Raw genomic sequence first — 55,710 nt, 5'->3', positions numbered from 1 at the left:
GCTCTCGCGGGCGACGAGCACGAACGTCCCGGCCGCGGCCTTGCGGCAGCGCGAGCAGTGGCACGTGCCCATCATGGTCGGCGGGGCGGTCAGCTCGAACCTGACCATCCCGCAATTGCAGCTTCCCCGGATCATCCTCGCCTCCATGCCAGGCGCCGAGCATGCTCCCCCTGCGCCAAGAACGTGTCAGCAGCCGCCGCGCTCAATAAGTTCTAATTTGCAAGTTAATGCGCGTCTGCTAGCACGCGCCCCGGCGCGCGGGTGCGCCGCGAGGACGTATCGATGAGCAGCTACCATCTGAACCGGCGTGATCTCGACTTCCTGCTGTTCGACTGGCTGAGGGTCGAGGATCTGCTCGCCCGGCCGCGCTTCGCCGACCATTCGCGCGAGACGCTCGACGCGGTGCTCGACCTCAGCGAGGGCCTGGCCGCCGACGTCTTCGTGCCCGCCTACAAGCCCGCCGACCAGCGCGAGCCCTGGCTTGACGCGGACGGTGTCCACGTCATCCCCGAGATCGCCGACGCCGTGCGCCAGTACGCCGCCGCGGGGCTGATGGCCGGGACATTCGAGGCCGAGCTCGGCGGCCTGCAGCTGCCGATCGTGACGGCCAGCGCCTCGATGGCCGCGTTCATGGCCGCCAACATCTCGGCCTCGGCCTTTCCGATGCTGACCATGGCCAACGCCCGGCTGATCGCCGCGTTCGGCACGCCGGCCCAGGTCGCCGCCTTCGCCCGGCCGCAGATCGCCGGCGAGGCGCTCGGCACCATGTGCCTGTCCGAGCCGCAGGCCGGCTCCTCCCTGGCCGACATCACCACCCTGGCCACGCCCGACGGCGACGACGCGCTTGGCGCCCGCTACCGGCTGCGCGGCGGCAAGATGTGGATTTCCGGCGCCGACCACGACATCACCGGCGACATCGTCCACCTGGTGCTGGCCAAGACCCCGGGGCCGGACGGCAAGCCGCTGGCGGGCGTGAAGGGCATCTCGCTGTTCATCGTGCCCAAGCGGCTGGACGGGGAGCGCAACGACGTCGTCGTCACCGGCCTCAATCACAAGATGGGCTATCGCGGCATCCCCAACACCGTGCTCGCGTTCGGCGACGGCGCCTACGCGCCCGGCGGCCGCGCCGGCGCGGTCGGCTACCTCGTCGGCGAGGTCGGCCAGGGCCTGGCGCAGATGTTCCAGATGATGAACGAGGCCCGCATCAATGTCGGCCTCGGGGCCGCGATGCTCGGCTATCGCGGCTACCGCCAGTCGCTGGCCTACGCCCAGGAGCGGCTGCAGGGCCGCCCGGCCGGCGCCGATGCGCCCGCGCCCATCATCGGCCACCCCGACGTGCGGAACATGCTGCTGGCCCAGAAAGCCTATGCCGAAGGCGCCATGGCGCTGATCTTCTACTGCGCGCGCTTGCTGGACGAGGAGCAGACCGGGCAGGCCCCCGACACCGCCCGCCGGCTGCTCGACCTGCTGACCCCCGCCGCCAAGACCTGGCCCTCGGAAATGGGCCTGGCCGCCAACGACCTCGCGATCCAGATCCACGGCGGCTACGGCTACACCCGCGACTTCGACGTCGAGCAGATCTACCGCGACAACCGCCTCAACCCGATCCACGAGGGCACGACCGGCGTCCAGGGCATCGACCTGGTCGGCCGCAAGTTGGCCCGCGATCCGGCCGCGCTCGCGGAACTGCGCGCCCGCATCGAGGTCACCGCCGCCGCGGCGCAGACCCATGCCGATCTCGCCGAAAACGCCCAGGCCCTGCTCGCCGCCTGGGAGCAGATCGCCGCCTTCGCCGTCGCCATCGCCGCGCCGCTGACCCCGCACGCCCTGGCCGGCGCCACCAGCGCTCTGCGCGCTTTCGGTCATGCGGTCGTCGGCTGGCTGTGGCTCGACATGGCGCTGGCCGCCAAGGCTCTGCCCGCCGACGCCTTCACCGCCGGCAAGGTCGCCGCCTGCCGGTTCTTCTTCGAACAGGAGATGCCCCGCGTCGGTCTCTGGCTGGATCTCGCCGCCGGCTCGGACATCGCCACGACCCTCGACGTCGAAGGGTTCTAGCGAAGTGTCATCCGGTTTCGGCGCAGCCGAAGACTGGGACCCATGAACACCGGATCACGCAAGGCTCGCTCGAACTGGAGCAACACGGCGGCAATGGGTCCCGGTCTTGCTTCGCAAACCGGGAAGACACTTGGGTCCAGAGCCTCAAGCCCACCGCTGCGGCGGCGCCTTGGCCTTCAGGTCCTCCAGCCGCGCGCGCAGTTCCTCCAGGAACGCCTTGCGGTCGCCCTGCCAGTGCAGCGGGTCGCCGACCAGCACCGTGCAGTTCATCGGCACCGGCACCGCCTCGCCCTTGGGCAGCACCCGCCCCGCGCCCTGCAGCCAGATCGGATAGACCGGCGCCTGCGGAACGTCCTCCGCCAGCCGCGCCACGCCGCTCTTCAGCTGCGCCATCTCCTCGCCGTCGCCGCGCGTGCCTTCGGGGAAGATCAGCACGATGTCGCCGGCCTCCAGCGCCGCGCGCACCGGGGCCAGCACGTCGACCCCGCTCCCGGCCTTGTCGCGCGCCACCGGCACGATGCCGATGATGGTGTTCGACAGCCAGCTGATCAGCCCGCCGCGCAGGAAATAGTCGGCCGCCGCCGCCGGCCGCACCCGGTCCAGTCCCTTCGACGGATAGAGCGTCAGCATCAGGATGGTGTCGACGTGGCTGGCGTGGTTCGCCGCCAGGATCGCCGGCCCCTTCAGCGGCAGCTTCTCGCGCCCGATGATGTCGGCCCCGGTGAACACCCGCGCGATGGGACGCCCGATCAGCACCAGGACGAGGCGGCGGAACCAGCGCATCAGAAGTGATCCAGGGCGAAGTAGGCGAGGATGTGGAAGTAGAGCGGCGCGGTGAAGGTCAGGCTGTCGGCCCGGTCCAGCAGCCCGCCATGGCCAGGGATCAGCGCGCTGGTGTCCTTGACCCCAATGTCGCGCTTGATGGCGCTCATGGTCACGTCGCCGGCAAAGCCCGCCAGCGGCAGGAAGAGGGCCAGGCAGGCCAGCCCGATCCCGCTCAGCGGCGTGAACACGGGGCCCAGGAACCAGATCAGCGCGCTGGTCGTCGCCCAGCCGCCGATGAAGCCCTCCCAGGTCTTGTTGGGGCTGACCTTGGGCACGATCTTGCGCTTGCCGAACAGCTTGCCCCAGACGTACTGCGCCACGTCGTTGGCCTCGGTGACCACCAGCAGGAAGAACACCAGTCCCGCCGCCCCGGCCGGCTGCGCCTCGGCGGCCGGCGTGCGCATCAGGAAGGCGATGTAGCCGAGGTTGTAGACGCAGGTGACGATGGCCCAGTGGAACGTCGCCGTGGTCGACAGGAACGCGCGCGTCTGGCCGATGCAGGCCATCAGGAACGGGATGATCAGGAACACGTAGGTCGGGATGAACACCCGATAGAGGCCGTAGTCGTCGAGGATGATGAAGAGGTAGTTGATCCCCATCGCCACGAACGCGGCCAGCACGATCAGCCGGTCCTCGCGCCGCACCGGCGCCAGCGACAGGAACTCGCGCAGGGCGATGAACGAGATCACGATCATCAGCGCCGTGAACGCCTGCCAGCCCAGCAGCAGCGCCCCGGCCAGCAGCGCGATCATCACCCACCACGAGGCGATCCGCTGGCGCAGGTTGGTGAAGTCGCTGGCCGGCTTGAGCACCGGCAGCAGCGCCGTGATCCCCACCGCCAGGGTCAGCACCGCCAGCACCCCGCCAAGACCCCACAGCACCACCGGCGACTGCTGGGCGAAAAAGCCCGTGACCGCATCCATCTGTTCGCTGCTCCCCGCTGGTTCGCTGGCTTGACCGTACAGCCGATGGCGGCGCAGATTCCATCCCCCAGCAGCAAAGCCTCGTCCTGCCACCTTTGAGCGCGCTCCGCACCTTCGCCGGCACCACCTTCGCCCATGTCGGATTCGCGTTCCTGGCCATGGGCGGCTGGGCGCTCTTCGCCAACGCCGGCCACGGTCTGGCCGCCGCCGCCCTGCCCGCTGTCTCGCAAGGCGTGCTCTCGGGCCTGATCACCCTGGTGCTCAAGCGCGCGCTCGAGGCGATGAGCCCGCGCTTTCCGGGCGCCCTGGCCTATATCGTCCCGCCGGCGATCACCGCCGGCGCCGTGCTCGCCCTGCTGCTCACAGTGCACAAGCTGATCGGCACGCCCGAGGTCATCCGCACCATCGCCGTGCCGTGGTCGGTCTCGACCTTCTACGCGGTCGTCTACGCCGCGACCCTGGCGCGCGGCCAAGCCAAGGCTCCCAAATGACCGAAACCCCCGAGAACCGCCGCCCGCTGAAGTCACGCGGGACCGGCTGGGCCCAGGGCCTTGCCTCAGGCCTGGCCAAGGCCGGCGCCAGCCCGGACATGATCTCGGCGGGCAGCATCATCTTCGCCCTGATCGGCCTGCTGCTGTTCCTCTACGCGGCCGGCGGCGACCAGACGCCGTTCAATCGCGGGGCGCTGCTGATCGGGGCCGGCGTCTGCATCCAGCTGCGCCTGCTCTGCAACCTGCTCGACGGCATGGTGGCGGTGGAACACGGCAAGGGCGGCCCCTCCGGGCCGATCTGGAACGAGCTGCCCGACCGCATCGCCGACGCCCTGTTCCTGGTCGGCGCGGGCTACTTCGCGAGCCTCGCCGGCTTTACCCTCGGCGCGCCGCTGGGCTGGGCCGCCGCCGTGCTGGCGGTGCTCACCGCCTATGTCCGCGAACTGGGCCGCGGCCTCGGCTTCCCGGCCGACTTCTCCGGGCCCATGGCCAAGCCGCACCGCATGGCCGCGCTGACCCTCACCTGCGCCGTCGCCGCCTTCGAGCCGATGTGGGGTTGGGACGGCCAGAGCCTGATCCTCGGCCTGCTGCTCATCGTCGCCGGCGCGGCCTGGACCGTCCTGCGACGCACCCGCACCCTGGCCGCCCGGCTGGCGGGGCGGGAGGGGGCGTGACCCCACCCGAGATCGCCCGCCGAACGGCACGGACGCATCCCGCCCTTCTGACCATCGCATTCCTGGCCGGCGGGTTCGCTTCTCTCAGCGCGCAATATGCGCCAGACATCACACCCTTGATGCGCGGAGCGCTGTTGTGCGTTTCCACGGCGATCACGAGTTTCTGGCACTGGGCGATCTACACTATGGCCCAGGCCGTAACTGGGCCCGCGCCAGCGCGATGGAGCTGGCTGTTTGCAGCACCGCCTGCATTTGCGTTCTTCGCGGGCGTGGCTGAGTGGCCGACCTATAACAGCCCCGCGGCCATCACCTATCTCGGGCTCTATTTTCTGTCGGCCTGGTGCGCAGCTCAGGCGCTGGAGAACGCCGACGCGGCGAGCCGCATCGCTCCCGTCGGGCGAATTGCAACCTCCGCAGGCCTGATGTGGGTCGCTTACATTGGAGTTTGGAAACTTTGGGTCACAATCCGCCGGGTCGAAGCTGCGGCCTCCGCGGGTAGGGACCACGGGATGACGATCCGCGGCGCGTAGGCGGTGCCGGATGCCAGAGCGCACGGGGAATTGGATGAGTTGGGAACTCGTCGGAGCGATGCTGGTCGAGGTCGCCCGCGGACGCGGCGGCTTCGGCGCCCTGCGCACCTGGTTCGGCGTGGCGCCTTACGCATCATCGCAGGACGACGAGTTGCGGGCGATCGCGCAGATGGCGGGGTACGCCCTGGAAGCCCCGGACGCCTTTATCGAACTGTCCGCCGACGAGGCCCGCGACGCGCTCGCCTTCTTCGCCGCCGATAACATGGTCATGCCGCGCGGCCGGCCCGCTTCGGCCGAGGCGGTTCAAGCATTAGCCAAGGGGATCGAGCGTCTTGGCCCCCAGGCGCGGTTCTTTTCGAACGGGCGCTGGCACGAGTACGCGAAGTCCAGCGCGTTCAGCAGCTACGCCATTTCCAACGCCACCTTCGACGGCGGCTTGATCGGCACGAACGGCGAGGTCGCCTTCATCGTTTGGGCCGAGGAAGACGACTGACGGCCGCCTCCAGTTCCTCGTGGCGCGGCGGGTGAGCGTACGTCGCCCATTGAGGATCGCTTACGCCAATCCGGCGATAGTTCTCCCTCGCCTCGGTCAGCGAGACGTCGTTCGCACCACCGCGAAAGTCCGGATCGCGGGTCTGCACCTGATCGTCAGTCCAGCAGCAGACTGGGCAACCCTCATAGCCGTCCTCCCAAGGGGGGAACTTCAGGGTCACGTAGCCGCAGCAAGCACACGGCCACGACGGCGTCCGTTCGGAATCGGCGTTCATCGCGCCGCCCGCCGCCGCTCGACCAGTTCATGCACGATCCCGCCCGGCGCGCGGAACGCCGCATAGGCCAGCCCCGCATCGGCGTTCCAGGCCGGCCGCACATGCAGGAACTCGACGCCCTTGGCGGCCAGCTCCGCCATCGCCGGCTCGATCGCCTCGACCTCGAAACTAATCACGCCGGCGCCGTCCGCGCCGTGCTCGGCCTTCGGCGCCGGCCGCGCGCAGGCGAAGACGTGCAGCGCCCGCCCGCCAAGATCGAACACCAGCTGGGTCTCGAACCGCGCGCTGAGGCTCAACCCCAGGACGTCGCGATAGAACGTCAGCGCCGCGTCCAGGTCGGGCGTCATCACCAGCGCTGGGCCAAGTTTCAGCATCGCGCCCTCACCTACACCGCTCATCCCGGCGAAGGCCGGGACCCAAGCCGAGGCGCCAACAAGCCGTCGGCGCTCCAGCGTGGTCAAGGCGCTGCTTGGGCCCCTAGACCGGCGCGTCGCCCGCCACCGTCGTGCGGTGCATGACCCGCAGGTGGCCGTCATAGCCGCCCTCGGCGAAGTGCACCGTGCAGCGGTTGTCCCACATCAGCAGCATCCCCTGCTTCCATTTGTGGCGGTAGATGAACTGCTCCTGGGTCATGTGCTGGTAGAGATAGCCAAGGATCGCGTGGCTCTCCTGGAAGGTCAGGCCCTCGATGCCGACCGTGTAGGTCGGGCTGACGAACAGCGCCTTGCGGCCGGTCACCGGATGGGTGCGGACCAGCGGATGGGTCAGGGTCTTATCGGCCTCGGCCGAGACGATGATCTCCATCGTCCGCGCCTCGGTCTCCTTGGCGAAGACCCCTTCGGTCCCATAGGCGCGGGTCGCCGAGTGCACCGCCTTCAGCGGCGCCAGCAGCGCTTTCATCCCGTCCGAGAGCGCGTCGTAAGCCCGCGCGCAGTCGGCGAACAGGGTGTCGCCGCCGACCGGCGGGGTGACTTCCGAGCGCAGCAGGGTCGCGGCCGGCGGCTCCTTCTGGAAGCTCCAGTCCGAGTGCCAGCCGGCCCCGAAGTTCTTGGCCTTCTCGTCCGGCTCGCGGCGCAGCTCCAGCACGTTCGGATGGCCGGCCATCGGCTTGATGAACGGGTCGACCCCGAACGGCCCGATCTGCAGGGTGAAGGCCTCCAGCGCCTCCAGGCTCAGCGGCTGGTCGGGAAAGGCCACCACCGCGTGCTTGGCCCAGGCGTCCTTGACCTGCTTCAGCGTCTCCGGCGCGAGCGGGGCCGACAGGTCCACGCCCGTGATCAGCGCGCCGAAGCCGCTTGGCTGCGGGGTGACGGCGATAGCGTCGGCGAGCATCTGGCCCATGGTCTCGTTCCCTCCTGTTTGGGCGCAGCCTACCCCCGAACAATTGACCTCGCGCGCCGAAGATTTGACATTACGCGCCATGCTGGACCGGGCTGGCCTCGATCGGGCGATCGGACTGCCCGTCCGCGCGGAATCCGGCTAAAGACGTTTCCCTGTCCAGGCCGACGCGACGTCATGCGCAAACAGCCGTTTGCATCGGCCCCGTAACCTTGTAATCGAACCGCGCCATGACCTCTTTCGCCAATACGCAAGAAGACAAGCTCATCGCCCTGGTGCCGGACAAGAAGGTCTCGGTTCGCGAGACCTTCGGCGTCGACGTCGACATGACCGTCCCCGCGTTCTCCGAACGTGACGCTCACGTCCCGGACATCGACCCGGCCTACAAGTTCGACGCCGAGACGACCAAGGCTATATGCGCCGGCTTCGCCTTCGACCGCCGGGTGATGGTCCAGGGCTATCACGGCACCGGCAAGTCGACCCACATCGAACAGGTCGCCGCGCGCCTCAACTGGCCGCTAATCCGCGTCAACCTCGACAGCCACGTCTCGCGTATCGACCTGGTCGGCAAGGACGCCATCGTCCTGAAGGACGGCAAGCAGGTCACCGAATTCCGCGAGGGCATCCTGCCCTGGGCGATCCAGCGCCCGGTGGCGCTGGTGTTCGACGAATACGACGCCGGCCGCCCGGACGTGATGTTCGTGATCCAGCGCATCCTGGAAGCGCAGGGCAAGCTGACCCTGCTCGACCAGAACCGCGTCATCCGCCCGAACCCGTTCTTCCGGCTGTTCTCGACGACCAACACCATCGGTCTGGGCGACACCACCGGCCTCTATCACGGCACCCAGCAGATCAACCAAGGTCAGATGGACCGCTGGTCGATCGTCACCACGCTGAACTACCTGCCGCACGACGTCGAAGCCGAGATCGTGCTGGCCAAGTCGCCGCACTACGACACCGCCGAGGGCAAGCGGACCATCGCCGCGATGGTCCGCGTCGCCGACATGACCCGCAACGCCTTCATGAACGGCGACATCTCGACCGTCATGAGCCCGCGGACCGTGATCACCTGGGCCCAGAACGCCGAGATCTTCGGCGGCGACCTGGCCTTCGCCTTCCGCCTGACCTTCCTGAACAAGTGCGACGAGCTTGAGCGCGGCACCGTGGCCGAGTTCTTCCAGCGCGCGTTCGGCCAGGACCTGCCGGAAAGCACCGCCCGCGTCCGCGTGGCCTGACGTGGCGTCACCGGCTGAGGCGGGATGTCGCAGACGTCCCGCCCGGCCGACGCGATTCACCATTTGCTAGCGCGGCGCAGGCGACACCTAGGGCGAACCAGGTGTCGCGTGTGTCGTGTGATCAGATCGAGTCTCGCCCGTAACCGGCGCGCCATCAGCCGGATTGTCGCGTTTTCCTCGGCGGTGCTGCTGATCGTGGCGGCCGGTTGTCTGGGCCTGATCTTCTACACCGCCAACGTCATCGACCGCGCCCACGTGGACGAGGAGCGGGCGCTGATCTCGAACTATCTGCGCGAGCGCGAGCACGAACTGGTCGGCCAGTTGATCTCGGCCTCGATCTGGGACGACGCCTATCAGAAGCTTGGCCGCAGCGGCTTCGACGCCGAATGGGCCGACCTCTACGTCGGCAGCTACTTCGAAACCTACATGCGTCACGCCGCCTCCTTCGTGCTCGATGAGGCGGACCAGCCGGTCTACGCTTGGCGCGACGGGGCCCGCGCCGGCGAGCGCCAGTCCGCCGCCTTCCTGCGCGAGACCGCGCCCCTGGTCGCCAGGGTGCGCGAGCTCGAGGCCCTGCGCGGCGCAGCCCGTAACCGCGGCATCGGCGGCTCGATCACCCGCACCGGGATCATCGCAGTCGGCGACGAGCTCTACATGGCCGCGGTCACCAACATCGTCCCCGAAACCCCGGCGATCAATTCGCGCGGCGTGCCCGACCGGCTGTTGGTCTCGGCCCGGCGCGTCGACGCCGCCCTGCTGCAGGACGTCGCCCAGGCCATGCGCGTCACCGACGTGCGGCTCGTGCCCTGGAACCGCGCGCCCGTCGCCAGCGTGCAGTTCCGCGCCCCCGACGAAACGCCGATCGCCGCCCTGACCTGGACCGGCGGCCATCCGGGCCAGGAGGTCCTGCGCCAGGTCGCCCCGCTGTTCGTCCTCGGCATGGTCGCGCTGCTGATCTCGGCCCTGCTGCTCGCCGCCCGCGTCCACCGGGTGTTCGACGAGATCGACCGCAACGACCTGGTGCTGCGCCAGACCATGGACGACCTGGTCCGCGCCCGGGACGAGGCCGCCGCCGCGAGCGTCGCCAAGTCCCAGTTCGTGGCCAATATGAGCCACGAGATCCGCACCCCGCTCAACGGCATCCTCGGCATGACCCAGATTCTGGCGCGCGAGGACCTGACGCCTGACCAGCGCCGCCAGCTCGACGTGGTGCGCGAGAGCGGCCAGACCCTGCTGGTGCTGCTCAACGACATCCTCGACATATCGAAGATCGAGGCCGGCCGCATGCAGATCGACGCCCACGAGTTCGACCTAGGCCAGGCCGTTCACGTCGCCTGCGCCCCGTTCGCGGCGCTCGCCGCCGACAAGGGCGTCGACCTGCGGTGCGACCTCGACCCCGCCGCCGACGGCGTCTGGCGCGGCGACGGCGTGCGCCTGCGCCAAGTGGTCGCCAACCTGGTCTCCAACGCCGTGAAGTTCACCGACGCCGGCCAGGTCGCCGTCCGGGTCGAGCGCCGGGGCGAAGCCGTCCGCATCACCGTCGCCGACACCGGCATCGGCATTCCCGCCGACCGCATGCACGACCTGTTCGACAAGTTCGTCCAGGTGGACGCCTCCACCACCCGCCGCTACGGCGGCACCGGCCTCGGCCTGGCGATCAGCCACGAGCTGGCCGCGATGATGGGCGGCGAGCTCACCGTCGAGAGCGTCGCCGGCGAGGGCTCGGTCTTCACCCTGCTGCTGCCGCTGGAATGGTGCGCAGCGGCCCTGGCGCCCACCGCGCCGCTGCCATCCGCCCAGGCGCGCATTCCCCGCCCCGACGCGCGCCTGCGCATCCTGGCGGCCGAGGACAACCTGACCAACCAGCTGATCCTGCGCACCATGCTGGAGCCGTTCCCGATCGACCTGACCATCGTCGGCGACGGCGCCCAGGCGGTTGAGGCGTTCTTCGAGGGCGACTTCCAGCTGATCCTGATGGACGGCCAGATGCCGGTGATGAACGGGGTCGAGGCGACCGCCGCCATCCGCCGCCTGGAAGGCGAGCGCGACCTGCCGCCGGTCCCGATCCTGGCGCTGTCGGCCAACGTCATGCACCACCAGGTCGCCGAATACCTGGCCGCTGGCATGAACGGCTTCGTGCCCAAGCCGATCGAGATCGTCCACCTGCTCGACGCCATCGACCGCGCGCTCGACACCCGCCTTTGCGCCGAACAGCGCGTCGCCTGATTTCACCCGTGTCATCCCGGTTTGCGCAGCAAGACCGGGATCCATGAACACCAGAGGGATCAGGATGCGGCTCGGCGGCGCCCCCTCCGCCGACACGGCGCGAATGGATCCCGGACAGCCGCTGCGCGACTTCCGGGATGACACTCAAGGATGCGTCTGGACCCCGACCGGCGTTCTGCGCATTCTCCGCCGCATTACGAAGACCAGATTTTCAGGTGGGGAAACATGTCCAGGATCACGCTAGCGGCCGCTGCCGCCGGCCTGCTTTTCAGCGCTTTCGCCGTCCCGGCCGCCGCCCAGGCGCCGGCCGCTGCGGCCCGTAACGACTACTCGAAGACCGAGAACTGGCTGTGCTGGCCGGGCCGCGCCGACGCCTGCGCCATCGACAACACCACGACGGTGATCCAGGCCGACGGGTCGATGGCCCAGGAAACCTGGAAGCCGGACCCCGCCGCGCCGGTCGACTGCTTCTACGTCTATCCGACCGTCTCCAACGATCCGGGCGTGTTCTCCGATATGACCCCGAACGCCGAGGAGCGCCGCGTCGTCGAACAGCAGCTGGCCCGCTTCGGCTCCAAGTGCCGGATCTACGCGCCGATGTACCGGCAAGTGACCCTGACCACCCTGCGCGCGCGCATGGCGCCGGGCGCCAAGCCGCCGGCCGGGCCGATCCCGACCACCAACTACGACGACGTCGCCGACGCCTGGAACGACTACCTCAAGCACGAGAACAAGGGCCGCGGCGTCGTGCTGATCGGCCACTCCCAGGGCGCGGGTCTGCTGACCGAGCTGATCGCCAAGGAGATCGACGGCAAGCCGGCCCAGAAGCAGTTGGTCTCAGCCCTGCTGCTCGGAACCAACCTGCCGGTGCTCAAGGGCCAGGACACGGGAACCTTCAAGTCGATCCCGCTCTGCAAGAGCAGGACCCAGACCGGCTGCGCTGTGGCCTATGTCAGCTTCCGCGAGACCTCGCCGCCGCCCAAGGGCAGCCGCTTCGGCGTCCCGCGCGAACCGAACCCGGCCATGCAGGCGGCCTGCGTCAACCCGGCCGCGCTCGGCGGCGGCAAGGCGCCGCTGCACGCCTACCTGTCCTCGGGCGCGATGATCGCCGCCGAGGCCGCTCCGCCCCCGGCCTGGACCAAGGACGGCGCCAAGGTGACGACGCCGTTCGTCTCGGTCCCCGGCCTGCTGACCGGCGAGTGCGTCTCCAAGGACGGCTTCGAATACTTGTCGGTAGGGATCAACGCTGATCCGAACGATCCGCGTACGGACGACATCGCCGGCGACGTGAAGGTCGGCCCGATCGTCCTCAAGGATTGGGGCCTGCACCTGATCGACGTGAACCTGGCCATGGGCGACCTCGTCGACCTCGTCGGCAGCCAGTCGCAGGCCTATCTGGCCAAGAAGTAGAGCGCTGCGCTCCTCTCCCCCGCACGGGGGAGAGGAGACCGCTTCAGGCTATCCGCCGGTGATCTTCCGCCCGGCCATGAAGCCGAGAACCAGGAACACCACGAAGCCGACCAGGAAGATGAAGAACAGGATCTTGGCGATGCCGGCCGCTGCGCCGGCGATACCGCCAAATCCCAGGGCGCCGGCGATCAGCGCCACCACCGCAAAAATCAAAGCCCACTTAAGCATCGGAACGCCTCCTTGACTGTGGAGGGCAACGCCCGTGTCCACCGGCCGTTCCGACGCCGACTAGTTCGACTCCAGCTTGTCGCGGACCCGGTCGTGGATCTCGGCCGCGGCCGGGGTCAGGGCCTCGCCGAAGTCTTCGATCTCGTAGACGGGCCGGATCTCGATCTCGCTCGGGCCGGGCATCGGATTGGGGCAGCGCTTCACCCAGGCCACCGCCTCGTCCATGTCCTTGACCTCCCACAGCCAGTAGCCGGCGACGATCTCCTTGGTCTCGGTGAACGGACCGTCGATCACCGCGCGTTTGTCGCCGTCGAACGCCACCCGCTTGCCCTTGGACGACGGCTGCAGCCCGTCGCCGCCCTTCATGACGCCGGCCTCGACCAGCAGTTCGTTGTAGCGGCCCATCGCCTCCAGCAGGTCGCTCGACGGCATAGCGCCGGCTTCGCTATCGGCCGTCGCCTTCACCAGAACCATCACGCGCATCGTCGATCTCCTCCGTTTGGGCCTTCGGCCCGATAGAGCCTAGGACGAGCCAGGATCGCGGCAACCGACAGTCGGAAAGGCAGCCGGCGGAATTTTCCTTCGAACCTCCGCCGCACGCGATAATCTGGCCGTCCGCCGTCCCTCGGGCGGACGTCTGGAGGCGCGCCAATCGAACCGATCCTCAACCTCGCCGTGGCGCTGGGCGTCGGGCTGCTGATCGGGGCCGAGCGCGAACGCCGCAAGCAGGAACGCCCCTCCCCCTCCGCCGCGGGAATCCGCACCTTCACGGTTGCGGCCCTGGCCGGCGCGGTCGCCCTGCTGGTCGGCGGCGTGCTGGTGCTGGCCGTGGTCGCCGCCGCCGTCGCCGCATTCGCCGCGCTCGGCTACTGGCGGGCCGAGGGCGAGGACGATCCCGGCCTCACGACCGAGATCGCCCTGGTGCTGGCCGTACTGGTCGGCGCGCTGGCCGTCCCTGAACCGATGCTCGCCGCCGGGGTCGGGGTGGTGGTCGCGATCATCCTGGCCGCGCGCACGCCGCTGCACCACTTCGTGGGCTCGGTGCTCACCACCGACGAAGTGCGCAGCGGCCTGCTGCTGGCCGGCGCCACCCTGGTCGTGCTGCCGCTGTTGCCCGACCGCGCCATGGGCCCCTACGAGGCGCTGAACCCGCGCTCGATCTGGCTGGTGGTCGTCATGCTGCTGGCGATCAGCGCGGGCGGCCACGTGGCGATCCGCACCCTCGGCGTGCGGTTCGGCCTGCCGCTGGCCGGGCTCGCCGGCGGCTTCGTATCCAGCACCGCGACCATAGGGGCGATGTCGGCGCGCGCCGGCAAGACGCCGAGCCTGCTGGCCGGGGCGGTCGCCGGGGCGGTGCTCTCGACCGTGGCGACCATCCTCCAGCTGGCCGCCCTGCTCGCCGTCATCAGCCCCCCGACGCTGCACGCCATGGCCGGCCCCCTCATCGGCGGCGGCCTGGCTGCGGTCGCCTATGGCGCGGCTTTCACGGTTCGGGCCTTCCGCCAGCCGCCGCCCGAGGACCCCGCCGACGCCGGAGAGGCCTTCAGCCTCGCCAGCGCCTTGATCTTCGCCGGCACGCTGGCCGTCATCCTGGTGGTTTCGGCGGCCCTGAGCGCCCAGTTCGGCCAAGCCGGCGCGGCGGTCGGGGCGGCGGCCGGCGGGCTGGTCGACGCCCACGCGGCGGGAATCTCGATCGCCTCGCTCGTCGCCTCCGGCCACATGGCCCCCGATGGCGCGGTGGTCCCTATCCTGGTCGGCCTGACCAGCAATACCGCGACCAAGCTGATCTTCGCCTTCTCCGGCGGTCAGCGCGCGTTCGCCTGGCGGGTCATCCCGGGTCTGGTCCTGGTCACCGCCGCCGCATGGCTGGGCTGGCTGATCCAGGCCGCGCTGGGATGGTAGCGCCGCCATACGCGCCCTTCCCAAGCGTCAGCGTTTCTTTCCCCTTGGGCGACGCGGACCGTCGTTCTAAATGACTGGCATGGCTAAGAACCCGGAAAGCCCTGTCGAGCCCTTCAAGCGCGCCCTGGCCCATGCCGCGCGCTCCCTGGCTGAGAAGCCGGACCTGGAAATCGTCTATTCGGGCGAAGGCCCGCAGCTGGCCGGCAACCGCGCCGTGCTGCCGCATCCGCCCCGCGACCTGACTCCGGCCGACGCCGCCCGCATTCGCGGCCTGGCAGACCAGATGGCTCTGCGGCTCGCCCACCACGACACCGCCGCCCATGCCAAGGGCCGCCCGGCCTCGGCGCTCGGCGCCCCGGTCTACGACGCGTTGGAACAGGCCCGCATCGAGGCGATCGGCGCCAACGCCCTTGGCGGCGTGAAGGCCAACCTGCGCGCGGTCCACGAGCACGCCTGGGCCAAGAAGCCGCTGAACCAGCTCGAAGCCCTGGCCAATCCGCCGATGGCCGACGTCGTCGCCCTGCTGGCGCGCGAGCGGATGACCGGCGAGCCGCCGCCCTCGATGGCCAAGCCGCTGGTCGACCTGTTCCGCGCCGAGGTGGAGTCCAAGGCCGGCGCCGATCTCGATCGGCTGGCCGAGGCCGCCGACGACCAGAAGGCCTTCGCCAAGATCGCCCGCACCATCTTGCGCGACCTTTCGATGGGCGACGACCTCACCGACGCGCCGGACCAGGCCGACGACGAGGAGGGTGACAGCGAGGACGGCGAGGCCGAGAGCCAGGACGATGGCGACGAGGGCGAAGGCGAAGGCGCTTCGCCCCAGCAGACCTCGATGGACGAGAACGAGGCGACCCATCGCGAGAGCGAGGACGCCGACAGCCAGATGATGCAGGCGGAGGACGATCCCAACGCCGAGGACACCGACGAGCCGCCGGAGATGGGCGAAGGCGAGCAGCCGGCCCGACCCGACCTCAAGGGCGACGCCAAGGTCGCCACCTACAAGGTGTTCACCACCGCCCATGACGAGGTCGTGGCCGCCGAGGAGCTCTGCGACGCCGAGGAGCTGACGCGCCTGCGCGCCTATCTCGACCAGCAGTTGGCCAGCCTCTCCAGCGTCGTCTCGCGCCTGGCCAACAAGCTGCAGCGCAAGCTGATGGCCCAGCAGAACCGCTCGTGGAGCTTCGACCTCGAAGAGGGCATCCTCGACACCGCCCGCCTGACCCGGGTGATCACCGACCCGACCGCCTCGCTGGCCTTCAAGGAAGAAGAAGACACCGAGTTCCGCGACACGGTGGTCACCATCCTGATCGACAATTCCGGCTCGATGCGCGGCCGTCCGATCATGGTCGCCGCCGTCTGCGCCGACATCCTGGCCCGCACGCTCGAGCGCTGCGGCGTCAAGACCGAGATCCTCGGCTTCACCACCCGCGCCTGGAAGGGCGGCTCCTCGCGCGAGGACTGGCTGAAGGCCGGCAAGCCGGCCCAGCCGGGCCGCCTGAACGACCTGCGCCACATCATCTACAAGGCCGCCGACGCGCCCTGGCGGCGAGCCCGCCGCAACCTCGGCCTGATGATGCGCGAGGGTCTGCTCAAGGAGAACATCGACGGCGAGGCGCTGATGTGGGCGCACCAGCGACTGATCGGCCGTCCCGAGGCGCGCCGCATCCTGATGGTGATCTCCGACGGCGCGCCCGTCGACGACTCGACCCTGTCGGTGAACTCGGGCCACTACCTTGAGCGCCACCTGCGGGACGTGATCGGCGAGATCGAGAACAAGAGCCCGGTGCAGTTGATCGCCATCGGCATCGGCCACGACGTCACCCGCTACTACCGCCGGGCCGTCACCATCGTCGACGTGGAGCAACTGGCCGGCGTCATCGTCGACCAGCTGGCCGAGCTGTTCGACGAGGAGATCCGCAAGGTCACCCGAAAGACCGCCGGCCTCCTGGCCCCGCCGCCAAGCACCCAAGGCCCCCAAGGCGGCCCCGCCCGCCGCTCGACCTTCAAGGAAGTCCGCCGGGCGGTCGCTTAGCCGCCGCATCGCCCACTCCCTCGCCCCTTGGGGAGAGGGTCGGGGTGAGGGGGCCACCGCCTCCGCCGCAAAAGCACGCCGCCGCGGCTTGACCCGCGTCGGACTTCCCCTCTCACTGCGCGCACGCCGCGACCGAGGGGGATAGTGACCATGCGACGTTTCACGCTGACCGCGCTCGCCGCGCTGGCCCTCGCCGCCTGCGCCCAGCAGACCCCGGCCCTGCCCGCCGCGCCGCTGCCGGCCGGCCCGACCATCGCCATCGCCGCGACGCCGGTCCCGTTGAACCCCGCCGACCCGTCCCAGGACCGCATCGGCGACTTCCACTACGCCGGAGGCCTGGTGCTGTCCTCGGCCGACACGGCCCGCTTCCACGGCCTCTCGGACATGGCCGTGCGGGGCGGCGTCGACCTGACCGCGGTCAGCGACGAAGGCGACCTGGTCAAGGCGAGCCTCGTGCTCGACAAGGCCGGCCGCCTGGTCGGCCTGGAGGGAGGCCGCGTCAGCGCCCTCGCCGGCCTCGACGGCAAGCCGCTGCAAGGCAAGCTGGAGTCCGATTCCGAGGGCATGGCCCTGCTGGCGAACGGCGACATGCTGATCAGCTTCGAGCAGCGCCACCGCATCTGGCTCTACCCGGCCGACGGCTCTCCGCCGCGCGAGGCGCCGGCCCCCGACGCGACGTTTCCTCCCAACGGCGGCATGGAGGCTCTCGGACCAGCCCCTGAGCTCGGCCCCGACGCCTACGTCGCCGGCGGCGAGGAGAGCGGCCAGACCTGGACTTGCAGGCTCTCGGGCGGCTGCACGCCCGGCCCGACCATCGCCAAGCCGCCGGAGTTCGGCCTCGTCGCCGTCACCCGCCTGCCCCAGGGCCGCACCGCCTGGCTGCTGCGGGCCTGGGACCCGGTGCGCGGCAACCGGATCGCCCTGACCATCCACGACGCCGGCGGCGAGATCGCCCGCATGGACATGGCCCGTCCCCTGACCATCGACAATTTCGAGGCCATCGCCGCGGTCCCAGCCAAGGACGGCTCCGTGCGGTTCTACCTCTTGTCGGACGACAACTTTCAAAGCAGCCAGCGCACCCTGCTGCTGGCCTTCGACTGGAAGCCGGCGCGGTAGCGGCCGCTTTCTGGAGGCTCGCAGCCGAAACCTGCCGCTAGGCGGCCTATCGGCAAGCTATGAAGCCCTATCGGCAGGTAGATGGCCCAAGAACCGGCCCTACCGGCAGGTTCGCCGATCGCCATGCCGATCGCCTAGCTGGCCGCTGGAAGCCAGGCGACGTTAGGCCGAATACGGGCTCTTCGCGTAGCGCCGAAACGAAAAAGGCCGCCCCGGAGGGCGGCCCTTAGAACTCTGGAGAGAGCTCGTAGACTTAGGCGGCGGCGGTCTGCGCGGCGGCCAGCTTGGCCTTGACCTGGCGCTTGATCTTCAGAGCGCGCGGCGACAGCTGCTCGTCACGGGCGCCGGCGAGGAACACGTCCAGGCCGCCCTTGTAGTCCAGGGTGCGCAGCGCAGCGTTGCTGACGCGCAGCTTGAACGACTGGCCCAGCGCGTCGGACTGGAGCGTGGCGGGCGACAGGGCCGGCAGGAAGCGGCGCTTCGTCTTGATGTTCGAGTGGCTGACGTTGTGGCCGACCATGGGACCGACACCGGTGAGTTCGCAACGACGCGACATGGCTGTATGACCTACGCGAGAAAGGGATGGACGGCGGGCGGACCCGCGCCAAGGAGCGGGCGATATAGTCGAAGGCCCCCGGCGGCGTCAAGGCGGAGCCGACATTTGCCTGCCCCAGATCTTCAGAAAAGCGACTCTCGCCGCTAACGACGGCCCGGCCGCGTTGTGGCCCAATGACCTTCAGATACAATAGCTTGTAGGGAACAAAAACTGAATCGCGCGGAGTCTCCGATTCGGTCACCCTTCGTTTCGCCCGTGTTCCCACGCCGGGCCAACCCTCGAACGTCGTTCGCTGAATAAGACAAAAGCCCCGCACGCAAGCGCGCGGGGCTTTCGATTCTGCGGTGCGGCCTGCCCGTTAGGACAGGACGACCAGCACGACGCGGCGGTTGGCCATGCGGCCTTCGCGGGTGTCGTTCGGGGCGACCGGCTCGTCTTCGCCATAGGCGATGGTGGCGATCCGGTTCAGGGCCACGCCCTGCTTGTTCAGGTAGCGGCGAACGGTCTCGGCGCGCTCTTGGGCCAGGCGCATGTTGCCTTCCGGCGAACCGGTGGCGTCGGTGTGGCCTTGCACTTCGACGTAGACGTTCTTGTTCTCGCCCTTCAGGCGTTCGGCGAAGGCCGACAGCCGCGACTCGGCTTCCGGCGACAGCGTCGCCTTGCCCAGCGGGAACTTCAGCGCGTCGTCCGACATCACCACCGAGTACATGAATTTGCCTTCGGCCAGCTTGCCGGCCGCGGTGGCGCGGTCCAGCGCTTCGCGCGAAGTGCGGTCCAGTTCGCCCAGGCGGGTCTCGTGGTTAGCGACCTTGCCGTCGACCACGGCGACCTGCTCGTTGACGTACTTCTTGGTGGCGCAGCCGCCGAGGCCGAGCGTGCCGATGGCGAGCGCGCTCAACACCGCGGCGCGAGTTTTGGTACCGATCATTTTCTTACGACCTCTCCCGTCGTTTCTTCGTTTAAGTCTGGACGCTTTCGAACACGCCCTGGTGAGCCAAGGGTTTCCCCGCATGAAACGGGCAGACTTCGGCGTCCGTAACGGTCCTCCTGGCGCATGGTTGCCAACAGGTTGCGGCGACGTTCCGTCGCACCCTGGCCAACTGGCCAGGGTTAGGGCCTCTCAGGATCTTACCCGAGCCGGGCCTTAGGGCTGAAAATCCCAAGCCCGCATTGGGAAAGCGCGCGATCACGCCCGTCGGAAAAAAATTATCGCCCGATTGGGAACCCGCGCCGAGCGGGCGTCTTGGGCGTGCAGGCGCCGCAGGATTGTAGAACCGGCCGCACGAGGTTAATAACTGACTGGTCAGTTATTTATTGGCGAGACCGATGCCCCCCGCCAGACAGCCGAAGTTCAAACGTCGCAAGACCGACCGGCCCGACGAGATCATCGCCGCAGCGATGGCGGCGTTCGCCGAAAAGGGCTTCGCCGCCGCGCGGCTGGACGACATCGCCGCCCGCGCCGGGGTCTCCAAGGGCGCGCTCTACCTCTACTTCGCGACCAAGGAGGACATCTTCCGGGCCGTGATCGAGCACGGCGTCGCCCCCAATCTCGGCCGCATCCAGACGGCGCTGGCCCATGATCAGGGCTCGTTCCCCGAACTGCTGCGCGCCTTCGCGGCGATCGTCGCGGGCATCGCCACGGACTCGCCGGTCGGCGGGATCATCAAGATGGTGATCGGGGAGTCACGGAACTTTCCGGAACTCGCCCGCACCTGGCGCGAACGGCTGGTGGAACCGGCGCTGGGCGCGATGAGTGGCGCGATCGCCGCCGCGCAGGCCCGTGGCGAACTGCGCGCCGGCGATCCGCGCTGCTACGCGATCTCGCTGGTCTCGCCGATGCTGCTCGGGGTGATCTGGCGCGAGACTTTCGTTCCCGTCGGCGCCGAGCCGCTCGACATTCCGTCCCTGGCGCAGCAGCACGTGGAGCTGTGGCTGCGCGGCATGCGCCCGGACACAGGAGCCGCCTCATGAGGCAACGCCTTCTGGTCATCGGCCTGCTGCTCGTCGCCGCCGTGCTGGTGGCGGTGCTGTGGGTCTTCCCGCGCCTGCACCGCTCACCAGTGCTGTCCGGCTACGTCGAAGGCGAGGCGCTGTACTTGGCCTCGCCGGTGGCCGGCCGCGTCGACCAGATGCTCGTCCAGCGCGGCGATGAGGTCGCCGCCGGCCAGAAGCTGTTCGTGGTCGACCCCTCGCAGCTGCAGGGCGCGCGCGACCAGGCCAGCGCCGAGGTCTCGGCCGCACAGGCCCAGGCCGCCGACGCCCGCAAGGGCCAGCGCCCCGTGGAGCTGGCCGTGTTCGACGCCAACGTCGCCGCCGCCGAGGCGACCCTGCGCGACGCCGAGGCGACCCTCCGCCGGGTCCGACCACTGGCCGAAAAGGGCTTCTACGCCAAGGCTCAGCTGGACGACGCCCAGGCCGCCCGCGACGCCGCCGCCGCCCAGGTCGCCGCCACCCGCAAACAGCGACAGGCCGCCGCCCTCGGCGCGCGCGAGGACCAGATCCGCGCCGCCGACAGCCGTGTCGCCCAGGCCGACGCCGCGCTGACCGCCGCCCAGGCGCAGCTGGCGGACATCGCCCCCCTGGCGCCCAGCGCCGCGCGGGTCGAGGACGTCTTCTTCCAGACCGGCGAGTGGGCGGCGGCCAACCAGCCGATCCTGGCGCTGCTGCCGGACGACCGCATCAAGGTCCGCTTCTTCGTGCCGCAGGCCGACGTCTCGGCCTACAAGGTCGGCTCGGTGGTCAGGTTCGCCTGTGACGGCTGCCCGTCCGGCCTGAGCGCCAAGGTCAACTTCATCAGCCCGCGGCCCGAATTCACCCCGCCGGTGATCTACAGCCGCGAGGCCCGCGACCGCATGGTGTTCCTGGTCGAGGCGGTTCCTTCGGCCCGGCTGAACCCCGGCCAGCCCGTCGACGTCCAGCCGCTGGAGCCCGCGAAGTGACGCTGGCGATCGACGTCCGCGGGCTGAACAAGAGCTTCGGCGACAAGCATGTCGTCCAGGACGTCTCGCTGCAGGTCGAGGCAGGCAGGATCTGCGGTTTCCTGGGCCCCAACGGCTCGGGCAAGACAACGACCCTGCGGATGCTCTGCGGCCTGCTGACCCCCGACAGCGGCGAGGGCACGGCGCTTGGCCTCGACATCATCACCCAGGCCAACCTGATCAAGCGCCGCGCCGGCTACATGACCCAGAAGTTCTCGCTCTACGAGGACCTGACCATCGAGGAGAACCTTCAGTTCTCCGCCCGCATCCACAGCCTCGATCGCCGCAAGCAGCGGGTCGACCAGGCGCTGGAGCGGCTGGGCCTGATCGAGCGCCGCGGCCAGCTGGCCGGCTCGCTGTCGGGCGGCTGGAAACAGCGTCTGGCGCTGGCCACCGCCACCCTGCACGAACCCAAGCTGCTGCTGCTCGACGAACCCACCGCCGGGGTCGATCCAAAGGCGCGGCGCACCTTCTGGGACGAGATCCACGCCCTCTCGGCCGAGGGCCTGACCGTCCTGGTCTCGACCCATTACATGGACGAGGCCGAGCGCTGTCACGAGATCGCCTACATCAGCTATGGCCGGCTGATCGCCCGCGGGACGGCCGACCAGGTGATCGCAAGCACCCACCTGATCACCTTGAACGGCGAGGGCCCCGGCATCGACCGGCTGTCGGTGGAGATCGGCAAACTGCCCGGCGTCGACATGGCCGCGCCGTTCGGCCAGTCGCTGCACGTCTCCGGGACTGACCGCGCCGCGCTGGAGGCCGCGCTCGCCCCCTACCGCCGCGCGCCGTTCATGTGGAGGCAGGTCGAGCCCAGCCTCGAGGACGTCTTCATCCGGCTGATGGAGACGTCTGAGGACAACTTCAAATGAACGGCTTCTCGATGACCCGCGTGCTGGCGGTGATGATCAAGGAGTTCAAGCAGCTCACCCGCGACCGGCTGACGTACGCGATGATGCTGGCCATTCCGGTCGTCCAGCTGCTGCTGTTCGGCTACGCCATCAATTCCGAGCCGCGGCACCTGCCGACCGCCTTGCTGGTGCAGGAAGACAGTGTCTTCGCCCGCTCGATGACCGCCGCCCTGAAGAACAGCGCCTATTTCGACCTCGTGGCCCAGGCGCGAACTCCGACCGAGCTGGACGAGATGGTCCGGCGCGGCGAGGTGCAGTTCGCGATCACCATCCCCGGCGACTTCACCCGTCGCGTCGCCCGCGGCGACCGGGCCCAGATCCTGGTCGACGTCGACGCCACCGACCCGTCGGCGACAGGCGCGGCGGTCGCCGCCCTCGCCGCCCTGCCGCAGCAGGCGCTGGTCAACGACCTGAAGGGCGCGCTCGCCGCCCGTGGCCAGTCGGCCCCGCCATTCGAGGTGATCGTCCACCGCCGCTACAACCCCGAGGCCATCACCGCCTACAACATCGTCCCCGGCCTGCTGGGCATCATCCTTTCGATGACCCTGGTGATGATGACGGCCCTGTCCGTGACCCGCGAGGTCGAGCGCGGGACGATGGAGAGCCTGCTGGCCACCCCGGTCGAGCCGATCGAGGTGATGGCCGGCAAGCTCGCCCCCTATGTCTTCGTCGGCCTGGTCCAGACGGCGATCATCCTGCTGCTGGCGCGGTTCCTGTTCGACGTGCCGATGATGGGCGGCTGGTTCGGACTGTCGCTGGGGGTGGCCCTGTTTATCGTCGGTTCGCTGGCGCTCGGCTTCCTGATGTCCACCGTCGCCAGGACCCAGCTGCAGGCCATGCAGATGAGCGTGTTCTACATCCTGCCCTCGATCCTTCTCTCGGGCTTCATGTTCCCGTTCCGCGGCATGCCGGCCTGGGCCCAGGCGATCGGCGAGGTGGTGCCCGTCACACACTTCCTGCGCGTGGTGCGCGGCGCGCTGCTGAAGGGCCAAGGCATCGAGGACATGTGGCGCGAACTGCTGGCCCTGACCGCCTTCGTCTGCGTGGTCACGGCCCTGGCCATGGCCCGCTATCGCCGCACCCTGGATTGAGCGGCCGCGCCACGGCGCCAGATTAGCGCGATTTAATGAGAGCCCCCGCCAGCGGCGGTGTAACTGCTTTTGCAAAGTTACAGTTACGGGGGATCCCATGCATAACCGTCGCCAGCTCCTGGCGAGCGCCGCCGCGTTCGGCGCCGCCGCCGCCGCGCCCAAGCTCGCCCTCGCCGCCGCGCCCACCGGCGAAGCGGCCAAGATGTACGCCTTCTTCGACAAGGCGATGGCCCAGACGTTCCGGCGCTCGCCGGAACTTCCCACCGCACTCGGCATCGACAAGGGCGACCTGGCCTGGACCAAGTCGGAACTGTCCGACTTCTCGCTGACCGCCCTGGCGGAGAACAAGGCCAACACCACCCGCGACCTGCAGAACCTGCGCAGCCTCGACCGCAAGCAGCTGAAGGGCATGGACGCGGTCAACTACGACACCGTCGAGTTCGTGTTGTCGGTTCAGGACGAAGCCAACCGCCGCTTCCAGTACGGCGGCCAGGGCGTGAACTCGCCCTATGTGATCTCGCAGCTGACCGGCGCCTATCAACAGATGCCGGACTTCCTCGACACCCAGCACCGGATCGAGGCCAAGGAAGACGCCGACGCCTACGTCGCCCGGATGGAGGCCTTCGGCCGCCTGCTCGACCAGGAGGCCGACGTCGTCCGCCACGACGTGGCGCTGGGCGTCACGCCGCCGGACTTCGTGATCGACAAGTCCATCACCCAGCTCAAGGCGTTCCTGGCCTACGAGCCCGAGAAGGCTCCGCTGGTCGCCAGCCTCGTGCGCCGGACCAAGGAGAAGAACATCGAGGGCGACTGGGCCGGTCAGGCGCAGGGCCTATACGCCGAGAAGGTCCGCCCCGCCCTCGCCCGCCAGTTGGCCCTGCTGGAAGGCCTGCGGCCCAAGGCCGTGCACGATGCGGGCTGCTGGCGCCTGCCTGACGGCGACGAATACTACCGCCTGGGCCTGCGCAACTACACGACCTCGAACATCACCCCGGACGAGGTGCACAAGACCGGCCTCGACCTGGTCGCCAGCCTGGGCGCCGAGGCCGACGCCCTCATGAAGAAGGCCGGCTACACCAAGGGCACGGTCGGCGAGCGCTACCGCGCGATGGCCGAAGATCCCAAGCAGGTCTACCCGAACACCGACGCCGGCAAGGAAGAGCTGCTGGCCAAGCTCAACGAGCAGGTGAAGATCATACAGGGCAAGCTGCCGCAATGGTTCGGCCAGCTGCCCAAGGCGCCGCTGGAAATCCGCCGCGTTCCCCCGGCCACCGAGGCCGGCGCTCCGGGCGGATACTACTTCTCGCCCAGCCTCGATGGCACGCGGCCAGGCATCTACTGGATCAACCTGCGCGACACCGCCGAGGTGCCGGCCTGGACCCTGCCGACCCTGACCTATCACGAGGGTTTGCCGGGCCACCATCTGCAGCTGGCGCTCAACAACGAGGCCGGCGACCTGCCGCTGATCCGCAAGGTGATCGGCTTCTCGGGCTACAGCGAAGGCTGGGCGCTCTATGCCGAGCAACTGGCGGTCGAGATGGGCATGTACGACAACGACGTGCTGGGCCACATCGGCATGATCCACGACGCCATGTTCCGGGCCGTCCGCCTAGTGGTCGACTCGGGCATGCACCACAAGCGCTGGAGCCGCGAGCAGGCGGTGAAGTACTTCGTCGACAACATCGGCGACGCCGAGGCCAGCGCCATCACTGAGGTCGAGCGCTACTGCGTCTGGCCGGGCCAGGCGTGTAGCTATATGGTCGGCAAGATCACCTGGATGAACGCGCGCGAACGGGCCAGGAAGGCGCTCGGCCGCAAGTTCGACATCCGCAAGTTCCACGACGCGGGCCTGCTCTCGGGCGGCACGCCGCTGACGGTCCTCGACCAGGTGATCGACAACTATATCGCCGCGGCGAAGTAGCGACCGCTAGTTCCTCCCCCGCTGGGGGAGGTGGATCGATGCGCAGCATCGAGACGGAGGGGGCCTGCTGAGTCAGCGTCCCCCTCAGTCGGCCATTCGGCCGACAGCTGGCCCGCAGGGGGAGCAACTCAGACGGCCTCCGCCAAGCCCCGCTTGCCGCGCGGCGATTCCCGCCCCACCTTCTGGTCATGAGCGCGCGTCTGTCGGACTTCGGCCCGCCCAAGTTGGTGGCGGTGCTCGGACCGACCAATACCGGCAAGACCCACCTGGCCGTCGAGCGGATGCTCGGCCATGCCAGCGGCATGATCGGCCTGCCCCTGCGTCTGCTGGCGCGGGAGATCTACGACCGCATCGTCAAGCTGCGCGGCCCCTCCTGCGTGGCCCTGATCACCGGCGAGGAGAAGATCGTCCCCGCCCGCGCGCAGTACTTCGTCTGCACCGTCGAGGCGATGCCGCTGAGCCGCCAGGTCGAGTTCCTGGCCGTCGACGAAATCCAGCTCTGCGCCGACCCCGAGCGCGGCCACATCTTCACCCACCGCCTGCTGCACGCCCGCGGCCGGTTCGAGACCATGTTCATGGGCGCCGGAACCATGGCCCCGCTGATCCGGCGGCTGCTGCCCGACGCCGAGATCGTCACCCGTGAGCGGTTCTCGCGCCTGACCTATTCCGGCCCCAAGAAGCTGACCCGCCTGCCCCGCCGCTCGGCCGTCGTCGCGTTCTCGGCCGACCAGGTCTATGCGATCGCCGAGCTGATCCGCCGCCAGCGCGGCGGCGCGGCGGTGGTCATGGGGTCATTGAGCCCCCGCACCCGCAACGCCCAGGTCGCGCTCTACCAGTCCGGCGAGGTCGACTTCCTGGTCGCCACCGACGCCATCGGCATGGGCCTGAACATGGACGTCGACCATGTGGCCTTCGCCGGCCTGCGAAAGTTCGACGGTAAGCGCACCCGCTTCCTGCACCCGCCCGAGGTCGGCCAGATCGCCGGCCGCGCCGGCCGCTTCACCCGCGACGGCACCTTCGGCGTCACGGGCGAATGCGAGGACATGGACGCAGACCTCATCGAGGCGGTCGAGCAGCACCACTTCGAAGCCGTGGCCGCCGCTGAGTGGCGCAACGCCGCCCTCGACTTCTCCTCGCTCACGGCCCTGCAGCGCTCGCTCTCGGCGCCGCCGGCCCAACCGGGCCTGAAGCTGTCGGCAGAGGCGCTGGACGAGAAGACCCTGCGCGCCCTGGCCGATGAGCCGGAGGTCATCGACCGTACGCTGCGCGACCGCTCGGCCATGACCCGGCTGTGGGACGTCTGCCAGACGCCCGATTTCCGCAAGACCTCCGGCGAAGAGCACATCCGGCTGGTGCGCGAGTTCTTCGGCTGGTTGACCAGCCGAAATCGCAAGGTCCCGGAGGACTGGATCGCCGGTCAGTATAAGCACCTGGACCGCACCGACGGCGAGATCGACACGCTGGCGGCCAGGCTCGCCGGCGTCCGCACCCTGGCCTATGTCGCCAACCGCCCCGACTGGCTCGCCGATCCCGGCGGCTGGCAGGGCAAGACCCGGCTGCTGGAAGACCGGCTCTCCGACACCCTGCACGAGAAGCTGATGGCGCGGTTCGTCGACCGCCGCACCAGCGTGCTGATGCGCGCGCTGCACGTGCGCGGCGACGTGCTGGCCGGCGTCGCGGCCGACGGCGCGGTGACGGTCGAAGGGCAGTATGTCGGCAAGCTGAGCGGCGTCGCCTTCGAGCCCGCTCAGGGGGCCTCGGTGATCGAGGAAAAGGCCCTGCGCGCCGCTGCCGTCGCGGCCGTCTCACCCGAGATCGCCAAGCGGCTGGGCCAACTGTCGGCCGACCCGGACGAGGCCTTTTCCTTCACGCCCCACGGCGTCGTGCTCTGGCGCGGCGAGGCGGCCGGCGCCTTCGCTGGCGGCACGCCGTTCACCCCGCGCGTGCGGCTCTACGGCGAGCTTGGCCCGACACAGGCCCGCGAACGCGCGGCCCGTCGGTTGGAAGCGTTCCTCGCCGCCGAGGCCGCCCGCCGGCTGGCCCCGCTGCGCAGGCTGGAGAGCGCGGTAGCCACCGGCAAGGTCAAGGGCCTGGCCCGCGGACTCGCCTACCGGCTGATCGAGGCCGGCGGCGTGCTGGATCGCGCCCCGGTCCGGGCCGACGCCAAAGCTCTGAGCCAGGTCGAGCGACGCACCCTGAAATCGCTGGGCGTGCGGCTGGGGGCGTTCAGTCTCTACCTCCCGGCGCTGCTGCGGCCGCAGGCCCTGGCCTTCGCCCAGGGCTTCGTCCCGCTCGAGGTCCGGCCCTCCGCCGGACGCCTCGTCGGCCCGGTTCCCGAGCCGAGAGTCCTCGCCGCCTTCGGCCTGCGCGCCATCGGCCGCCACGCCGTCCCGGTCGAAGCCCTGGAGCGGCTCGACGCTCTGCTGCGCGCCGCGCCCAAGGCCGGCCTCCTATCGGACCAGGCTCGCGAGGAGCTCGGCTGGAGCGAGGCCGACGCCCGCGAGATCATGCGCACCCTCGGCTTCGCGCCGACCACCAGACCCAAGGACGGCGAGCCGCTGGTCTGGCGCCGCCGCGGGGAGAAGCCGATACCGCAGGTCGCCGCGGCGCCGCCCGTCAACTCGCCGTTCGCCGCCCTCGCCGCTCTGAAGGAAGCGCCGCCGCCCGCCCGCCGCCCGCGCCGGCGGCGCAAACCCAAGGCGGCGCGGAGCCAGGCGTCGTGAGCGAGGACGCCTGCCGCGCGGACGTCTGGCTGTGGCGCGCGCGGTTCTTCAAGACCCGCTCGCTGGCCGCCAAGTTTCTCGACGAGGGCAAGGTGCGCCTTACCCGCGGCGGAAGCGAGACCCGTATCGACAAGTGCGCCCGGCCGCTGAAGGTCGGCGACCGGCTGGTCTTCGCCCTCGGCGGGCGCCTGATCGCCGTCGAGGTGGCCGCGCTGGGCGAACGCCGTGGACCGGCCGAGGAGGCCCGGACGCTCTACGCCCCGATGGACGCCGGTCAGGCCGCGCCCTAGAGAGACCCCATGGCTTGGACCCGGCGCTACGACGACCCTGAACCCCAACGCGTCAACAAGTGGCTGGCGCAGAGCGGCGTCTGCTCGCGGCGCGAGGCCGAGGGCCTGATCGCCCAGGGGCTGGTGTTCATCGACGGCGAGCGGGTGGACGACGCCGGCCGCAAGATCCTGCAGGGCCAGACCCTGGTGCTGAACGACAGCGCCCAGGAGAAGCTCAGCAGCAGCCTCTCGATCGTGCTGCACAAGCCGATCGGCATAGTCTCGTCGCTGCCGCAGGACGATCAGGTCGAGGCCGTCACGCTGCTGACCCGCCAAGCGCTGTGGGGCGACGCGCCGGCGACCATCCCGACCGCCGCCAACAACCTGGCCCCGCTCGGCCGGCTGGACCGCGAGTCCCGCGGCCTGCTGGTGCTCTCCGAGGACGGCGTGCTGGCCAAGGCCCTGATCGGGCCCGAGTCGGAGATGGACAAGGAGTACAACGTGCTCCTCACCGGCGTGATCACGCCTCAGAAGATCGCCCTGCTGCGCCACGGGCTTGAACTCGACGGCCGCAAGCTGCGCCCCGCCAAGGTCACCCAGGTGACCGAGCAGAAGCTCAACATCGTCCTCAAGGAAGGCCGCAACCGTCAGATCCGCCGGATGGCCGAGCTGGTCGAACTGCGCGTCGTCGACCTGATGCGCGTTCGGGTCGGCCCGCTGAAGCTCGGCGATCTGCCCGAGGGCAAGTGGCGGCCGCTGAGCGCCGAGGAACGCGCCGCCCTGATCACCGCCTCCAAGGGCTAGTCGCCGGCGACCGCGCAGCCTAGCTTGGCCTTATGCAACGCCTTGTGTCCGCCGCCCTGCTCGCCGCCCTGTTCAGCTCCACCGCCGCGGTCGCCGCGCCCAAGCAGGAGACGCTGAGCGTCGCCGGCCTGGCCCAGCCGGCGGAGATCCGCATCGACCGCTGGGGCATCGCCCACATCTATGCCGCGGACACCCGCGACGCCTTCTTCCTGCAGGGCTACAATGTCGCCCGCGACCGGCTCTGGCAGGTCGACCTCTGGCGCAAGCGGGGCCTCGGCCTGCTGGCCAAGGACTTCGGCCCCGACTACGTCGCCCAGGACCGCGCCGCGCGCCTGTTCCTCTATCGCGGCGACATGGTCCGCGAGTGGAACGCCTATGGCGCCGGGGCCAAGGACAACACCGAGGCCTTCGTCGCCGGCCTCAACGCCTTCGTCGACGAGATCGCCGCCGGCCAACGGCCGCTGCCCCAGGAATTCCAGGTGGCCGGGACCAAACCCGACCGCTGGAGCGCCGACGACGTCGTGCGCATTCGCAGCCACGGCCTGACCCGCAACGTCCCCAACGAGGTCGGCCGCGCCCGCATCGCCTGCGCCGCCGGCATCGACGCCGCGCGGCTCTACAGGCACATCGAGCCGAAATGGACGCCCAAGCTGCCGGCCGGGCTCGATCCCTGCGACATCCCCGAGGCGGTGCTGGGCGACTACGAACTGGCCACCCGCGGCGTGCGCTTCACCGGCTCGCAGGCCAAGCTCGCCATGCTTGAGATCCCGCCCGAGGCGATCGGCTCGAACAACTGGACCGTGGCCGGCAGCCGCACCGCCACCGGTCGGCCGATCCTGGCCAACGACCCGCACCGGGAGCATTCGGCCCCGTCGCTGCGCTACATCGTGCACATGGAAGCGCCCGGCTTCTCGGTGATCGGGGCCGGCGAACCGGCCCTGCCCGGTGTCTCCATCGGACATAACGGCACGGTCGCCTTCGGCCTGACGATCTTCCCGGCCGACCAGGAGGATCTCTACGTCTACGAGACGCAGGCCGGCGCGCCGCTGAAGTACCGCTACGGCGACGGCTGGGCCGACATGACCACGGTCGCCGAGACCATCGAGGTCAAGGGGCAGGCCCCGCGCAAGGTCGAGCTGCACTTCACCCGCCACGGCCCCGTGGTTTACGCCGACGGCGCCAAGTCGCGCGCCTTCGCGGTCCGCAGCGTCTGGGCCGAGCCGGGAACGTCGGCCTATTTCGGCTCGATGGGCTACATGACCGCCAAGGACTGGCCAAGCTTCCGGGACGCCCTTTCAGACTGGGGGGCGCCGTCCGAGAACCAGGTGTTCGCAGACACTAAGGGCGACATCGGCTGGGTCGCGGCCGGCAAGGTCCCCCGGCGCGCCAACTGGGACGGCCTGACGCCGGTCCCTGGCGACGGCCGCTACGAGTGGACCGGCTTCCTGAAGCTCGACGAACTGCCCAGCACCCACAACCCGGCGTCGGGCTGGTTCGCCTCGGCCAACCAGCTGAACCTGCCCAAAGACTATCCCTACGCTGAGCGCAAGGTCGGGTTCGAATGGTCGAACGCCGCGCGCATGCAGCGGATCGAGGAGGTGCTTGCCGCCAGCGACAAGCTGACCCTGGCCGACGCCATGGCGCTGCAGACCGATCCGACCGACGTCACCGCCCGTCGGATGAACGCCCTGCTGGCCGGCGTGAAGACCAGCGACGCCAAGCTCGCCGCCGCCATTGCGCTGCTGGCCGGCTGGGACCAGAAGACCAGCGCCGACAGCGCGGGCGCTGCGCTCTACGAGGTCTGGATCACCAAGCACCTGGGCAAGGCGGCCGTCGCCCGCGCCGTGCCGCAGGCCGCCCGCGCGGCGGTCGGCAATGGCGACATCGCGGCGGTCATGGCGCTGCTCGAGGCGCCGGACGCCAGCCTCGGCGCCGATCCGGCAGCCGCGCGCGAAGCCATCCTCTCCGAAAGTCTGCTGGCCGCTTATGACGAGGTCGCCGGCCAACTCGGCCCCGATCCAAAAACCTGGGCCTGGGGCAAGCTCCATCAGGCGCGGTTCGACCATGCGCTGACGCCCAAGGTCCCGGCCGCCGACCGCGAAGCCTGGTCCAGCGGGACCGCGCCCATGGCCGGCACGGCGCTTTCGCCGCTGGCCGCGACCTGGCGGCCGAACGACTACCGGGTCGTCGCCGGGGCCTCGTTCCGGATGGTGCTGGACGTCGGCGCCTGGGACAACAGCATGGCGATCAACACGCCCGGCCAGTCCGGCGACCCGGCCAGCCCGCATTTCCGCGACCTGTTTCCGTTGTGGGCCAAGGGGCAGTATGTGCCGCTGACCTATTCGCGCCAAGCGGTCGAGGCGGTCACCGAAACGGTGATAAGTCTGCGTCCGTCGGGGGCGGCTAAAGCCCCTTCCAGATAAGTTGCGGACCCCGGGCATTGACTTTGGGCGCCTGGAGCCGGAAAAACCGCCGCCCGATTGGACCGGCCGGAGCTGTACCCCGCGATGACCTACATCGTCATGGATCCTTGCATCAAATGTAAGTTCATGGACTGCGTGGAGGTGTGTCCGGTCGACTGCTTCTATGAGGGCGAGAACTTCCTGGTCATCAATCCGGACGAGTGCATCGACTGCGGCGTCTGCGAGCCGGAATGCCCGGTGGACGCCATCAAGCCGGACACCGAGGACGATGCGGACTCCAAGTGGCTGAAGATCAACACCGACTACGCCAAGGTCTGGCCGAACATCACGGTGAAGGGCGAACCGCCCGCCGACCGCGAGGAGTTCGAGCGCGAGACCGGCAAGTTTGAAAAGTACTTCAGCGAAAAGCCCGGCCGCGGCTCCTAGGCGCCCGCTAAGGGGGCAAGCCTTTCTTTCGGCTGATTTTTATGATACCTTCTGCGCTGATGTGAGGGTAGCGATCACGCGCGCCGCATCAATTTCTGCAGAAGAGCCGTCCCCGGCCAGTGTCACGCCGCAAAAAGGCGAAGGGTGTCCTAGAGGTCTATTCCGTTCCTACAGGGGTAAGACACCGCGCAGTTTTTGCGGCGCGTATCCTTTGGCCTTGTTGGAACCGATTAGCGCTTCTTAACGGGTACGGACGAGTCGAAAGGACTTGAGCGAATGAGCAAGAGCGGTCTGGAATTCTCCGTCGGCGATCACGTCGTCTACCCGGCTCATGGCGTGGGCCAGGTACAGGGGATCGAAACCCAGGAAGTCGCCGGCTATTCTCTCGAAGTTTACGTCATCACCTTCGACCACGAAAAGATGACCCTCCGCGTCCCGACCGCCAAGGCGCGCGCCGCCGGCCTGCGCTCGCTGGCCGAAGGCAACGTCGTCAGCCAGGCGCTGACCACCCTGAAGGGTCGCGCCCGCGTGAAGCGCACCATGTGGTCGCGCCGCGCCCAGGAATACGAAGCCAAGATCAACTCCGGCGACCTGATCTCGATCGCCGAAGTGGTGCGCGACCTGCACCGCGCCGAGAACCAGCCGGAGCAATCGTACTCGGAACGCCAGCTCTATGAATCGGCGCTGGACCGCATGGCCCGCGAAGTCGCCGCGATCGAGCGCATCGACCGCGAAGAGGCTATCACGATCCTCAACAAGAACCTGGTGAAGGCGGTGGCGGCCTAAGCCGCCCCAGCCGACCGCACATTCGGAACGCCCGCAAGGTCGGGCGTTTTCGCATTCAGAGCACTCGCATGCCTGCGCCGATCACCTTCAGCGAGCTGCTGTCGCGCCCGCGCGACGCCGCCGACCTGCGCATCTCCTATGGCCGCCATCCGCTGCAGTTCGGCGATCTGTGGCTGCCGAAGATCGCGGGGCCCCGCCCGGTCGTGGCGATGATTCACGGCGGTTGCTGGCGGGCCGATCTGCCGGGGCTGGAACTGATGGATTACGCCTGCGCCGATCTGCGCGAGCACGGCGTGGCGGTGTGGAACATCGAGTACCGCCGCATCGGCCATGAGGGCGGCGGCTTTCCGGGGACCTTCCTCGACGTCGGCGTGGCCGTCGATCACCTGCGCCAGCTTGCGAGGCCGCACGCCCTGGATCTGTCGCGCACGGTCTTCAGCGGTCACTCGGCCGGCGGCCACCTGGCCGTCTGGGCGCTGGCCCGCGCGCGCTTGGCGCCGACCAGTCCGCTCCACGCCGCCGATCCCCTGGCAGCGCGCGGCGCCGTCCCGCTGGCCGGCATCATCGACCTGGCGGCCTATCACGCGCATGGCCCCGAGGAGTGCGGCGGCCCGGGCGTCATCGACGCCCTGGTCGGTTTCGGCGCGCGCGACGACGCCGACGTCTATGCCGACACCTCCCCGCCCCGGCTGCTGCCGCTGGGCGCGCCGCAGACGGTGATCTCAGGCGCCCTGGACCACATCGTGCCCAGCGCCTTCGCCGCCGCCTACGGCCGCGCTGCGGCTGAGGCCGGCGACCCCGCTCGGGTGATCGACTTCCCGGACGCCGGGCACTTCGAACTGATCGACCCGACCTCGCAGGCCTGGCCGACGATCCGGGCCGAGCTGAAGGCGCTGCTCGCCTAGATCCGTTCGAAGATCGGACCCCAGAGGATCTGATAGCGCGCGCGGTCGACCCGTCGCCGCGGCCGCAACTGATAGATCCCCGGCGGCAGCGCCTCGACGCCCTCGATCCGGGCCCAGGCCGCGTCCTCATCGAGCGGGTCGGTCAAGGCGAAACTGTCGAAGGCCGGCGAGACCGCTCGCAGGGCGTCGGCGAGCTCGGCTTCCTGCGCCAGCTTGAACGGCAGCGGCGCGCCCAGCGCGCCATCAGGCCGCGCATAAAGCCCCACCGCGTAGGTCCGCTGCCCGCGCGCCACAACGCCGAAACCGGCCTGGGCGTAGCGAGGCCGCAGCAGGTTCGACCAGTGCGAGGGACTGCGCCGCCAGATGCCCATCAAGTCGTCAGCGTCGGCGGTCTGGGCCGCACGGCGATAGGCGATGTTTTCGCTGGCCGAGCCGATCATCCGCCGGGCGAGCAACCCGACCCGATGGCTGGGATCGAACCCCTCCGGCGACAGGTGCTCGACATAGTCGCGGGCGGCGAGGTCGGCCGCATGTCCCCGCGCGACCTTGGCGAGTTCGGGGTTCCATGCCAGGCCCGGCGCGCCGTTCGCTTCCCGCGCCGCGTTGGTCAGGATCAGCAGCCGCCGCTCGCTCGCACCCTGGAAGGCGCCGCCCCCGGCGTCAGTCGCCCGCGCACGCAGACGCGCCTCATAGGCCAACCAGACGTCTTCAGTGACTCCCGGGATGACGCGGGCGGCGACCGGCGTAGCGAGCAGCCCCCCAAGGCCGGCGAGCAGCAGCCGTCGCGACGGTGCGGCGGGGGCGATACGGGATGGGGCGCGTTCCTGCATCCTGGTTCCCGTCGGGTCGATCTGGCCCGTCAAGCTGCGCTAGGCGAGGGCCGCGAACGCCCGCACCACCGGCAAGAGCTGATCCTGGTTGACCGGCTTGCTCAGCAGGGGAGTGTCCGGATAGCCGTCGCTCGGCAGGACTCCATAACCCGTCGCGAAGACGAACGGCACCCCTCGCGCACGCAGCGCCTCGGCCAGCGGGAACACCGTCTCCCCGCCGAGATTGACGTCCAGCACGGCTCCGTCCGGCGGCGTTCCCTGGCGCGACAGCCATGCCAGCGCTGGCTCCAGCGCCCCAAATGCGGCCACGATCTCGCAACCGAGGTCGGTCAGAAGATCCTGCATCATCATCGAGACCAGCGGCTCGTTTTCGACCAGCACCACACGCGGGGTCATGCGAGCGCCACCCGCGCCGAGAGCGGCGCCCTCAGCCGGAACTGCACGCCCCCCGGATCGCACCTCGACGAGGGCGAAGACCGGGCCTTCGGATCGCGGTCCGACATCCCTTTCCGAGCGTCCGCCTCCAACATGGCGTGCTCCCCTAGCGGCGCAACAACCAGCCCCAGGTTGAATCCTGCCCCATCGGCGCCACCTGAGGCAAGTCAATCGTGGGCTGATCGCGTTCGCCGGGTCAGTCTGCGTCAGCGTGCGCGGGAACCGGCGCGGCGGCGCCATGGCTGGGGCCGCGTTCCAATTCCCTAGCCAGGGTTTCACGGTCAAGATCGCCCTCCCAGCGGGCGATGACCAGGGTGGCCACGCCGTTGCCGACCAGGTTGGTCAGGGCCCGGCATTCGCTCATGAACCGGTCGACGCCGACCAGGATCGCGAGCGAGGCGATCGGGATCTGCGGCGCCACCGCCAGGGTGGCGGCCAGCGTAATGAAGCCGGCGCCGGTTACGCCGCTGGCGCCCTTCGAGGTCAGCATCGCCACCCCCAGCAGGGTCAGCTCCTGGGTCAGGGTCAGGTCGATATTGGTCGCCTGCGCCAGGAACAGGGTGGCCAGGGTCATGTAGATGTTGGTGCCGTCGAGATTGAACGAGTAGCCGGTGGGGATCACCAGGCCGGTCGTGGTCTTGCCCGCGCCCAGGCGCTGCAGCTTGTCCATCATCTGCGGCAGCACCGACTCCGACGAAGAGGTGCCCAGCACGATCAGCAGTTCTTCGCGGATGTAGCGCAGGAACTTGAAGATCGAGAAGCCGGCCAGCATAGCGATAAGGCCCAGTACGACCAGCACGAACAGCAGCGAGGTCGCATAGAACGTCGCCACCAGCGCGCCGAGCTTCAACAGCGCAGCCAGCCCGTACTTGCCGATGGTGAAGCCCATGGCGCCGAAGGCCCCGATCGGGGCCAGCTTCACAATCACCTGGATGATCGAGAAGAACACCTTGGAGACGTCCTCCAGCACCCCGGCCACCTTGTCCCCGAACGGCCCCAGCCGCGAACAGGCGAACCCGGTGATGATCGCGATGACCAGGACCTGCAGCAACGCGCCCTCGGCGAAGGCTCCGAAGAAGGCGTCCGGGATCAGGCTGAGGATGTAGTCGGGCAGGCTCTCGCCATGCTCGGCCTTCTCGACGTAGCCGGCGGCGATGCTGGGATCGAGGGTGCTCGGGTCGATGTTGAACCCCTGCCCAGGCTTGACCAGGTTGCCGACCACCAGGCCGATGACCAGCGCCAGGGTCGAGACGACTTCAAAGTAGATCAGCGTCTTGGCGCCCAGCCGGCCGAAGGCCTTGATGTCGCTCATCCGGGCGATGCCGGCGACGATGGTGCAGAAGATCACCGGCGCGACGGCCATCTTGATCAGCTTGATGAACCCGTCGCCGAGCGGTTTCAGCGAGACGCCGAAGTCCGGCCAGATCGCGCCGACGGCGATGCCCAGCGCGATCGCGACGAGAACCTGCACGTAGAGCAGGCGAAACACCTTCAAGAACCCCATACGCCCCTCTATCGCAGCCATTCCCACCGGAACAGCCTTGCGCTATCACCCCCACCGGTCGGCCCGGTAGCTCAGCAGGATAGAGCAGCGCTTTCCTAAAGCGAAGGTCGGGGGTTCGAGTCCCTCCCGGGCCGCCAGGGGGTTGGAATGTCGTCACCACCCCAGCTGAAGCGTAGCCTGCTCACAAGGCGCGATCGCGATGCGAACTTCGGCGCTGCCCATGTCCGTCACCTTGATTGCCGCGTCTCATGGACAAGGCTCAGATCGTAGCCCAGCTCGGCGGCTCGGGTCATGATTTTGGTCCGCACCTCGGCGGACGGCCGGGCCGAACGGCTGAGGAGCCAAAGGTAGCGGCCCGATGGCTCGCCGACGATCGACCATGAATAGTCGTCGGCACGATCCAGCACCCAATAGTTCCCAACATAGAATGGGCCGAAAAAAGCGACCTTCAGCTTGGCGTCGCCGCTTCCGGAAACCACCTTGGCCCTCGCCTTCGCCTGCTTGATGCGTCCGCCCTCCCCCCCTTTTCGGCAAACGTTGGTCACTGCGACGAGCCCATCAGCGCGGGGGGAATAGTGCGCCGTAACCGCTTCGCAACCGCGCTCGAAGCCATTCTCATAGCGGCCCAGCTCGTACCAGAGGCCGCCATAGCGGTTCATGTCCACCGCCTTCGCCGGCTCTGGAACAGCCGGATTGCCGACAGGGCCGCGCTCAAGGGTGGCGCAAGCTGGCAATGTCAAGACAGCGGCCGCCAGCAGGAGAGATCGTACGTCGCGTATGCCGATCATGGGGGGCGCTTTCCTGGACGGGATTGATTTGGCTTTAGGGTCACGCCGCTCGCGCGAGCGAGAGCTGGATCACATCGGTGCGCGCGGACCGGAACCCCGCCTCGCAGAAGGCGAGGTAGAAGCGCCACAGGCGTCGGAAGCTTTCATCGAACCGCTCGTCCTGCGCGCGCACTTCCTCCCAGGCCGCCTCGAAACGACGCGACCATTGAGCGAGGGTGTCGGCGTAGTCGCCGCCAAAGCGTTCGACCTTTTCCCACCGCAGGTCCGCCTGCGCGATGATCGGCGACACCATCGATTCCGAGGGCAAGAAGCCGCCTGGGAAGATATACTTTTGGATGAAGTCCGCTCGGGCGGCGTAACCGTCGAACAGGTCGCCCTGAATAGTGATCATCTGCAGGCCAGCCCGGCCCGCCGGCTTCAATACATCGTGGAGCTTGCCGAAATAGGCCGGCCAGTATTCACGGCCCACCGCCTCGAACATCTCTATCGAGGCGACACGGTCGAACTGTCCCTCGATATCCCGATAGTCCACGAGCCTTATATCCGCCCGTTCGGCCAAGCCTGCCGCGAACATGCGGCGGCGGGCGAACTCATACTGTTCGCGCGAGATGGTGATCCCCGTTACGACGGCGCCGACTTCGCGCGCTGCAAATTCTGCAAACCCGCCCCAGCCGCACCCGATCTCCAGGACGCTATGGCCAGGCTGGAGTTCCATCATCCGCGCCAGGGAACGGTATTTGGCGCGCTGGGCCTCCTCCAGCAGTTGGCCGGGCTTCTCAAAGCGCGCGCTGGAGTAGGTCATCGATGGATCCAGCCACGCCTGATAGAAGGCGTTCCCGAGGTCATAGTGGGCGTGGATGTTGCGGCGCGCTCCGCTGCGGCTGTTGCGGTTCAATTTATTTCCCAGCCAGTTGACCGCCTGGATCATCCGACTGCCGTCGTAGAGACGGCGAATGTGCTCGTAGTTGTGGACCAGGGTCTCAAGCAGGACGGCTAGGTCGGGCGTGTCCCACTCACCGGCCATATAGCCTTCGGCAAATCCGATATCGCCGCTCTTGAGCACGCGGACGGCGAAGCGATAGTCGCTCACCGTCAATTCGGCCGAGTGACCAGCTTCCGTTCCGGTCAACGCGCGTTGGGAGCCGTCCGGGAGCTTCAGGGTCAATCGCCCCCAGGTCCAGTTGGCCGCAAGCCGCCGCCAGAACACATCGAAGAGCGGCGAAGCCGGCTGGTTCGCCCCGCGGTGCGTGGGGAAATTCGCAAGCGGTCGCGGCCGACGGGCGTCGGAAAGGATCATCGGGCGCCCCCGCCTACGGTGCGGACGCGAGGTGCGGCAGCCTGAATCGTGACGGATTCACGCGCTGGCGCCGGCTGGCGGGTGAGCGGGACGCCTCTGAGCCAGAGCTTTAGAGCCTCCCAGTGAATGGCGGCCATCACCTTGAGTGTCATGAAGGGGAGGCAGAAAGCCGCGGAAAGAAGTTCAAGGTCCTGCAGCGGGCGGCGCCTGGCCGACATGGCTGCGCTGATCAGCAGGCCGTCGGCGTCGAGACCCCTAACCGTCAGGTCCAGGCGCTCCTGCGGCGCACGACCGCGGAACTCGTAGTTCATGTCCATGCCCATGAAGGGCGAGACGTAGAGGTCCTTGGCCGCCTCCTGACGGATCAGGCCGGCGGCTTGATCCTCGGGACGGATGGGTACGACATAGGTATGGCGCAGGCCGAAGGTGTTTGTCACCTCATAGACCATCGCCGCCAGGCGCCCGTCAGGCCAATGACAGAAATAGAAGCTGATGGGATTGAATACGTATCCCAGCACCCGAGGCATGGTGAGCAGACGGATGGGCCCGTCGCCGATGTCGACCCCGGCTCTGTCGAGCCAAAACTTGATCTGGCTGCGGAGCGTCTCGCCGGATCCATCGCCATGGTCACGGTCGTGGAACGACAGGAGGTTGAACCGATTGCGAGAGAATAGCCGCAACTGACGGTTCAGCCCGTCAATGTCGGCAAGATCGAGCAACAGCCAGAAGACCCGGTAGCTGAGGCTGTGCGTCACCGGCCGGGTTCGCTGATGAGTTACGCGGCCAAGATAGAGAGCTGAAGCCTGCATCACGCGGCCTTCCCCATGGCGATCGGCGCAGCCCGCGACAGATGGATGCGCCCGCTCTCGTGCTCGACTGACCAAGGGCGTCGCACGCCGCCAAGCTGTTCTGCGACGGCCAGGCCTGATTGCAGGCCGTCCTCATGGAAACCCGCACCGAAATAAGCTCCGCAGAACCACACTCCGCCCCGACCCTGGAGGTCCCAGAGCCTCTTTTGGGCCTGGATGGCGGCGGGATTGAAAATCGGATGCTCGTAGATCTCGCTGCGCAACAGAGCCCCAGGTTTGGGCGCGCGCGGCGGATTTAGGGTGACGAACAGGTCCTGGCCGGGCAGGCCCTGCAGCCGGTTCATCCAATAGGTGACGCAGAGGCCCTCGCCCGTACCTATGTAGTTCCAACTCGCCCAGGCGCGGCGACGGCGGGGCATGAGGCCGCGATCGGTGTGCAAGACCGTGAAATTCCGGCTGTATTTGATGGAGCCGAGAATCTCCCTTTCCAGATCGTTCGGGTCGTCGAGCATGGCCAGAGCCTGGTCCGCGTGGGCGCCGATCACGACGTGGTCGAAGCGTTCGACACGTTCCTGGTCGTCATGGATCAGCACCCCCTGGTCTGTACGGCGCACCGCCCGCACCCCGGCGCCGAGACGTATGTCGGCGATCTTCTGGGACAGTCGCTCGACATAGGTGCGGCTGCCCCCCTCCACCGTCCGCCAGGCCGGCCGATCGACAAGCTTCAGAAGGCCGTGATTGCCGCAGAACCGGATGAACGCCTCGGCGGGATAGTCCATCAACGTGTGGGCGGGCGACGACCAGATGGCGGCCGCCATCGGCAGCAGATGGTCATCGCGGAAGGCCTCGCTGAAGCCCTGACGCTTGAGGTAATCGCCCAGGGTCAGTTCGGGGTCTGTCAGGCCCGCCAAGTCGCCCGGGGCTTGTCGGTAAAACCGCAGGATCTCGCTCAGCATCGACCAGAATCGCGGACTGACCAGATTGCGACGCTGTGCGAACAAGCCTGGAGCGGCGTACTCAAAACGCCCCTCGTCCTGAGACACTGCGAAGGACATGTCCGTCGCGCGGCTCTTCACCCCAAGATGCGAAAAGAGAGCGATGAGGTTTGGATAGGTCGCGTCGTTGAAGCAGATGAAGCCCGTGTCTACGGGAATCTGCCCCGCTGACGTTTCGGCGGTCACCGTGTTTGAATGGCCGCCCAGCCGGTCGGCCTTCTCATAAACGGTCACTTGGTGGTTCTGGGACAACAGCCAGGCCGAGGACAGAGCGGCGATGCCAGAGCCCACGACGGCGACTTTCAAAGGGGCGCTGACGGCGGTGGAAGGCGACATGGAAAGCTCCGGCAAAGCGTGCGCCCCTCAGCGGTGCGAGCAGTCCCATTACGCGCCGGCGCATCCAGCGGATCGGGATTGATCCAGATTTTTCCCCGAACCGTATTAGGCTCCATGCATGGTGAAGCCCGATCTTTCGCATCCTCGGCAAAGCGTGTTGGCGCGATGACAACCGACGCCGACGACACGCTTTTCTACGACCGGCTGATAGAGGCCGTGGCCCTGCGGCGTGATCGCGAAGCTTTCTCTCAGCTATTTGAGCACTTCGCCCCTCGCTTGAAAGCTTGGCTGATGAAGTCGGGGACCAGCGCGGCGGCGGCGGAGGACTTCGCCCAGGACGTCATGCTGACCGCCTGGCGCAAGGCCGACCTGTTCGACGCGCGCAAAGCTCGCGCGGCGACCTGGATCTTCACCATCGCCCGCAACCGGCGCATCGACGCGTTGCGTCGCGACGCGCGCGCTTTGCCCATGCCTCAGATCGATCTCGCCGAGGATGACCTTGCGCGCCCGGACGATTTGCTGGTCATGGCCGACGACGCCGAACGCGTGCGCGAGGCCATGTCGCGGCTGAATCCAGATCAGGTCGAGGTGCTTCGCCTCGCTTTCTTCCTGGACAGTCCGCATTCTGAAATCGCTCAGCGGCTCGATCTGCCGTTGGGCACGGTCAAGTCCCGCATCCGCAATGCAATGATCAAGCTGCGTAGAATCCTCGAGCCTTCCGAGGAGGCGTCCCAATGAACCCTGTCCGCAATCCCTCCGAAGAACGCCTGCTCGCCTATGCCGCCGGGACGCTGAGTCCGCCCGAAGCGGTGGTGCTGGCCGCCCATCTCGCCTTGCGCCCAGCCAACAACGCCTGGGTGAGACGGCTGCAGGCGCTCGGCGGCGAGTTCCTCGAGGAAGCTCAGCCCTCGGCGCTCTCTCAGGGTGCGCTCGCACGCGCGATGGCGCGGATCGAGACCGACGCCGGCGAGGTGCGAACGACGCCGCCCTTGAATGACATGCCCGAACTGCCCGAGCCCCTGCGAAACTACGCCCTGGGCCCTTGGCGGTGGATAGGGCCCGGCATCAGAGCGCGTGACGTCCACGCCCCGCGCGATGGCGACTGCCGGGTCATCCTACTGAAGATAGACCCCGGCCGAGAGACGCCCCGACACACCCATGGCGGGGTCGAACTCACCTGCGTGCTGTCTGGCGCCTACGCTACGGAAACCACGCGGTTCGACGTCGGCGACCTGGAAGAGGCCGATGAGGAGGTTTTGCACCGGCCGCGCGTCGTGTCCGACGAGCCGTGCCTCTGCGTCGTCGCCCTTGACGGTCAGATTCAGCCGGACGGTTGGCTGGGTCGGCTGATCCGCCCCTTCATTCGGCTGTGATCGGCGGCCTGCTCGCGCTGTGGGCCGCAGCGGCTCTCGTCATGACGCTCGTCATGACGGCCGCCTGGGTGGTTCAGCGCCGCACTGGACAAGGCGGTTGGGCCGACGCGTTTTGGTCGCTGGGCCTGGGCGCGACGGGCGTCCTCGTGGCGCTGTTCCCGGTGGAAGGCTCGCCGCCCACGTCTCGCCAACACCTGGCGGCGCTCTTGATCGGAGCCTGGGGCTTGCGGCTGGGCCTGCACATCGCAGCGCGTGCTGCGGCGGAGCCTGAAGACGCCCGCTACGCGCGGCTGCGTCAGGACTGGGGCGCCCGCTTTCAGTCGCGGATGTTCGCCTTCCTGATGCTGCAGGCGGCCGCCGCCGCGCTTCTCGCCCTCAGCGTTCTCGTAGCTGCGCGCAAGCCTGCGGCGGGCCTCTCGCCGCAAGATGGCCTGGCTGTGCTCGTGTTCATTGCCGCCTTGATCGGTGAGGGATGGGCTGACCGTCAGCTGGCTGCTTTCAAAAGCGATCCGGCTCATCGCGGCAAGATCTGCGATACCGGCCTCTGGGCTTGGTCGCGCCATCCGAACTACTTCTTCGAATGGCTCGGATGGTGCGCCTGGCCGCTGTTTGCGATCGACCTGGGCGGTGGCTGGCCCTGGGGTTGGCTCGCCCTAAGCGGTCCGGCCTACATGTACTGGCTTCTAACGCGGGTTTCCGGCGTGCCGCTGCTCGAAGCCCATATGCGCCGGTCCCGCCCGGAGGCCTTCGCCGCCTATGCAGAGCGAACCAGCGCCTTCTTCCCCCGCCCGCCGCGCCGCTAGGCGGCGCGCAGCCAACGCATGGCCAGGGCGCAGGCGATCGCTGAGGAGGCCGCGCTCACGCTCACGCCCCAGGCCATGTCGATGAGCGACAGTTTGAGGCTCCACGTCTTCAGCGTCGCCAGGTTGGTCAGATCGTAAGTCCCGTACGCGAACAGGCCAAACAGCGCCCCTAGCAGCAGAGCCTTCTTCCAGTCCGCTTGCGCCAAGCCGGGCGTCACGGCGAATACCGTCAGGCCGGCTGCATAGAGCGCATAGAAGGCGACCGCAGGGGCCAGTCGGAAATTATCGGCCAGCATTGCACCGAGCAGCGGCCGATAAAGCCGCTCGCTCATGGTCCCCAGCCAAGCGGTATCGATCAGGACGAAAATCGCCAGGGTCAGGACATATGAGACGATGATGTTCAAAGCGCATCTCCTACGCACCATCCGGGTACGATGATCGGCCGCGTCCAGATCGCCGCTGGAGAAATCAGCGCAGTTGCAGGTCCATTTCGCTTCTTCTTAGGAGCTCATTGAAGGCCGTCAGCGAGCCCTGTGGCCTCAGCGAAAAATGCTCAGATCGAGGTCTTGACGCTGTTCTCCGTCTCCCTAATTTTTTCGCCGTCGAGCGCCCGAAGGGCTCGACGACAGTCAGGGGGCGCCCGCGCTTCCGGGCGCCTCTCAGGTCCAACTTGCTCGTTCTGAGGAGATGGAAATGAGAACGGCATATGATTTTTCCCCGCTCTACCGGTCGGTGATCGGCTTTGACCGCATGGCCGACATCATCGACAGCGCCATGAAGAGCGAGGGCGATCGGGGTTATCCGCCCTATGATGTCGAGAAGACCAGCGACGACAGCTATCGCATCACCTTGGCCGCCGCGGGCTTCGCGGCCGATGAGCTCGAAGTCACGACCAAACCGAACCTGCTGATCGTGACCGGCCATAAGGCCAAGGAAGAGGACGGCTCGCGCACGTTCCTGCACCGCGGCATCGCGGCTCGCAGCTTCGAGCGCAAATTCGAGCTGGCCGACTATGTCGTGGTCAAGTCGGCAAGCTACGAGAACGGCGTGCTTGCGATCGATATGACCCGCGAGGTCCCAGATGCGTTGAGACCCCGGCGGATCGAGATCGGGACCGCAGATCCGTCCCCCTCGTTGCGTCGCATTGCGAGCAACCCGTCCGAGCATCGCGCAGCCTGACGCTCGCGACAGGTTCTCAGACCGGGGCGCCCGACAGGCGCCCCGGCGGCGCGAACGGCGCGCGCCATTCATGACTGCCGCCGACCGCGGCCTTTTGGAGGAAGGAGAAGAAGGGAGAAACGATGATGCGACTGGCGACGACCGAACAGATCTTTGACCTGCCGAGCGGCCATGAGCCCTGCAGCCTCAGGACCGCGATCGCACGTGGCGTTCGGCCTGCCGTTGGCTTTCAAGACCCCGACGATGTGGTGAAGGACCCTCACCTCTCACTTTGCGAGAAACGGGAGATTCTCTCATCGTGGGCGTCGGACGCATCGGCTGTACAGGACGAACCGCGCCTCAGGTGGCTGTTGGGCACCGTCGAGCCCGTCCCGCTGACAGAGGTGCTCGCCGCCCTCAGGCGGCTGGATGCGATGGAAGCGCGTTGTCAGAAGCGGCCTCACTAACACGGCCTGCTCGCCGCTTCGCGCTATCGAGACGACGCTGCGGAACCTAGCACCCGCGCCTGAGGCGAAGCCGTGGAAGTCGGACTGAGGCGGTTCCACCCTGCCGCTGAGCGGGGCACAACCCGGCGGCGGTGTGGCGAACAGATTTCAAGCTCGTGACGTCGGGTCATAAGCTTGTGCTTTCCGGCGACTAAAGAACCTTGAGCACGCGACGAGAGTTCTCTTTAGCTGAATGAAGACGTGCCTTCGGAAGACTGCGTCGCCGAGTTAGGAAGACGGACACATGCCACCGCGCGCCCCTGCATCAAGAGCGTCTTACGGTCAGATCTCGCCGAGCGCAGCATCTTGAAGCGGCGGGGCGCGTTCCTCGCGACGCTGGCGAGCGTCGGCGTCCTCGCCGCATGCGGAGCAAAGACGGACGCTCACAAGGGCGCAGCGGGCGGGCCCACCTCCGTAGGGTACGTGGTCGTCCAGCCCACCAGGGTCGATGTGACCAACGTACTCACCGGCCGCGTCGTCGCCTATCAGAGCTCCGAGGTGCGTCCGCAGGTCTCCGGGGTGATCGAAAAGCGCCTCTTCACCGAAGGTTCCCTCGTCACCCGCGGCCAGCCCCTCTACCAGATCGACCCCAGTCTTTACCGCGCCGCGGTCAACCAGGCGGAGGCCAACGTCCAGAGCGCGGAGGCCAGTCTGTCGGCGGCTTCGGCCCTGGCCGAACGCTACAAGCCGCTGGCGGCGATCGAGGCGGTCAGCCAGCAGGACTACGTTAACGCCGCCGCGCAGGCGGCCCAGGCCAAGGCCTCAGTCGCGCAGGCCCGCGCGGCGCTTGAGACCGCCCGCATCAATCTGAGGTTCACCACCGTCCCGGCCCCGATCAGCGGTCGCATCGGCCGTTCTCTCTCCACCGTCGGCGCGCTGGTCACCACCAGCCAAGCCAATCCGCTGACGACCATCCAGCAGCTCGATCCGATGTTCGTCGACATCCAGCAGTCGAGCGGCGACCTCTTGGCCCTACGCCGGGCGCTGGCCGCGGGCGGGCTCTCGCCCGGAAGCGCGGCGGTGAAACTTACGCTCGAGGACGGGAGCACTTACGACCAGGTCGGCGCCGTTGAGTTCTCCGAAGCGGTGGTCGACGAGTCCACCGGTACGGTCACGCTCCGCGCCCGCATCGCCAACCCCAAGGGCGTCCTGCTTCCGGGCATGTTCGTCCGCGCCAGCTTCAACCAGGCGGTGGCCACGTCGGCCTATCTGGTGCCGCAGACCGCGGTCGCGCGTGATCCCAAGGGGGCCGCCAGCGTCTACGTCGTCGGCGCCGGCGACAAGGCGGAGCGGCGCGACATCACCGCCGAACGAACCCAAGGCGCCTACTGGGTCGTCACCACGGGCCTCAACCCCGGCGACCGAGTGATCACTCAGGGCCTGGCCAACGTTCAGCCCGGCAAGCCCCTGAAGCCGGTTCCGGCGGACACCCCGCAACGCATCGAGGCGCCGCCCGGCAAGGCCGGTGGGCAGACCAAGGGCTCCGTCGCAGGGGGCGCCTGACCATGCTCTCGCGCATCTTCGTCGATCGGCCGATCTTCGCCTGGGTGATCGCCATCATCATCATGCTGGCCGGCCTAGGCGCCATCCGGTTCCTGCCGGTCGCCCAGTATCCCGACGTCGCCCCCCCTCAGGTGTCCATTCGCGCGACCTATCCCGGCGCCTCGGCCGAGACGATCCAGAACAGCGTCACCCAGGTCCTCGAACAGTCCCTCACCGGGATCGACGGCCTGCTCTACTTCGCCTCCTCGTCCACCTCGCGCGGCCAGGTCACGATCACCGTCACCTTCGACAAGGGCGTCGATCCCGACATCGCCCAGGTGCAGGTGCAGAACCAGGTGCAGCAGGCGGTCTCGCGCCTGCCCAGCCAGGTGCAGCAGCAGGGGCTGGTGGTCCGCAAATCCAACCCGGACAACCTCCTGATCGTCGGGGTCTATGACGAGACCGACCGGATGACCAATCGGGACGTCTCAGACTACCTCGTCTCCAACCTCCAGGACCCGATCTCGCGGCTCAAGGGCGTCGGCGACACCAACGTCTTCGGCTCGCAGTACGCCATGCGCGTCTGGCTCAATCCAGACCGACTGGCGAGCTACCAGCTGACGCCGGGTGACGTCGTGACCGCCATTCAGAACCAGAACACCGAGGTCGCGGCCGGCGAGATCGGCGGCCAGCCACAGCCCGACTCCCAGATGCTCAATGCGACGGTGACCGCTCAGTCGCGGCTGCAGACGCCTGAGCAGTTCGCGAAGATCGTCCTGAAGAGCCAGCCCAGCGGCGCGGCCGTCCTGCTGGCCGACGTGGCGCGGGTCGAGTTGGGGTCGGAAAACTACAACGCCCGCAGCCGCGTGAACCAGCACCCCGGGGCCGGCCTGGCGATCCTGCTCGCCCCGGGCGCGGACGCCCTCAAGACCGCCGATCTGGTCAAGGCCAAGGTCGAGGAGCTCTCGAAGGAATTCCCGGCCGGCCTGAAGTTCGCTTACGCCAACGACACGACCGACTTCATCAAGCTGTCGATCGCAGAGGTGGTGAAGACGCTGGCCGAGGCCATCGTCCTCGTCGTCATCGTGATGTTTGTGTTCCTGCAGAGTTGGCGCGCGACCCTGGTGCCGGCCATCGCGGTCCCGGTGGTGCTGCTTGGGACGTTCGGCGTGCTTTACGTCGCCGGGTTCTCCATCAACACCATGACGCTGTTCGGCATGGTGCTCGCCATCGGCCTGCTGGTCGACGACGCCATTGTGGTGGTCGAGAACGTCGAACGGCTGATGGAGGAAGACCCCGAGCTCACGCCGCGGGAAGCCACGATCCGATCCATGGACGAGATCACCATGGCGCTGATCGCCATCGCCCTGGTGCTGTCGGCGGTGTTTCTGCCGATGGCCTTCTTCGGCGGCTCGACGGGGGTGATCTACCGGCAATTCTCGCTGACCATCATCTCGGCCATGCTGCTGTCGGTCTTCGTCGCCCTGACGCTCAGCCCGGCCATCACCGCGAACCTGCTGAAGCGCAAGCGCGAGGCCCACGAGATTCACGACGGCTGGTTCGGCCGCCGTTTTCCCGACGCGGCCGGCTTCATCCATCGCAGCTCAAAGAGCTTCAACACCAATTTCGATCGCATGGCCGACGCCTACCGACGCTCGGTGCGCGCGATCCTCGGCCGTCGCGTCCTGGCGCTCGGCGTCTACGTCGTGATCGTGGCGCTCCTCTGCGTGCTGTTCATCCGGCTTCCGACGGGCTTCCTGCCGACCGAGGACCAGGGCGCGGCCAGTGTCCAGTTCCAACTCCCGGCCGGAGCGACCCAGGCGCGGACCGTCGAAGTCCAGCGCCAGGTCGAGAACTATTTCCGCGAGCACGAGGACGCCAACGTCCGCACCATGTTCACCGTCAGCGGCGGGGGGGGCGGCGCCAGCGGCCAGAACACGGGCCAGGGCTTCATCAACCTCGTCGACTGGTCCGCACGCAAAGGCAAGGACAACACCGCCGACGCTGTTGTCGCCCGCGCCTCGGCCGCCTTCCAGAACTTCCGCGACGCCCGCGTCTTCGCCCTGATCCCGCCGGCCATTCGCGGCCTCGGGCAATCCGACGGCTTCACCATGGAGTTGCAGAACTCCAGCGGCATGTCCCAGGCCGACTTCAACGCCGCCCGAGACAAGCTGCTGGAAGCAGCACGCCGCGATCCCGCCCTGGCCTCGGTGCGCCTGACCGAACTGCCCGACATCGCGACGCTGAAGATCGACATGGACGCCCGCAAGCTGGCCGCCCTCGGCCTCAGCCAGGCCGACGTCAACGCGACCCTGTCGACGGCCTGGGGCGGCCGCTACGTCAACGATTTCGTCGACCGCGGCCGGGTCAAGCGGGTCTACGTCCAGGGCGACGCGCCCTACCGCGCCGATCCATCCAACCTGGAGGAGTGGTACGTCCGGGGTTCGAACGGCCAGATGGCGCCGTTCTCGTCCTTCGCCAGCATCTCGTGGTCGCAGGCGCCGACGACCCTGTCGCGCTTCAACGGCATTCCGTCCTACGAATTCCAGGGCTCGGCCGCGCCGGGCGGCAGCTCCGGCCAGGCCATGGCAGCGATCGAGAAGCTGGCCGCCGACATCCCCGGCACCAGCATCGCCTGGTCGGGCCTCTCGTTCCAGGAGCGGCTGTCCTCGGGCCAGGCGCCGATCCTCTACGGGCTTGCGCTGCTCGTCGTGTTCCTCTGCCTGGCGGCGCTTTACGAGAGCTGGTCGATCCCGCTCGCCGTGCTCCTCGTGGTCCCGCTCGGACTGGTCGGAGCAGTGTTGGCGGTGACGCTGCGCGGCCTGATCAACGACGTCTATCTCCAGATCGGCCTGCTCACGACCATGGGGCTGGCGGCCAAGAACGCCATCCTGATCGTCGAGTTCGCCGAGCAGGCCGAGCGGCGCGGGGCGTCCGCCATGGAGGCGGTGATCCAGGCCGCGCGCACCCGACTGCGGCCGATCCTGATGACCAGCCTGGCCTTCATCTTCGGCGTCCTGCCGCTCGCCATCTCGACCGGCGCCGGCGCCAACAGCCGCATCGCCATCGGCACCGCGGTCATCGGCGGCATGCTGACCGCCACCATTCTGGCGATCTTCTATATCCCGCTGTTCTTCGTGATGGTCCGGCAAGGCTTCCGCGCGATGCGCAAGGGCCGGGGCGACTCCAACGAACTGGAGCCTGCATGAAACGCGCGCTCGTCCTTCTCGTCGGCCTGAGTCTCGCAGGCTGCTCCCTGGCCCCGCGCTATCAGCAGCCGCAACTGCCCACTCCCGCGTCGTGGCCGGCCGGCGATCCCTACCTGATGCAAAGCGAAGCCGAGCTGCCGAAGGTCGGCTATCGCGATGTCTTCACCGACCCACGCCTGCAGACGCTGATGGTTCAGGCATTGGCCAACAACCGCGACCTGCGGGCGGCCAGCGCCAACATCCTGGCGGCGCGTGCCCAGTACCGGATCCAACGCGCCGAGCGCCTTCCACAGGTCGATGTCGACGGCCGCTACACCCGAACCGGCGGCGGTTCGGCCCCCAATGTCGAGGCCTACAGCGCCCAGGTCGGGGTCACCGCCTTCGAACTCGACCTGTTCGGCCGCGTGCGCTCGCTGAGCGACGCGGCGCTCAACCGCTACTTCGCCACCGAGGCGGCCACCCGCGCCACCCGCCTGACCCTGCTGGGCGACGTCGCCGAGGTCTGGCTCACCTATGGCGCCGACGCCAGCCGTCTGAAGATCGCCCAGGACACCGTAGTTAGCGCCGAAAGCAGCGTCAGGCTGACCCGGGCCAGGCTGAAGGGCGGCATCGCCCCGCGCACCGACCTGCGCCAAGCCGAGACCGTGCTCGCCGCCGCCCAGGCCGATGTCGCCTCGCTGCGCACGGCGCTGGCCCAGGACCTCAACGCCCTGCAGTTGCTGCTCGGGGCGCCGCTCGACCAGAACCTGATGGCGTCGTCGATTGAGGACGCCAGCCAAGGCCTGAAGACCCTGCCGGTCGGCCTGCCGTCGCAAGTGCTGTTGCGGCGTCCGGATGTGGTTCAGGCCGAATACGGCCTGCGCGCCGCCAACGCCGAGATCGGCGCGGCGCGCGCAGCGCTGTTCCCGACCATCTCGCTGACCGGCGCGCTCGGCTACGCCAGTCCCGCGCTTTCGTCGCTGTTCAACGACGGCGCCTTTACGCGCTCGTTCACCCCTTCGGTGACCCTTCCGATCTTCCGCGCCGGCGCCGGCCTCGCCGGAGTCGCCGCTTCCCAAGCGCAGCGCGACGCGGCGCTGGCTGCGTACGAGAAAGCCATTCAGTCCGGGTTCCGTGAAACCGCCGACGCCCTGGCTCGTCAGGGAACGCTCGCCGAGGAACTCACCGCCACCCGCACCCAGCTCAACGCCGCCCAAGACACCATGACCTTGACCGAGGCCCGCTATCGCGGCGGCGTCGACACCTTCCTGGCCAACCTGGTCGCCCAGCGCTCCCTGTTCACCGCCCAGAGCGCCTATGTCGCCAACCAGCTCGCCGCCGCGGTGAATCGCGTCGACCTTTACCGAGCAGTCGGAGGCGCCGACGGGCCATCGTCGCCCTGAAGCCCGGCGTCGCCGCCCCGCGCGGTGGAAGACGCCGGGGCGACTGTCTCGGCCAGATTTTGTGCGAGCGGCGTCGACACGTTGCGGGGGTCACGCCTCGTCGACTATTCGATGCCTCGTGCCGCTGACATTGGGCGGCGATCCCACAGTAAGCGAGACAGGCTGGCGATGATTCAACCCGGTGCGGCTTTCAAGGACAACCTCCCGCAACTGCCCGCTATCGACGGCGTGCAACGCATCGACCTGGTGGAGGCGAGCGGAAACGTGATCGCCAGCATCGAGAACCAGCCGGGCAAGCAGGGTTCGCTGGCGGTCTATCAGTACCTAAAACAGTCCTTCGGCGTCCTGGACGCACAGGCCGCAGAACATGGCCTGGCCGTATTCGGCGAACATACCGCCGACGCCCGCAACCGCCCGGGCGCGCACCCCAACATCGACCGCCTTATCCAGATCGCCGGCGGCGGCGCTGCGCTGAACATCGACGTGATAGCAGCGGGCCGCTGAGCGCGCGGCAGCTGGCGTGGAAGCGGCTCAGGACAGCCGATCGCGGAAGTCGACGTAGTCGAATTGGCGCACCAGCCGCAGCGCGTCGGTCCGACTGTTCCACAGCGCGATAGACGGCAGCGGCACGCCGTTGAAGGTCGTGGTCTTGACCATCGAATAGTGGGCCTGGTCCAGGAACGCGATCCGCGCGCCCGGCGCCGGCGTCGTCGCGAAGACGTAGTCGCCGATGACGTCGCCCGCCAGGCAGGACGGCCCGCCCAGGCGAACCGAAACGCCAGCTTCCGCTTCGTTCAGCATCGCCGGGCGGTAGGGCGCCTCCAGCACGTCGGGCATGTGACAGGTCGCCGAGATGTCGGTGATCGCGACCTGCACGTCGTTGTCGAAGACGTCGAGCACCTCGCCGACCAGGATGCCGGCGTCCAGCGCGATCGCCTCGCCGGGCTCAAGCAAGACGTCTATCCCGTGGCGCTCGCGGATGTCGCGCACGAAGGCGATGAGGTCATCACGCGCGTAGTCTGCTCGGGTGACGTGGTGGCCGCCGCCGAGGTTCACCCACTTCAGCCCGGCCATCATCGGCGCGAGCTGCGGTTCCACCGCATTCCAGATCCGCTGCAGCGGCGCGAAGTTCTGTTCGCAGAGGGCATGGATATGCAGGCCGTCTACGCCGTTTAGATGTTCCGGCCGCAACTGCGACACCGGAAAGCCAAGCCGCGATCCCGTGCAACACGGGTCGTACTTGGCGACCTCGGCCTCGCTCCACTCCGGGTTCAGCCGCAGGCCCACCTCGAAGACTTCGCCCCGCACGCGGGCCTCGGCGATCAGGCCCGCGAAGCGCGCGATCTGCGCCGGCGAGTTGAAGATCACCGTGTCGGACAGACGCAGGATCTCGGGCAGATCGTCGGCGCGATAGGCCGGCGAATAGGTCGTCAGCTCGCCCTTGTAGTGCTCGCGCGCCAGCCGGGCCTCCCACAGTCCGGAGGCGCAGGTCCCATGCAGATGCTCCGCCACGAGGTCGGCGACCGCCCACATCGAGAACGCCTTCAGCGCCAGCAGCACCTTGGCGCCGCTGCGATCGGCGATGTCCTTCAGAACGACGAGGTTGCGACGCACCGCCTCTTCGTCGACGACGAAGCAGGGCGACGGCACGCGGCCAAGGTCGAATTGGGCGAAGGCGCCCGGGCCGCCGGCTTGGGTCTCCATAACGGCGGCGATCAGAAGGCCAACGGCGCGGCCAGAGTCTCGACCTTCCAGGGCAGGCCCTGGCTGTTCATCAGCGCCATGAACGGGTCGGGATCGAGCTGCTCCATGTTGAACACCCCGGCGCCCTTCCAGGCGCCGGTCAGCATCAGCGACGCCCCGATCATCGCGGGCACGCCGGTGGTGTAGCTGACCGCCTGGTTGCCGGTCTCGGCATAGGCTTCTTCGTGGTCGCAGACGTTGTAGACGTAAACGGTCTTCTGGGCGCCGTCCTTCTGACCGGTGGCGATGACCCCGATGTTGGTCTTGCCGCGCGTCACCGCGCCCAGCGTCGAGGGCTCGGGCAGCAGCGCCTTCAGGAACTGCAGCGGGATGATCTCGACGCCCTGGAACTTCACCGGGTCGATGCGGGTCATCCCCACATTGCCCAGCACTTCCAGGTGTTTCAGGTAGCTGTCGCCGAAGGTCATCCAGAAGCGGATCCGCTTGATTTCCGGATAGAATTTGGCCAGCGACTCCAGCTCCTCATGGTACATCAAGTACATGTTGCGCACGCCGACCTCGGCGAAGTCGAACGCCTGCTTGTGCGCTAGCGCCGGCCCTTCGACCCACTGGCCGTTCTCCCAATGGCGGGACGGTGCGGTGACCTCGCGCAGATTGATCTCGGGATTGAAGTTGGTGGCGAACGGGTGGCCGTGGTCGCCGCCGTTGCAGTCGAGGATGTCGAGCGTGTCGATCCGGTCCAGCAGATGCTTGCGGACATAGGTGGCGAACACCGACGTCGCGCCGGGATCGAAGCCGCAGCCGAGAACCGCCATCAGGCCGGCGTCCTTGAACCGGTCCTGGTACGCCCACTGCCAGCTGTACTCGAACTTCGCCTCGTCCCGCGGCTCGTAGTTGGCGGTGTCGAGATAGTTCGCGCCCGCCTTGAGGCAGGCGTCCATGATCGCCAGGTCCTGGTAGGGCAGCGCCAGGTTCACGACGAGCCCAGGCTTCACCTCCTCGATGAGCGCCGTGGTCGCAGCGACGTCGTCGGCGTCCAGCTCGGCCGTGCGCACGTCCACGCCGGTGCGTTGCTTCACCGACGCAGCGATCGCATCGCACTTCGAACGGCGACGGCTCGCCAACGTGATCTGTGAGAACACGTCGGGATTCATCGCCATCTTGTGGACCGCAACCGAGCCCACGCCACCGGCTCCGATCACAAGCACCGTGCTCATCTGTATGTAACTCCGACCTCAGTATCGCTGGAGACGCGCGCCCATTCCGCTGCGTCGCCGCGCGCTTATACGTGGTCGGAACGGGCCGTGCCCAGACTCGTTGCTACGGGTCGACTCGACGGGCGCGACCGAATTGGGGCGACAGGCGGCTGGCAGCGAACAAGAGCGGGGTCGCCGCCTTCATCGTTAAGGCGAAGGTCAGGCGCCGCGAACCTCCGGCCCGCGCCCGGTCAGGCCGCGCCGCAGACCAAAGCTGCGGCACGGGTCCCGATTTTAAGCCCCGGCCAGCTGCGCCTTGCGCTCGCGGCGCCGGCGGGTCAGCACGTGCTCGGTGTAGCCGTTCGGCTGGGCGCGGCCTTCGAACACCAACTCGAGCGCCGCCTGATAGGCGATGCTGGCGGCTGGGTCAGTCGCCATCGGCTGATAAGCGGCGTCGCCCGCGTTCTGGGCGTCGACCACCTTGGCCATCCGGCCGAAGGTCTCGCGCACCTGTTCCTCGGTGCAGACCCCGTGGTGCAGCCAGTTGGCCATGTGCTGGCTGGAAATGCGCAAGGTGGCGCGGTCTTCCATCAGCCCGACGTCATGGATGTCCGGCACCTTCGAGCACCCGACGCCCTGGTCGATCCAGCGCACGACATAGCCGAGGATGCCTTGAGCGTTGTTGTCCAGCTCCTGCTGGACGTCAGCGGCGTTCCAGTTCGACTTGGCCAGCGGCGGGGTCAGCAGGTCGTCGGTCCCGGTCTTGGCGGCGGACTTGAGCATCGTGGCCTGGAGCGCCGGCACGTCGACCTCGTGATAGTGCAGCGCATGCAGCACGGCGGCGGTCGGCGACGGCACCCAGGCGGTGTTGGCGCCGGCCTTCGGGTGTCCGACCTTGGCCGCAAGCATGTCCTTCATCATGTCGGGCGCCGCCCACATGCCCTTGCCGATCTGGGCGCGGCCGGGGAAGCCCGTGGCCAGGCCGATCTCGACGTTGCGCTTTTCATAGGCCGGCAGCCAGGCCTCGGCCTTGATCGCGTCCTTGCGGACCACCGGGCCCGCTTCCATGGCCGTGTGGATCTCGTCGCCCGTGCGGTCGAGGAAGCCGGTGTTGATGAATACGATGCGTTCGCGCGCGGCGTGGATGCAGGCGGCGAGATTGGCGCTGGTGCGGCGCTCCTCGTCCATGATCCCCAGCTTCACGGTGTTGCGTTCGAGGCCCAGAGCGTCCTCGACCAGGTCGAACAGACGCACGGCCAGAGCGACCTCGTCAGGCCCATGCATCTTCGGCTTCACGACATAGACCGAACCAGCCGTGCTGTTGCGGCGCGCGCCCTTCAGGTCATGCAGGGCGGCGGCGACCGTCACCAGGGCGTCGACCGCGGTTTCGAACACCGGCTGGCCGTCGAAAGTCACCGCGTCGGTCAGCATGTGGTGGCCGACATTGCGCACCAGCATCAGGCTGCGGCCGCGCAGGGTGATGTCGCCGCCGCCGGCCGCAGTGTAGGAGCGATCCTCCTCCAGGCGACGAGTTTCGGTCTGGCCGCCCTTGGTGAAGGTCGAGGTCAGGTCGCCGCGCATCAGGCCCAGCCAGTTGCGGTAGACGTTGGTCTTGTCCTCGGCGTCCACGGCGGCGACGGAGTCCTCACAGTCCTGGATCGCGGTCAGCGCAGCCTCGACGAGCACGTCGGAGACGCCGGCGGGGTCGTCCTTGCCGATGTTGTGAGAACGGTCGATCAGGATCTCGAGGTGCAGGCTGTTGTGAACCAGCAGAACGCCGGCCGGCGCGGCGGCTTCCCCGCGATAGCCGACGAACTGCGCCGGGGTCGCCAGCGCGACCTCCTGGCCGTCCTTCAGGCGCACGACCAGGCTCTGCCCCGAAACCACGTACGCCACGGCGTCGGCATGCGAGCCGGAGGCCAGCGGCGCGGCGCGGTCCAGGAAGCCCCGGGCGAACGCCACCACCTTGGCGCCGCGCACCGGATCATAGCCCTTACCACCGGTCGGCGGTTCGAGCGCATCGGTGCCGTAGAGCGCGTCATAGAGGCTGCCCCACCGCGCGTTGGCGGCGTTGAGCGCGAAACGGCCGTTGGACACCGGCACCACCAGCTGCGGCCCGGCGATAGACGCGATCTCGGGATCGACGTTCTGGGTGATGATCTCGAAGGCGGCGGGTTCGGGCAGCAGGTAGCCGATCTCGCGCAGGAAGGCGGTTTCCTCGGCGACGTCCAGCGGCTTGCCGCGGCGCTCGCGCCACCAGCCATCGATCTGCGCCTGCAGCTCGTCGCGGCGCTGCAGCAGCGCGGCGTTGCGAGGGGTGAAGTCGGCCAGCACCTTTTCCAGCGCGGCCCAGAA

Annotated in this window: 52 protein-coding genes and 1 tRNA gene (2 of these 53 only partly in view); 32 read left to right on the top strand and 21 right to left on the bottom strand. The window is 68.3% G+C overall.

Features of this window, described 5'->3' with window-relative positions:
• On the bottom strand, positions 1 to 135 hold the start of the coding sequence (locus GGQ61_RS12190; RefSeq protein WP_183773128.1) for a GFA family protein. Its footprint begins 258 nt before the window's first position; the window shows 135 of its 393 coding nt (coding positions 1–135); its start codon is at positions 133 to 135; its stop codon lies off the left edge, out of view.
• Between the two features lie 147 nt (positions 136 to 282).
• Between GGQ61_RS12190 and GGQ61_RS12185 the strand changes: the two genes are divergently transcribed.
• The gene (locus GGQ61_RS12185) at positions 283 to 2,055 is read left to right on the top strand and encodes an acyl-CoA dehydrogenase (RefSeq protein ID WP_183773125.1); all 1,773 of its coding nucleotides are present in this window, start codon (positions 283 to 285) and stop codon (positions 2,053 to 2,055) included.
• A 144-nt stretch (positions 2,056 to 2,199) separates the two neighbouring features.
• Here the strand turns inward: GGQ61_RS12185 and GGQ61_RS12180 are convergent, their stop codons facing one another.
• Positions 2,200 to 2,838 carry a lysophospholipid acyltransferase family protein gene (locus GGQ61_RS12180; protein WP_183773123.1) on the bottom strand — a complete coding sequence of 213 codons (639 nt, stop codon included), beginning with the start codon at positions 2,836 to 2,838 and terminating at the stop codon, positions 2,200 to 2,202.
• Complete coding sequence (locus GGQ61_RS12175; RefSeq protein ID WP_183773121.1) at positions 2,838 to 3,803, bottom strand: phosphatidate cytidylyltransferase; 966 nt, start codon at positions 3,801 to 3,803, stop codon at positions 2,838 to 2,840. Before GGQ61_RS12175 ends, GGQ61_RS12180 begins: the two co-directional genes overlap by 1 nt.
• Before the next feature lie 95 nt (positions 3,804 to 3,898).
• Here GGQ61_RS12175 and GGQ61_RS12170 point away from each other — a divergent pair, with 95 nt between their 5' ends.
• From GGQ61_RS12170 to GGQ61_RS12155, 4 genes are read left to right on the top strand one after another with little or no spacing between them, the layout of a single operon-like run.
• Positions 3,899 to 4,294, top strand: coding sequence for a hypothetical protein (locus tag GGQ61_RS12170; RefSeq protein ID WP_183773119.1), 396 nt, complete (start codon positions 3,899 to 3,901; stop codon positions 4,292 to 4,294).
• Positions 4,291 to 4,968, top strand: coding sequence for a CDP-alcohol phosphatidyltransferase family protein (locus GGQ61_RS12165; protein WP_183773117.1), 678 nt, complete (start codon positions 4,291 to 4,293; stop codon positions 4,966 to 4,968). The genes GGQ61_RS12170 and GGQ61_RS12165 overlap by 4 nt, the downstream gene beginning before the upstream one ends.
• Positions 4,965 to 5,498 (top strand): hypothetical protein, encoded by a 534-nt coding sequence (locus GGQ61_RS12160; protein ID WP_183773115.1) that lies wholly within the window; start codon positions 4,965 to 4,967, stop codon positions 5,496 to 5,498. The genes GGQ61_RS12165 and GGQ61_RS12160 overlap by 4 nt, the downstream gene beginning before the upstream one ends.
• Positions 5,499 to 5,532: 34 nt before the next feature.
• Positions 5,533 to 5,991: a hypothetical protein gene (locus GGQ61_RS12155; protein ID WP_183773113.1), complete on the top strand. Its 459-nt coding sequence runs from the start codon at positions 5,533 to 5,535 to the stop codon at positions 5,989 to 5,991.
• On the opposite strand, the gene GGQ61_RS22710 is transcribed toward GGQ61_RS12155, so the two are convergent.
• The 3 genes from GGQ61_RS22710 to GGQ61_RS12140 form a co-directional block, all read right to left on the bottom strand.
• On the bottom strand, positions 5,963 to 6,265 hold the full coding sequence (locus GGQ61_RS22710; RefSeq protein ID WP_183773111.1) for a CPCC family cysteine-rich protein: 303 nt from the start codon (positions 6,263 to 6,265) through the stop codon (positions 5,963 to 5,965). The two genes, GGQ61_RS12155 and GGQ61_RS22710, sit on opposite strands and share 29 nt — an antisense overlap.
• A complete protein-coding gene (locus tag GGQ61_RS12145) occupies positions 6,262 to 6,639 on the bottom strand; it encodes a VOC family protein (protein WP_183773109.1) in 378 nt (125 codons plus the stop codon). Before GGQ61_RS12145 ends, GGQ61_RS22710 begins: the two co-directional genes overlap by 4 nt.
• 103 nt (positions 6,640 to 6,742) lie before the next feature.
• Positions 6,743 to 7,606 carry a TauD/TfdA dioxygenase family protein gene (locus GGQ61_RS12140; RefSeq protein ID WP_183773107.1) on the bottom strand — a complete coding sequence of 288 codons (864 nt, stop codon included), beginning with the start codon at positions 7,604 to 7,606 and terminating at the stop codon, positions 6,743 to 6,745.
• Between the two features lie 227 nt (positions 7,607 to 7,833).
• Between GGQ61_RS12140 and cobS the strand changes: the two genes are divergently transcribed.
• The 3 genes from cobS (at position 7,834) to GGQ61_RS12125 (ending at position 12,474) form a co-directional block, all read left to right on the top strand.
• Positions 7,834 to 8,838 (top strand): cobaltochelatase subunit CobS, encoded by a 1,005-nt coding sequence (gene cobS, locus GGQ61_RS12135; protein WP_183773105.1) that lies wholly within the window; start codon positions 7,834 to 7,836, stop codon positions 8,836 to 8,838.
• A gap of 117 nt (positions 8,839 to 8,955) precedes the next feature.
• A complete protein-coding gene (locus GGQ61_RS12130; protein WP_183773103.1) occupies positions 8,956 to 11,064 on the top strand; it encodes an ATP-binding protein in 2,109 nt (702 codons plus the stop codon).
• Between the two features lie 225 nt (positions 11,065 to 11,289).
• Positions 11,290 to 12,474: a DUF3089 domain-containing protein gene (locus GGQ61_RS12125; protein WP_183773101.1), complete on the top strand. Its 1,185-nt coding sequence runs from the start codon at positions 11,290 to 11,292 to the stop codon at positions 12,472 to 12,474.
• A gap of 48 nt (positions 12,475 to 12,522) precedes the next feature.
• On the opposite strand, the gene GGQ61_RS12120 is transcribed toward GGQ61_RS12125, so the two are convergent.
• Positions 12,523 to 12,702, bottom strand: coding sequence for a DUF1328 domain-containing protein (locus GGQ61_RS12120; RefSeq protein WP_183773099.1), 180 nt, complete (start codon positions 12,700 to 12,702; stop codon positions 12,523 to 12,525).
• 60 nt (positions 12,703 to 12,762) lie between these two features.
• Positions 12,763 to 13,185, bottom strand: a complete 423-nt coding sequence (locus GGQ61_RS12115; RefSeq protein ID WP_183773097.1) for a YciI family protein — start codon at positions 13,183 to 13,185, stop codon at positions 12,763 to 12,765.
• 192 nt (positions 13,186 to 13,377) lie between these two features.
• On the opposite strand from GGQ61_RS12115, the gene GGQ61_RS12110 reads away from it, so the two are divergent.
• The 3 genes from GGQ61_RS12110 to GGQ61_RS12100 all read left to right on the top strand — a co-directional run bounded on the left by GGQ61_RS12110 (position 13,378) and on the right by GGQ61_RS12100 (position 17,752).
• Positions 13,378 to 14,604 carry a DUF4010 domain-containing protein gene (locus tag GGQ61_RS12110; protein WP_221221003.1) on the top strand — a complete coding sequence of 409 codons (1,227 nt, stop codon included), beginning with the start codon at positions 13,378 to 13,380 and terminating at the stop codon, positions 14,602 to 14,604.
• A gap of 79 nt (positions 14,605 to 14,683) precedes the next feature.
• A complete protein-coding gene (gene cobT / locus GGQ61_RS12105) occupies positions 14,684 to 16,636 on the top strand; it encodes a cobaltochelatase subunit CobT (protein ID WP_183773089.1) in 1,953 nt (650 codons plus the stop codon).
• A 150-nt stretch (positions 16,637 to 16,786) separates the two neighbouring features.
• Entirely contained in the window at positions 16,787 to 17,752 is a 966-nt protein-coding gene (locus tag GGQ61_RS12100) for an esterase-like activity of phytase family protein (protein ID WP_183773086.1), read from the top strand.
• Between the two features lie 253 nt (positions 17,753 to 18,005).
• On the opposite strand, the gene rpmB is transcribed toward GGQ61_RS12100, so the two are convergent.
• Together rpmB and GGQ61_RS12090 are read right to left on the bottom strand one after the other, a co-directional pair.
• Positions 18,006 to 18,308: a 50S ribosomal protein L28 gene (gene rpmB / locus GGQ61_RS12095; RefSeq protein WP_183773084.1), complete on the bottom strand. Its 303-nt coding sequence runs from the start codon at positions 18,306 to 18,308 to the stop codon at positions 18,006 to 18,008.
• Between the two features lie 358 nt (positions 18,309 to 18,666).
• On the bottom strand, positions 18,667 to 19,236 hold the full coding sequence (locus tag GGQ61_RS12090; RefSeq protein WP_183773082.1) for an OmpA family protein: 570 nt from the start codon (positions 19,234 to 19,236) through the stop codon (positions 18,667 to 18,669).
• 398 nt (positions 19,237 to 19,634) lie between these two features.
• Here GGQ61_RS12090 and GGQ61_RS12085 point away from each other — a divergent pair, with 398 nt between their 5' ends.
• The 12 genes from GGQ61_RS12085 to GGQ61_RS12030 all read left to right on the top strand — a co-directional run bounded on the left by GGQ61_RS12085 (position 19,635) and on the right by GGQ61_RS12030 (position 33,548).
• Positions 19,635 to 20,279, top strand: a complete 645-nt coding sequence (locus tag GGQ61_RS12085) for a TetR/AcrR family transcriptional regulator (protein ID WP_183773080.1) — start codon at positions 19,635 to 19,637, stop codon at positions 20,277 to 20,279.
• Positions 20,276 to 21,247 carry an HlyD family secretion protein gene (locus tag GGQ61_RS12080; protein WP_183773078.1) on the top strand — a complete coding sequence of 324 codons (972 nt, stop codon included), beginning with the start codon at positions 20,276 to 20,278 and terminating at the stop codon, positions 21,245 to 21,247. Before GGQ61_RS12085 ends, GGQ61_RS12080 begins: the two co-directional genes overlap by 4 nt.
• Complete coding sequence (locus GGQ61_RS12075) at positions 21,244 to 22,161, top strand: ATP-binding cassette domain-containing protein (RefSeq protein WP_183773076.1); 918 nt, start codon at positions 21,244 to 21,246, stop codon at positions 22,159 to 22,161. The genes GGQ61_RS12080 and GGQ61_RS12075 overlap by 4 nt, the downstream gene beginning before the upstream one ends.
• On the top strand, positions 22,158 to 23,291 hold the full coding sequence (locus GGQ61_RS12070; RefSeq protein ID WP_183773074.1) for an ABC transporter permease: 1,134 nt from the start codon (positions 22,158 to 22,160) through the stop codon (positions 23,289 to 23,291). The genes GGQ61_RS12075 and GGQ61_RS12070 overlap by 4 nt, the downstream gene beginning before the upstream one ends.
• A 97-nt stretch (positions 23,292 to 23,388) precedes the next feature.
• Positions 23,389 to 25,212, top strand: coding sequence for a DUF885 domain-containing protein (locus tag GGQ61_RS12065; protein WP_183773072.1), 1,824 nt, complete (start codon positions 23,389 to 23,391; stop codon positions 25,210 to 25,212).
• 188 nt (positions 25,213 to 25,400) lie between these two features.
• Positions 25,401 to 27,935 (top strand): helicase-related protein, encoded by a 2,535-nt coding sequence (locus GGQ61_RS12060; protein WP_246370816.1) that lies wholly within the window; start codon positions 25,401 to 25,403, stop codon positions 27,933 to 27,935.
• Entirely contained in the window at positions 27,932 to 28,225 is a 294-nt protein-coding gene (locus GGQ61_RS12055) for a S4 domain-containing protein (protein ID WP_183773070.1), read from the top strand. The genes GGQ61_RS12060 and GGQ61_RS12055 overlap by 4 nt, the downstream gene beginning before the upstream one ends.
• Positions 28,226 to 28,234: 9 nt before the next feature.
• Entirely contained in the window at positions 28,235 to 29,008 is a 774-nt protein-coding gene (locus tag GGQ61_RS12050; RefSeq protein ID WP_183773068.1) for a pseudouridine synthase, read from the top strand.
• A 32-nt stretch (positions 29,009 to 29,040) separates the two neighbouring features.
• A complete protein-coding gene (locus GGQ61_RS12045) occupies positions 29,041 to 31,431 on the top strand; it encodes a penicillin acylase family protein (RefSeq protein ID WP_183773066.1) in 2,391 nt (796 codons plus the stop codon).
• 84 nt (positions 31,432 to 31,515) lie between these two features.
• Positions 31,516 to 31,857 carry a ferredoxin FdxA gene (fdxA, locus tag GGQ61_RS12040; protein WP_183773064.1) on the top strand — a complete coding sequence of 114 codons (342 nt, stop codon included), beginning with the start codon at positions 31,516 to 31,518 and terminating at the stop codon, positions 31,855 to 31,857.
• Positions 31,858 to 32,133: 276 nt separating this feature from the next.
• Entirely contained in the window at positions 32,134 to 32,643 is a 510-nt protein-coding gene (locus GGQ61_RS12035; RefSeq protein ID WP_183773062.1) for a CarD family transcriptional regulator, read from the top strand.
• A 68-nt stretch (positions 32,644 to 32,711) separates the two neighbouring features.
• Positions 32,712 to 33,548, top strand: coding sequence for an alpha/beta hydrolase family protein (locus tag GGQ61_RS12030; protein WP_183773060.1), 837 nt, complete (start codon positions 32,712 to 32,714; stop codon positions 33,546 to 33,548).
• Here GGQ61_RS12030 and GGQ61_RS12025 read toward each other — a convergent pair.
• The 3 genes from GGQ61_RS12025 to dctA form a co-directional block, all read right to left on the bottom strand.
• Entirely contained in the window at positions 33,545 to 34,378 is an 834-nt protein-coding gene (locus GGQ61_RS12025) for a CAP domain-containing protein (RefSeq protein WP_183773058.1), read from the bottom strand. The genes GGQ61_RS12030 and GGQ61_RS12025 overlap by 4 nt on opposite strands.
• 39 nt (positions 34,379 to 34,417) lie before the next feature.
• Entirely contained in the window at positions 34,418 to 34,774 is a 357-nt protein-coding gene (locus tag GGQ61_RS12020) for a response regulator (RefSeq protein WP_183773056.1), read from the bottom strand.
• A 235-nt stretch (positions 34,775 to 35,009) separates the two neighbouring features.
• Complete coding sequence (gene dctA / locus GGQ61_RS12015) at positions 35,010 to 36,317, bottom strand: C4-dicarboxylate transporter DctA (protein ID WP_183773054.1); 1,308 nt, start codon at positions 36,315 to 36,317, stop codon at positions 35,010 to 35,012.
• Positions 36,318 to 36,377: 60 nt separating this feature from the next.
• Here dctA and GGQ61_RS12010 point away from each other — a divergent pair.
• Positions 36,378 to 36,454 (top strand) — tRNA-Arg (locus GGQ61_RS12010).
• Positions 36,455 to 36,544: 90 nt separating this feature from the next.
• On the opposite strand, the gene GGQ61_RS12005 is transcribed toward GGQ61_RS12010, so the two are convergent.
• Genes GGQ61_RS12005 through GGQ61_RS11990 form a run of 4 tightly spaced genes read right to left on the bottom strand, consistent with a single transcriptional unit; the run spans position 36,545 to position 40,542 of the window.
• Positions 36,545 to 37,105, bottom strand: coding sequence for a lipocalin family protein (locus tag GGQ61_RS12005; protein ID WP_183773051.1), 561 nt, complete (start codon positions 37,103 to 37,105; stop codon positions 36,545 to 36,547).
• A 40-nt stretch (positions 37,106 to 37,145) separates the two neighbouring features.
• Complete coding sequence (locus GGQ61_RS12000) at positions 37,146 to 38,402, bottom strand: SAM-dependent methyltransferase (protein ID WP_183773049.1); 1,257 nt, start codon at positions 38,400 to 38,402, stop codon at positions 37,146 to 37,148.
• Complete coding sequence (locus GGQ61_RS11995; protein ID WP_183773819.1) at positions 38,399 to 39,211, bottom strand: DUF1365 domain-containing protein; 813 nt, start codon at positions 39,209 to 39,211, stop codon at positions 38,399 to 38,401. The genes GGQ61_RS12000 and GGQ61_RS11995 overlap by 4 nt, the downstream gene beginning before the upstream one ends.
• Entirely contained in the window at positions 39,211 to 40,542 is a 1,332-nt protein-coding gene (locus GGQ61_RS11990; RefSeq protein WP_183773047.1) for an NAD(P)/FAD-dependent oxidoreductase, read from the bottom strand. Before GGQ61_RS11990 ends, GGQ61_RS11995 begins: the two co-directional genes overlap by 1 nt.
• Before the next feature lie 78 nt (positions 40,543 to 40,620).
• On the opposite strand from GGQ61_RS11990, the gene GGQ61_RS11985 reads away from it, so the two are divergent.
• The 3 genes from GGQ61_RS11985 to GGQ61_RS11975 are packed head-to-tail and all read left to right on the top strand — an operon-like array spanning position 40,621 to position 42,718.
• Positions 40,621 to 41,280 carry a sigma-70 family RNA polymerase sigma factor gene (locus GGQ61_RS11985; RefSeq protein WP_246370815.1) on the top strand — a complete coding sequence of 220 codons (660 nt, stop codon included), beginning with the start codon at positions 40,621 to 40,623 and terminating at the stop codon, positions 41,278 to 41,280.
• The gene (gene chrR, locus GGQ61_RS11980) at positions 41,277 to 41,915 is read left to right on the top strand and encodes a cadmium/peroxide/UV radiation responsive anti-sigma factor ChrR (RefSeq protein WP_183773045.1); all 639 of its coding nucleotides are present in this window, start codon (positions 41,277 to 41,279) and stop codon (positions 41,913 to 41,915) included. Before GGQ61_RS11985 ends, chrR begins: the two co-directional genes overlap by 4 nt.
• A gap of 41 nt (positions 41,916 to 41,956) precedes the next feature.
• Complete coding sequence (locus GGQ61_RS11975; RefSeq protein ID WP_183773043.1) at positions 41,957 to 42,718, top strand: DUF1295 domain-containing protein; 762 nt, start codon at positions 41,957 to 41,959, stop codon at positions 42,716 to 42,718.
• Here GGQ61_RS11975 and GGQ61_RS11970 read toward each other — a convergent pair.
• Complete coding sequence (locus tag GGQ61_RS11970) at positions 42,715 to 43,122, bottom strand: DUF2177 family protein (protein WP_221221002.1); 408 nt, start codon at positions 43,120 to 43,122, stop codon at positions 42,715 to 42,717. The genes GGQ61_RS11975 and GGQ61_RS11970 overlap by 4 nt on opposite strands.
• A 289-nt stretch (positions 43,123 to 43,411) precedes the next feature.
• Between GGQ61_RS11970 and GGQ61_RS11965 the strand changes: the two genes are divergently transcribed.
• From GGQ61_RS11965 to GGQ61_RS11945, 5 genes are all read left to right on the top strand, one after another.
• Complete coding sequence (locus GGQ61_RS11965; protein WP_183773039.1) at positions 43,412 to 43,897, top strand: Hsp20 family protein; 486 nt, start codon at positions 43,412 to 43,414, stop codon at positions 43,895 to 43,897.
• Between the two features lie 791 nt (positions 43,898 to 44,688).
• Entirely contained in the window at positions 44,689 to 45,885 is a 1,197-nt protein-coding gene (locus GGQ61_RS11960) for an efflux RND transporter periplasmic adaptor subunit (protein ID WP_221221001.1), read from the top strand.
• Between the two features lie 2 nt (positions 45,886 to 45,887).
• Positions 45,888 to 49,073: a multidrug efflux RND transporter permease subunit gene (locus GGQ61_RS11955; RefSeq protein ID WP_183773037.1), complete on the top strand. Its 3,186-nt coding sequence runs from the start codon at positions 45,888 to 45,890 to the stop codon at positions 49,071 to 49,073.
• Positions 49,070 to 50,455 (top strand): efflux transporter outer membrane subunit, encoded by a 1,386-nt coding sequence (locus GGQ61_RS11950; protein WP_183773035.1) that lies wholly within the window; start codon positions 49,070 to 49,072, stop codon positions 50,453 to 50,455. Before GGQ61_RS11955 ends, GGQ61_RS11950 begins: the two co-directional genes overlap by 4 nt.
• Before the next feature lie 168 nt (positions 50,456 to 50,623).
• Positions 50,624 to 50,959 (top strand): DUF2322 family protein, encoded by a 336-nt coding sequence (locus GGQ61_RS11945; RefSeq protein ID WP_183773033.1) that lies wholly within the window; start codon positions 50,624 to 50,626, stop codon positions 50,957 to 50,959.
• A 27-nt stretch (positions 50,960 to 50,986) separates the two neighbouring features.
• Here the strand turns inward: GGQ61_RS11945 and GGQ61_RS11940 are convergent, their stop codons facing one another.
• From GGQ61_RS11940 to GGQ61_RS11930, 3 genes are all read right to left on the bottom strand, one after another.
• The gene (locus tag GGQ61_RS11940; RefSeq protein WP_183773031.1) at positions 50,987 to 52,159 is read right to left on the bottom strand and encodes a carboxynorspermidine decarboxylase; all 1,173 of its coding nucleotides are present in this window, start codon (positions 52,157 to 52,159) and stop codon (positions 50,987 to 50,989) included.
• 11 nt (positions 52,160 to 52,170) lie between these two features.
• Entirely contained in the window at positions 52,171 to 53,376 is a 1,206-nt protein-coding gene (locus GGQ61_RS11935) for a saccharopine dehydrogenase family protein (RefSeq protein WP_183773029.1), read from the bottom strand.
• A 273-nt stretch (positions 53,377 to 53,649) separates the two neighbouring features.
• A protein-coding gene (locus tag GGQ61_RS11930; protein ID WP_183773027.1) for a malate synthase G crosses the window boundary here: on the bottom strand, positions 53,650 to 55,710 show its 3' portion. It continues 93 nt past the right edge of the window; 2,061 of the gene's 2,154 nt are visible here — the last part of the coding sequence; its start codon lies beyond the right edge, outside the window; its stop codon occupies positions 53,650 to 53,652.

The organism is Phenylobacterium haematophilum, from assembly GCF_014196295.1.
Taxonomy (GTDB): Bacteria; Pseudomonadota; Alphaproteobacteria; order Caulobacterales; family Caulobacteraceae; genus Phenylobacterium; species Phenylobacterium haematophilum.
The sequence above is the reverse complement of the archived record's forward strand: the minus strand, read 5'-3'. Positions and strand labels throughout refer to the sequence as shown.

What these genes read in the sequence shown, in the direction of transcription:
- fdxA (WP_183773064.1), top strand. Translation starts at nt 31,516, where the DNA reads ATGACCTACATCGTCATGGATCCTTGCATCAAATGTAAGTTCATGGAC.
- GGQ61_RS12125 (WP_183773101.1), top strand. Translation starts at nt 11,290, where the DNA reads ATGTCCAGGATCACGCTAGCGGCCGCTGCCGCCGGCCTGCTTTTCAGC.
- GGQ61_RS11995 (WP_183773819.1), bottom strand. Translation starts at nt 39,211, where the DNA reads ATGCAGGCTTCAGCTCTCTATCTTGGCCGCGTAACTCATCAGCGAACC.
- GGQ61_RS11940 (WP_183773031.1), bottom strand. Translation starts at nt 52,159, where the DNA reads ATGGAGACCCAAGCCGGCGGCCCGGGCGCCTTCGCCCAATTCGACCTT.
- GGQ61_RS11935 (WP_183773029.1), bottom strand. Translation starts at nt 53,376, where the DNA reads ATGAGCACGGTGCTTGTGATCGGAGCCGGTGGCGTGGGCTCGGTTGCG.
- GGQ61_RS12080 (WP_183773078.1), top strand. Translation starts at nt 20,276, where the DNA reads ATGAGGCAACGCCTTCTGGTCATCGGCCTGCTGCTCGTCGCCGCCGTG.
- GGQ61_RS12090 (WP_183773082.1), bottom strand. Translation starts at nt 19,236, where the DNA reads ATGATCGGTACCAAAACTCGCGCCGCGGTGTTGAGCGCGCTCGCCATC.
- GGQ61_RS12030 (WP_183773060.1), top strand. Translation starts at nt 32,712, where the DNA reads ATGCCTGCGCCGATCACCTTCAGCGAGCTGCTGTCGCGCCCGCGCGAC.
- GGQ61_RS12070 (WP_183773074.1), top strand. Translation starts at nt 22,158, where the DNA reads ATGAACGGCTTCTCGATGACCCGCGTGCTGGCGGTGATGATCAAGGAG.
- GGQ61_RS12025 (WP_183773058.1), bottom strand. Translation starts at nt 34,378, where the DNA reads ATGCAGGAACGCGCCCCATCCCGTATCGCCCCCGCCGCACCGTCGCGA.
- GGQ61_RS12165 (WP_183773117.1), top strand. Translation starts at nt 4,291, where the DNA reads ATGACCGAAACCCCCGAGAACCGCCGCCCGCTGAAGTCACGCGGGACC.
- GGQ61_RS22710 (WP_183773111.1), bottom strand. Translation starts at nt 6,265, where the DNA reads ATGAACGCCGATTCCGAACGGACGCCGTCGTGGCCGTGTGCTTGCTGC.
- GGQ61_RS11955 (WP_183773037.1), top strand. Translation starts at nt 45,888, where the DNA reads ATGCTCTCGCGCATCTTCGTCGATCGGCCGATCTTCGCCTGGGTGATC.
- GGQ61_RS12185 (WP_183773125.1), top strand. Translation starts at nt 283, where the DNA reads ATGAGCAGCTACCATCTGAACCGGCGTGATCTCGACTTCCTGCTGTTC.
- chrR (WP_183773045.1), top strand. Translation starts at nt 41,277, where the DNA reads ATGAACCCTGTCCGCAATCCCTCCGAAGAACGCCTGCTCGCCTATGCC.
- GGQ61_RS12060 (WP_246370816.1), top strand. Translation starts at nt 25,401, where the DNA reads ATGAGCGCGCGTCTGTCGGACTTCGGCCCGCCCAAGTTGGTGGCGGTG.
- rpmB (WP_183773084.1), bottom strand. Translation starts at nt 18,308, where the DNA reads ATGTCGCGTCGTTGCGAACTCACCGGTGTCGGTCCCATGGTCGGCCAC.
- GGQ61_RS12000 (WP_183773049.1), bottom strand. Translation starts at nt 38,402, where the DNA reads ATGATCCTTTCCGACGCCCGTCGGCCGCGACCGCTTGCGAATTTCCCC.
- GGQ61_RS12035 (WP_183773062.1), top strand. Translation starts at nt 32,134, where the DNA reads ATGAGCAAGAGCGGTCTGGAATTCTCCGTCGGCGATCACGTCGTCTAC.
- GGQ61_RS11975 (WP_183773043.1), top strand. Translation starts at nt 41,957, where the DNA reads ATGACGCTCGTCATGACGGCCGCCTGGGTGGTTCAGCGCCGCACTGGA.
- GGQ61_RS12005 (WP_183773051.1), bottom strand. Translation starts at nt 37,105, where the DNA reads ATGATCGGCATACGCGACGTACGATCTCTCCTGCTGGCGGCCGCTGTC.
- GGQ61_RS12120 (WP_183773099.1), bottom strand. Translation starts at nt 12,702, where the DNA reads ATGCTTAAGTGGGCTTTGATTTTTGCGGTGGTGGCGCTGATCGCCGGC.
- cobS (WP_183773105.1), top strand. Translation starts at nt 7,834, where the DNA reads ATGACCTCTTTCGCCAATACGCAAGAAGACAAGCTCATCGCCCTGGTG.
- GGQ61_RS12140 (WP_183773107.1), bottom strand. Translation starts at nt 7,606, where the DNA reads ATGGGCCAGATGCTCGCCGACGCTATCGCCGTCACCCCGCAGCCAAGC.
- GGQ61_RS12155 (WP_183773113.1), top strand. Translation starts at nt 5,533, where the DNA reads ATGAGTTGGGAACTCGTCGGAGCGATGCTGGTCGAGGTCGCCCGCGGA.
- GGQ61_RS12145 (WP_183773109.1), bottom strand. Translation starts at nt 6,639, where the DNA reads ATGCTGAAACTTGGCCCAGCGCTGGTGATGACGCCCGACCTGGACGCG.
- cobT (WP_183773089.1), top strand. Translation starts at nt 14,684, where the DNA reads ATGGCTAAGAACCCGGAAAGCCCTGTCGAGCCCTTCAAGCGCGCCCTG.
- GGQ61_RS12065 (WP_183773072.1), top strand. Translation starts at nt 23,389, where the DNA reads ATGCATAACCGTCGCCAGCTCCTGGCGAGCGCCGCCGCGTTCGGCGCC.
- GGQ61_RS12180 (WP_183773123.1), bottom strand. Translation starts at nt 2,838, where the DNA reads ATGCGCTGGTTCCGCCGCCTCGTCCTGGTGCTGATCGGGCGTCCCATC.
- GGQ61_RS12115 (WP_183773097.1), bottom strand. Translation starts at nt 13,185, where the DNA reads ATGCGCGTGATGGTTCTGGTGAAGGCGACGGCCGATAGCGAAGCCGGC.
- GGQ61_RS11990 (WP_183773047.1), bottom strand. Translation starts at nt 40,542, where the DNA reads ATGTCGCCTTCCACCGCCGTCAGCGCCCCTTTGAAAGTCGCCGTCGTG.
- GGQ61_RS11965 (WP_183773039.1), top strand. Translation starts at nt 43,412, where the DNA reads ATGAGAACGGCATATGATTTTTCCCCGCTCTACCGGTCGGTGATCGGC.
- GGQ61_RS12100 (WP_183773086.1), top strand. Translation starts at nt 16,787, where the DNA reads ATGCGACGTTTCACGCTGACCGCGCTCGCCGCGCTGGCCCTCGCCGCC.
- GGQ61_RS12045 (WP_183773066.1), top strand. Translation starts at nt 29,041, where the DNA reads ATGCAACGCCTTGTGTCCGCCGCCCTGCTCGCCGCCCTGTTCAGCTCC.
- GGQ61_RS12020 (WP_183773056.1), bottom strand. Translation starts at nt 34,774, where the DNA reads ATGACCCCGCGTGTGGTGCTGGTCGAAAACGAGCCGCTGGTCTCGATG.
- GGQ61_RS11945 (WP_183773033.1), top strand. Translation starts at nt 50,624, where the DNA reads ATGATTCAACCCGGTGCGGCTTTCAAGGACAACCTCCCGCAACTGCCC.
- dctA (WP_183773054.1), bottom strand. Translation starts at nt 36,317, where the DNA reads ATGGGGTTCTTGAAGGTGTTTCGCCTGCTCTACGTGCAGGTTCTCGTC.
- GGQ61_RS12050 (WP_183773068.1), top strand. Translation starts at nt 28,235, where the DNA reads ATGGCTTGGACCCGGCGCTACGACGACCCTGAACCCCAACGCGTCAAC.
- GGQ61_RS12175 (WP_183773121.1), bottom strand. Translation starts at nt 3,803, where the DNA reads ATGGATGCGGTCACGGGCTTTTTCGCCCAGCAGTCGCCGGTGGTGCTG.
- GGQ61_RS11950 (WP_183773035.1), top strand. Translation starts at nt 49,070, where the DNA reads ATGAAACGCGCGCTCGTCCTTCTCGTCGGCCTGAGTCTCGCAGGCTGC.
- GGQ61_RS12085 (WP_183773080.1), top strand. Translation starts at nt 19,635, where the DNA reads ATGCCCCCCGCCAGACAGCCGAAGTTCAAACGTCGCAAGACCGACCGG.